This window comes from Mycobacterium heidelbergense (assembly GCF_050205645.1).
GTDB lineage: Bacteria > Actinomycetota > Actinomycetes > Mycobacteriales > Mycobacteriaceae > Mycobacterium > Mycobacterium heidelbergense_A.
Genome location: NZ_JBNMQT010000018.1, coordinates 57,672 through 98,703 on the forward strand (window position 1 = coordinate 57,672; position 41,032 = coordinate 98,703).

Genomic DNA, 41,032 nt, shown 5'->3' on the forward strand with positions numbered 1-41,032 from the left:
AATCCGTCGGAGGCGGGGGGTGGGGCGTGCAGCGGGCCGTGCGGCTCGAAGAGGTCGTATCTGATGTGCACGTAGTGCTCGAAGGCGAAAGCCGTTGGAATGACCGACGCGGGATAGGTCCCGACATCGCCAAGGGGTACCTCGAAGTCCTGGCCCTCGGCCGCGGCGAGGAACTCAAGGCCCTTCGAGCTGACCGATTCGTAGTCGGCCACGATTTCTTGGGTAGTCATGGACCGACGTGACTCGACATATAAATCGGCAGCGCGCTCCGCGGGTAGGCCTGCGGGATCGGGCAACTGCGACGGGTCCACCGCCAGCCAGAAACTGCACGCCATGTGGGACACCACGTCCTGCACCGACCATCCCGGACAGCCGCTGGGCTGGGCCCAGGCCGAGTCCGCTAGCAGCGGGAAAGTTGCCAGCAGCGCCGTGCGGTCCGCCTCGACGGCTTTTATCGCAGAGCTCATCTCACCGTGTTCCTTCCCTTGACTCGATCTCGCGCATCCAACTGCTATCTTTGGGGCCAAGATTCATACGGTATGTACGAACCTACATACGGTATGTATGAAAGGCAAGATGAATTGAACGAAGACCGCCGGACTCAAGCTGCGCGTTCCGCGGAAACACGTGAGGCGCTGGTTGCCGCCGCGCGGCCGTTGTTCGCCACGCAGGGTTTCGCTGAGGTGGCTTTGGAGGCGATCGTCCGCGCCGCGGGCGTTACGCGCGGCGCCTTGTACCACCATTTCGCCGACAAGACCGAGCTGTTCGCGACCGTGTTTGAGCAAGTCGAGGGCGAAGTGGCCGCCCACATGGGTGAAGCGATCGCCGCGGCCGGAGAGACCGACCCGGTAGAGGTCCTGCGCCTTGGCGCCGCATTCTGGTTGGACGCCTGCTCCGATCCCGAAATCCAGCGCATCGTGCTGGTGGACGCCCCGGTGGTGCTCGGCTGGACGCGGTGGACCGAGATCGGCAATCGCTACAACGCCGGGATGGTGCGCGCGCTTCTGGCTAACGCCGTCGAGATCGGCCGCATCCCGCCGCAACCCGTCGAGGCGACCGCGCTGACGATGCTTGGCGCCATGCGCGAGGCGACCCTCTTCGTGGCGCGCGCAGATGATCCCGCACAAGCGCGCCGGGATGCCGGCGCCGTCATAGACCGGTTGATCCGGGCCCTTGCCGCAAGCGACGGTGGCTAGGGGCAGAACGCCGAGACTTTGTTGTGTCGCCAGCCTCGAATACGCTGCTGAGAGCTGACCATCCGGGGCGCCGGGCGTAGACTGAGTCAGCTGAGCAAGCCCCTGATCAAGCCGAGGAAGTAGGCATCGGAAACCACGTGACGCCACGCGAGACCAGCGCCGCTGACGCATCGGCCTCTGCTCAGGTTCGCAGCAGCATCGATGTTCCGCCCGATCTCGTCGTGGGCTTGTTGGGTTCGGCCGACGAAAATCTGCGGGCACTGGAACGGATGCTCAACGCCGACCTGCACGTGCGCGGCAACACCATCACCCTGTCGGGTGAGCCGGCCGACGTCGCGCTCGCCGAGCGGGCGATCTCCGAGCTGGTCGCCATCGTGGCAAGCGGTCAGCCGTTGACACCCGAGGTGGTGCGCCACGGCGTCGCCATGCTCGTGGGCACCGGCAACGAGTCACCGGCCGAAGTGCTCACGCTGGACATCCTGTCGCGCCGCGGTAAAACGATCCGGCCCAAGACGCTGAACCAAAAGCGTTACGTCGACGCGATCGACGCCAACACCATCGTCTTCGGTGTCGGCCCGGCGGGCACGGGGAAGACGTACCTGGCCATGGCCAAGGCCGTGCACGCACTGCAGACCAAGCAGGTGACGCGCATCATCCTGACCCGGCCCGCCGTGGAAGCCGGTGAGCGCCTTGGCTTTTTGCCCGGCACGCTAAGCGAGAAGATCGATCCGTATCTGCGGCCGCTGTATGACGCGCTGTACGACATGATGGATCCCGAGCTGATCCCAAAGTTGATGTCCGCGGGGGTAATTGAAGTGGCGCCGCTCGGATACATGCGCGGCCGCACCCTCAATGACGCGTTCATAGTGCTCGACGAGGCGCAGAACACCACGGCCGAGCAGATGAAGATGTTCCTCACCCGGCTGGGCTTCGGGTCGAAGGTCGTCGTCACCGGGGACATGACACAAATCGACCTGCCAGGGGGCGCCAGGTCGGGCCTGCGATCGGCGGTCGACATCCTCGAAAGCGTCGACGACATCCACATCGCCGAGTTGACCAGCGCGGATGTGGTGCGCCACCGGCTGGTCTCCGAAATCGTCGACGCCTACGCCAGATACGAGGAGCCCGGCTCTGGGCTGAACCGGGCGGCTCGGCGGGCCTCCGGCGTCCGCAGTCGTCGATGATGGTGCCATGAGCATCGAGGTATCCAACGAGTCGGGCATCGACGTCTCCGAAGCGGAATTGGTCAGCGTCGCACGATTCGTCATCGCCAAGATGGACGTAAACCCCAGTGCCGAGCTGTCGATGGTGCTGTTGGACACCGCGGCGATGGCCGACCTGCACATGCGCTGGATGGACCTGCCCGGTCCGACCGACGTGATGAGCTTCCCGATGGACGAGCTCGAGCCTGGGGGCCGCCCCGACGCGCCCGAGCCGGGGCCGTCGATGCTGGGCGACATCGTGCTGTGCCCGGAATTCGCCGCCGAGCAGGCCGCCGCGGCGGGGCACAGCCTCGGACACGAGTTGGCGCTGCTGACCATCCATGGCGTGCTGCACCTGCTCGGCTACGACCACGCCGAACACGACGAAGAAAAAGAGATGTTCGCGTTGCAGGAGCGGCTGCTCGAAGAGTGGGTCGCCGAGCAGGTCGAGGCCTACCAGCAGGACCGCCAGGAGGAACGGGACCGCCGGTTGCTGGACAAGTCAAGGTATTTCGACAATTGACCGGTTTGTCTCAGCTGCTCGGCGCGATCGCGCTGATCGCGCTGGGGGGCCTTTTCGCCGCGATCGACGCCGCGATCAGCACGGTGTCGCTGGCCCGGGTGCAGGAGCTGGTGCGCGACGAGCGGCCCGGCGCGGTCGCGCTTTTCCGGGTGATGTCCGAGCGGCCGCGCTACATCAATCTGGTGGTGCTCCTGCGGATCATCTGTGAGATCACCGCGACCGTACTGCTGGTGGTGTTCCTCTACGACAACTTCGGCATCAAGTGGGCACTTTTCGGCGCCGCGACCACCATGGTGGTGACCAGCTTCGTCGTCATCGGGGTCGGCCCGCGCACCCTCGGCCGCCAGAACGCGTATTCCATTTCGTTGGCGACGGCCCTTCCGCTGCAAGCACTCTCGTGGCTGCTGATGCCGCTCAGCCGGCTGCTGGTGGTCCTGGGTAATGCGCTGACCCCGGGCCGCGGGCTGCGCAACGGGCCGTTCGCGTCCGAGATCGAACTGCGCGAGGTCGTCGACCTCGCCCAACAGCGCGGCGTGGTGGCCGCCGACGAACGCCGGATGATCCAGTCGGTCTTCGAACTCGGTGACACCCCGGCGCGCGAGGTGATGGTGCCGCGCACCGAGATGATCTGGATCGAAAGTGACAAGTTCGCCAGCCAAGCCACGAACCTGGCGGTCCGTAGCGGGCATTCCCGTATACCGGTGATCGGCGAGAACGTCGACGACATCGTCGGCGTCGTGTACCTGAAAGACCTTGTCCAACAGACGTTCTTGTCGGCTGACGGCGGGCGGGACACCAAAGTCTCGCAGGTGATGCGCCCGGCGGTGTTCGTGCCGGACTCCAAGCCGCTGGATGCGCTGCTGCGGGAAATGCAGCGCGACCGCAACCACATGGCGCTGCTCGTCGACGAGTACGGCGCCATCGCGGGCCTGGTCAGCATCGAAGACGTGCTGGAAGAAATCGTCGGCGAGATCGCCGACGAGTACGACCACGAAGAGACCGCGCCGATAGAAGACCTGGGCGACAAGCGGTTTCGGGTCTCCGCGCGGCTGCCGATCGAAGACGTCGGCGAACTTTACGACCTGGAATTCGACGACGACCTCGACGTCGATACCGTGGGCGGTCTGCTGGCACTGGAATTGGGCCGGGTTCCGCTGCCGGGCGCCGAAGTCGTCACACATGGCCTGCGGCTGCGGGCCGAGGGCGGACCCGATCATCGCGGACGGGTCCGGATTGGCACCGTTCTGCTGAGCCCGGCCGAACCCGTAGTGCAGGAAGGCGAACAGGATGGCTGAACGGCTGGACGACGAGGACGCGAAGCTGGTGGTGTTGGCGCGGGCCGCGATGGCCCGCGCCGAGGCCGACGGCGCCGCCGCCGTGCGCGACGTCGATGGCCGCACGTATGCGGCCGCGCCGGTGAGCTTGTCGACGTTGCGGCTGACGGGTCTGCAGGCCGCGGTGGCCGCCGCCGCATCCAGCGGGGCGACCGGCCTGGAGGCCGCGGTGCTGGTGGCCGCCTCCGCCGACGATCCCGGCATCGCCACGGTCCGCGAATTGTCCCCGACGGCGGTGGTCATCCTCACCGACCGTGACGGGAACGTGTTGTGACGGTGCGCGCGCTCGCCCATGACTGAATTCCATTCCGGCTTCGTGTGTTTGGTCGGCAGGCCGAACACCGGCAAGTCGACGCTGACGAACGCTCTGGTCGGCACCAAGGTGGCGATCACCTCGAAGCGGCCGCAGACCACCCGCCACACCATTCGCGGCATCGTGCACCGGGAGAACTTCCAGATCGTTCTCGTCGACACCCCCGGCTTGCACCGGCCGCGCACGCTGCTGGGCAAGCGGCTCAACGACCTGGTCCGCGACACCTACGCCGAGGTCGACGTCATCGGGTTGTGCATCCCGGCTGACGAGGGGATCGGCCCCGGAGACCGCTGGATCGTCGACCAGATTCGTTCGGTCGCGCCGAAGACCACGCTCGTCGTCGTCGTCACCAAGATCGACAAAGTGCCCAGGGACCGGGTGGCCGCGCAGCTGGTCGCGGTCAGCGAACTGGTCGACGACTCGGCCGAGATCGTCCCGGTGTCGGCGGTGACCGGCGCCCAGGTCGACGTGCTGACCGACGTGCTGGCCGCTGCGCTCCCGGTCGGCCCGGCCTACTACCCCGACGGGGAGTTGACCGACGAACCAGAAGAGGTTCTGATGGCCGAGCTGATCCGTGAGGCCGCCCTGGAGGGAGTTCGCGATGAGCTGCCGCATTCGTTGGCCGTGGTGATCGACGAGGTCAACCCCCGCGACGATCGTGACGACCTGATCGACGTGCACGCGTTGCTCTACGTCGAGCGGGACAGCCAGAAAGGCATCGTCATCGGCAAGGGCGGCGCCCGGTTGCGGGAGGTGGGCACCGCGGCGCGCGGTCAGATCGAGAAGCTGCTCGGGACGAAAATCTATCTCGACCTGCGGGTCAAGGTCGCCAAGAACTGGCAGAGTGACCCCAAACAGCTTGGCCGGCTTGGGTTTTAGCGCCGCTCAATCGCGTGACGGCGGCCCGTGCTGCCACCACACCACGGGTTGCTTGCTCACCCATCCGCAGACCGCCTCCAGCTCGGCGGCGAGCGAGATCAGCATGCCCTCGCTGTTGGCCGGGCCCATCAGCTGCACACCGATCGGCAGGCCGTCGGAGGTGAACCCCGCGGGCACGTTGATCGACGGCCAGCCCAGCACGTTCCACGGCCAGGTCAGCGGGCACGCCGCGATCATGGCGCGGTCGGTGCCCCAGCCGCTCAACCGGTCGAACGAGCGCGCCAACGGGGCCGGCTGCGCGGTCGTGGGGGCCAGCACCACGTCGACGATGTCGAAGATCGACCCCACCCGGCGCTGGGCCGCGGCCTCATGGAGGCGCGCGCTGCGCAGGATCGCCTGCCCCAGCACGTGGCCCATGCGCATGTTGGCCAGCGTGCGGGGGTCCCAGTTGACCCCGTCGCCCAGCCGTTCTTCCCAATCCCGAAGGCCCGCGGTGGACCGGGCGAGGAAGTCCCACGACAACCGCAGCCCGTAGTCCGGATTGCCGGTCTGGACGCTGTGGCCCAGCAGCTCGAGTTGCCTGGCCACACTCCGGGTCGCGGCCAGGATCTCGGGGTGCAACTTGGGCCGAAAAGCGGTGTAGGGGAATCGGGTTGACACCGCGATGTTCAGCGGACCGGGCGCGATCCCGACGTAGTCCGACGCCTTGATCGGGGGCGGCTTGTGCCGGTCGCCGTCGACGTTCCCGGACGCGGCGTCCAGCACCAGCGCGGCATCGGCCACGGTGCGTGCCAGCACGCCGTTGACCGTGATGCCGTTGAACGCCTCCGGCAACGGCCAGGTGGAGATCCGGCCGCGCTGCGGCTTGATGCCCACCAGGTGGGTCCACGCGGCGGGGATCCGGATGCTGCCGGCACCGTCGGAGCCGATAGCGGCGGTGACGAGCCCCGCGGCCACGGCGGCGGCGCTGCCGCCGGACGACCCGCCCGGGGTGTGCCGCCGCGACCAGGGGTTGCGGGTGTGTCCGAACCCGGGTCCGCTGGTGAACGGCCATTGGCCCAGTTCACAGGTGTTCGTCTTGCCGACGATCACCGCGCCGGCCGCCTTCAGGCGGCGCACCACCTCGGCGTCGTGGGTGGCCGGGGGGACATACCCCTCGGTGCCGAAGGCGGTCGGCACCCCGGCAACGTCGACGTCGTCCTTGACCGCGATCGGGATGCCCAGCAGTGGCGCGGTGTCGCCGGCGGCCCGCCGCCGGTCGGCCTCGGCGGCGTCGGCCAGCGCCGACTCGGTGAGCACCACGCGGAACGCGTTCAGGGTGGACTGACTGAGGTCGATGGCGTGCAGGGCGCGGCGGACCAATGTGACCGACGTCACCGAGCGGCTGGCAAGCTGATAGAGCAGGTCGGTCAGCGTGGGCAGGCGCTGGCTACGGGACCCGAAAGCGGACCCGGAAACGGACTCAGAAGCGCCAACCACGGGGTACGAGACTAACGGCGCGGATCCCCGCAATGTCGCGGCGGGGTGCAAAACTATGGTGATGCGGCTGTATCGAGACCGGGCTGTTGTGCTGCGCCAGCACAAGCTCGGCGAAGCCGACCGGATCGTGACCTTATTGACACGCGATCACGGGCTGGTTCGCGCGGTGGCCAAGGGTGTTCGCCGCACCCGCAGCAAATTCGGCGCACGGCTGGAGCCCTTCGCGCACATCGATGCGCAGCTGCACCCCGGGCGCAACCTCGACATCGTCACCCAGGTCGTTTCCATCGACGCGTTCGCCACCGACATCGTCAGCGACTACGGCCGATACACCTGCGGATGCGCGATGCTGGAAACCGCCGAGCGCCTCGCCGGTGAGGAGCGGGCACCCGCCCCGGCCCTGCACCGGCTTACCGTGAGCGCGCTGCGGGCGGTGGCCGACGGACACCGCCCTCGTGACCTGCTTTTGGACGCCTATCTGCTGCGTGCCATGGGCATCGCCGGGTGGGCACCGGCGCTGACCGAGTGCGCTCGGTGCGCTACGCCCGGTCCGCATCGGGCATTTCATATCGCCGCCGGGGGCAGCATTTGTCCGCAGTGCCGCCCGGCCGGTGCCACCACACCGCCGCTGGGCGTCCTGGACCTGATGTCCGCGCTGCACGACGGCGATTGGGAGGCCGCCGAGGCGGCGCCGCAATCCCACCGAAGCTATGCCAGCGGATTGGTCGCCGCGCACCTGCAATGGCATCTGGAGCGGCAGCTCAAAACGTTGCCGCTGGTGGAGCGCAACTATCAGATCGACAGGCAGATCGCCGAACGGCGCGCGGCGCTGATCGGGCAGGATGAGGCCTGTGGTTAAGTACCGGGTCACCGGGTCCCGGCGAACGGCCGAGCGCAAGCGCAAGTCCACCGACTTCCCGCAGCTACCCCCCGCGCCCGACGACTATCCGACCTTTCCCGACAAGTCGACATGGCCCGTTGTCTTCCCGGAGCTGCCGCCCGCTGCCGACGGCGGCCCCTGCCGGCCACCGCAGCACGTTTCGAAGGCGGCCGCGCCCAGGATCGAGGCCGACCGATTGCCCAATCACGTCGCCATCGTCATGGACGGCAACGGCCGCTGGGCCACCCAACGCGGGCTGAGCCGCACCGACGGCCATAAGGCGGGCGAGGCCGTCGTGATCGACATCGTCTGCGGTGCAATCGAACTCGGCATCAAATGGCTCAGCCTGTACGCCTTCTCCACCGAAAATTGGAAGCGGTCTCCCGAGGAAGTCCGCTTCCTGATGGGATTCAACCGCGACGTGGTGCGCATGCGCCGCGTGAACCTCAACACGATCGGGGTGCGGATCCGCTGGGTGGGTTCGCGGCCGCGGCTGTGGCGCAGCGTGATCAACGAATTGGAGATCGCGGAGGCGATGACGCGCAGCAATGACGTCATCACGGTCAACTACTGTGTGAACTACGGTGGTCGCGCCGAAATCGCCGATGCGACAAGGGAAATCGCGCGTCTCGTGCAGGCGGGCAGGCTGAACCCCGAGCGGATCAGCGAGGCGACGATCGCACGTCACATGCAGCGGCCCGACATTCCCGACGTGGATCTTTTCCTGCGGACTTCGGGGGAGCAGCGCTCCAGCAATTTCATGCTGTGGCAGGCGGCCTACGCCGAGTACATCTTTCAGGACAAACTGTGGCCGGACTACGACCGGCGCGACTTGTGGGCCGCCTGCGAGGAATACGCGGAACGCAATCGACGGTTCGGGAGCGCCTAGTGCCATCACTGCAGGAGCGCCTCGCCTCGATTCTCCGCGACGTGCTGCCCGTCGAGGACGAAGCCGACGGCGCGCTGACGGTTCACCACGACGGCACGTTCGCGTCGCTGCGGGTGGTGAACATCGCCGAGGGCCTCGACCTGGTGTCGCTGACCCAGATCCTGGTGTGGGACCTGCCGTTGACCAAGAAGGTCAGCGATCTGGTGGCCAAGCACGCGCGCGACAGCAACTTCGGCACCGTGACCCTCGTCGAGAAGGTCAGCGACAAGGCGGTGCAACGCAACTCGGGCAAGGGCGCGGCGAAGACCGCGGATGTGATGCTGCGGTACAACTTTCCCGGCGCGGGGTTGGCCGACGACGCCCTGCGCACCCTGATCTTGCTCGTATTGGATACCGGCGCCGAGATACGTCGGTCGCTGACGGCCTAGGACACCGCCGCTGCGGTGGGCGCGACATCTTCGAAAGCGCCGCTCCGCAGCAGTGTGCCAAGCAGTTCTTGGTCGTGGTACGCCGGCCGGGTCGTGTCGATGAACCGTTCGACAACCTCGACAAAGCGATCGGGATGGTCGTGATGCGGCTGGTGTCCGGACTTTTCGAAGATCTCCAGGCGCGAACCGGGCATCGCCGCGTGGGCCGTGTGGGCATGGTCCACCGGGATGATCAAGTCGTCTTCGCCCCAAATTATCTGCACCGGAACGGTTTGCATGAGGTAGCTGCGATCCAGCATGGTGACGAACTGGCCGCGGCTGTCCACCACCGATCGCAGGGTGCGTGCGAACGCCGCCAGCGCGGCGGGGTCCTGGAAGCCCTCGAGCAAGTTCACGGTATCGACGGCGTCGCGCCCGAATTTGGTGGAACCCAAAAGGGTTTGAATGGCGCGGCCAACGACTCGCATAACGGGCAGCGCGCCCGGCAAGCGCACCATGGCCAGCGCCTCGCTGCCCATCGGCCGCGCGGCCAACCGCAGTGCGAAGCTCACGTCCTGCGCGACGCCGCCGGCACTCACCAGCACGATGCGCTCCACCAGCTGGGGATACTGATAGGCGAATTGCGCCGCGACGCCGCCACCGAACGAATGCCCGACGACGGTCACACGGTCGATACCGAGCACGGCGAGCAGGTCGCGCATGCCGTTCGCGAAGGCCGCCAACGAGTAGTCGGCGCGCGGCTTGTCGGACTCGCCGTGGCCCAGCAGGTCAGGCGCGATGACCGTGAACCGTTGCGCAAGCTTGGCGTGCACGGGCCCCCACGACGCGGATTTGTCGCCGACGCCGTGGATCAGCAGCAGAGCCGGTCCGGACCCCGCAATCCGGAAGGCGCGGCGGTAGCCATGGATCGTCCGGAACTGCAGCGACGGCGTCTCGACGTCGCGCACCGGCCGCAAGTGGGGCGATAGCTGGGTCCGCATCGTGTGCTCACTTCCCTTGAGGTGATGTCTCGGCCCGTGGGCCACTCATGGGTAGGAGCACGCGGCGGACGCGTGGCGGACACTTTTTTGCCGAACTTTTTTAGGACCGGCAGTCCGAGCAGGTGCCGAAGATCTCGATGGTGTGGCTGACCTCGGAGAAGCCATGTTTGGCGGCCACCTGTGCCGCCCACTCCTCGACCTCGTGGTCGCCCACCTCGATGGTGGAGCCGCAGCTGCGGCACACCAGGTGGTGGTGATGGTGCTCCGAGCATCTGCGGTAGACCGATTCGCCGGTATCGGTGCGCAGCGTGTCGACCATCCCCGCCGCCGCCATCGACTGCAGCGTCCGGTACACGGTGGTCAGCCCGATGTTTTCCCCGCGGCGGCGCAGCTCGTCATGCAATTCCTGGGCCGAGCGGAATTCGTCGAGCGTCTCCAACAACGTCGAAATCGCCGCCCGCTGACGGGTGGACCGGACAGTCGCTCCTGTCACTGCGTGTCCTCGCTCGCGTGCGCGACCGCGTCGACAACGATGTGCGCGAGGTGGTGGTCGGCAAGGCGGTAGAGCACTTCGCGGCCCGATCGCTCCCCGGCGACCACGCCCGCGGCCTTGAGAATCTTCAGATGCTGGCTCACCAGCGGCTGCGGCACGCCCAGGGCATCGACCAGTTCGTGGACACAGCGCTGGGATTGGCGCAATTGCAGCACGATCGCGATCCGAACCGGTGCGGCCAGCGCACGCAGCAGCTCGCCGGCGGCGTCGAGGATCTCCCTCGGCGGCGGCACGGGGTAGTCGCCGAATTCGGTGTGCTCATGGGCAGCCCCGCCGAGATCCGCGGTCGACGGGCCGTCGGCCGCCGTCGGCGTTGAGGAGGACATCACCATGGGAGGGTCATCACCTCGAGAGGTCCCGGGTCGTAGGAGCGCCTGCCGGTGGAAGGGCGATAGGCTTCTTCCACTGTCACATGCATGATGACGCATGTCAAAGACCGCGGGCCTGGTCGATACCATGACTGATGTTTTGCGCGCGGCGGTCGATCGCCGCATGCGTCCGCCCGACCCGGAAAGGGAGTGCACCACCCCGTGGCGTCCGTCATCGACACCGTAGTCAACCTGGCCAAACGGCGCGGCTTCGTCTTCCCCTCGGGTGAGATCTACGGCGGCACGAAATCGGCGTGGGACTACGGGCCGCTGGGCGTGGAACTCAAAGAGAACATCAAACGGCAGTGGTGGCGGTCGGTGGTCACCGGCCGCGACGACGTCGTCGGGATCGATTCGTCGATCATCCTGCCGCGGCAGGTCTGGGTGGCCTCCGGCCACGTCGAGGTGTTCCACGACCCGCTGGTCGAGTGCCTGAACTGCCACCACCGGCACCGGCAGGACCACATGCAGGAGGCCTACGCGGCGAAGAAGGGGATCGACGACCCCGAATCGGTGCCGATGACCGAGATCGTCTGCCCGGACTGCGGCACCAAGGGCCAGTGGACCGAGCCCCGCGAATTCAACATGATGCTCAAGACGCATCTCGGGCCCATCGAGACCGAAGAGGGGCTGCACTATCTGCGCCCCGAGACCGCCCAGGGCATCTTCGTCAACTTTGCCAACGTGGTGACCACCGCCAGGCGCAAGCCGCCGTTCGGCATCGGTCAGATCGGCAAGAGCTTCCGCAACGAGATCACCCCGGGCAACTTCATCTTTCGCACCCGCGAGTTCGAGCAGATGGAGATGGAGTTCTTCGTCGAGCCGTCGACCGCGCGGGACTGGCATCAATACTGGATCGACACCCGCCTGCAGTGGTATGTCGACCTCGGCATAAATCCGGACAATCTGCGCCTATTCGAACACCCCAAGGACAAGTTGTCGCATTACTCCGATCGCACCGTCGACATCGAATACAAGTTCGGATTCGTCGGCAATCCGTGGGGCGAGCTGGAAGGCGTGGCCAACCGAACCGACTTCGACTTATCAACGCACGCAGAACATTCCGGCGCCGATCTGTCTTTCTACGACCAGGTCACCGATACCCGGTATACGCCGTATGTCATCGAACCGGCGGCCGGCCTGACCCGGTCGTTCATGGCGTTCCTGATCGACTCCTACACCGAGGACGAAGCCCCGAACGCCAAAGGCGGGATGGACAAGCGGACGGTGCTGCGCCTGGACCCGCGGCTGGCACCGACCAAGGCCGCGGTGCTGCCGCTGTCACGGCACGCCGACTTGAGCCCCAAGGCGCGTGACTTGGCCGCCGAATTGCGCAAATGCTGGAACATCGATTTCGACGACGCCGGCGCCATCGGGCGCCGTTACCGCCGCCAGGACGAGGTCGGCACGCCTTTCTGCGTGACGGTGGATTTCGACTCACTCGAGGACAACGCAGTCACCGTTCGTGCGCGCGACGACATGACACAGGAGCGCATTGCGATGGACGCCGTCGCCGATTACCTGGCCGCGCGGCTCAAAGGCAGCTAATCCGCATATTTCCCACGGTTTGGCGGCCGGACCGGTAACGCCAACTGCGTCGCAATTAATTGGCGAAAGTCCAGCCCTTTTGGCGGCGGAGTGCTTTACGATCACCTGTGGCGGGTTTCACATGTGTCTAGTTGCCACGGGTGGGTGTCGAGCTGTGTGCAAGGGCGTTGATGCGGTGCACGTGTTGAGGTTGTGATGTTCTTCCCCTGGTTGCCACCGGAGATCAACTCGGCGCTGATGTTTGCTGGCGCGGGTCCGGGGCCCCTGCTCGCGTCGGCGACCGCCTGGGACGCGTTGGCGGCGGACCTGGCGGCGTCGGCGTCGTCGTTCGATGCTGTCGTTTCGGGCCTGACCGGCGGACCGTGGACCGGTCCGGCGTCGCTGTCGATGGCGGCAGCGGCGGTGCCGTATGTGACGTGGCTGAATGCGGCCGCGGCGCAAGCCGAGGCGGCCTCCGCCCAGGCCTTTGCGGCCGCGGCGGCGTTCGAGACCGCGCAGGCGGGCACCGTGCCCCCGGCCGCGGTGGCGGCGAACCGGGCGCTGTTGCTGTTGCTGATCGCGACGAACTTTTTCGGTCAGAACAGCGCTGCGATTGCGGCGACCGAGCTCGAGTACCTGGAGATGTGGGCTCAGGATGTGGCCGCGATGACGGGGTACCACGCCGGGGCGATGTCGGTGGCGGCCACGTTGCCGTCGTTCAGCGCACCCCCGGTGGGCCTGGCGGGGCTGGGCGCCGGGTTGGGAAACATCCTGTCCTCGTTCTTGTCATCGTTCGTGTCCTGGTTGTCGGGCCTGCTGCCGGTCGGGGGTTTGGCGGGATTGGCCGGCCAGGTCCAGACCTTCATAGCGGGCATTCCCGCCGTGCTCATCAACGCCGTGACTCAGCTTCCGACGACGTTGTCGGTGGTGCCGCTGACGTCGTTGGCGTCGGTGGCGCAGGTGGCGCAGGTGGGGATGGTTCCGGCGAGCATGGTTGCGTCGCCGATGATGAGCCTGGCGCAGGTCGCAAACGGCGCGGGGTTCGCCAGTTCCGCGACCACCGGGATGGCTGCGGTTCCCCAGTTTGTCGGTTCGAGTGTTCCCCCAACGAATGTGCTGGGCGCCGCCACCGGCCTGGGGCCGGTTGGCGCCGGGTTGGGTAATGCGCGGTTGGTGGGGGCGATATCGGTGCCGTCGACATGGCCGGGGTCGATGCCGATGCGCATGGCCACCCCCGTGACGTCCGGGGTGGGTGCCGGGCTGCCGGGCGCCGCGGCGGCCGAGGCGGCCGAGGTCGCCCCTGCGGCCGGAACACCGATGTCGCCGATGCCCGTGGGCGTCAACGGTATGCCCGGCAAGACGGACCGGGCGAGTCCGCATGTGGTGCCGACGCGGCCCACGGTGGTGCCCCGGACCGGGGTCGGATAGGGATCGGTCAATTCCGGATATCGAGCTCGGGACTGGCCTACGATAAAAGTGCTTGTGCGAAAGGGGGCATCGTGCTATTGCCTCTTGGGTCCCCACTGCCGAACGACGCGGTGTTGGCGCAACGCGGCGAGTCGGGCCTGCTCGGTCGCTTGTCGGTTCCGATGAGTTGGGGCGTGGCCGTTCCGCCGGACGACTACGACCACTGGGCGCCGAAAGCTGAAGAGGGCGCCGATGCCGACCACAAGGTCAGCGACGGCAATGCCGAGCCGGCTACCGAAGAGGCCGAACCCCGCTTCAAGGTGGCGCGGCAAACGGGTGTGGTGCCGCATTCTCCCGCGGCCGGTTGACGGCCGACACGCCTAGAAACGGCCGCCGCCACCCATAAAGCCGCCCGATGAGTGCGAGCTGCCGCCGAACGACGTGGGCCTCCAGCCCCCGAATCCTCCCCTCATCGCGCCGCTGAGCAGGTCGCTGACGATGATTCCGCCCAGCAGCGCGCCGGTGTCGTCGCCCCTGCGGCGGGTGTAGGCGCGCTGCGCCGACTGCACATCGGCGTTCGCCAACGACTGCGCGGTGGCGGCCAGCGTCGACGCCGCATTGGCATGCGCGATCGCCTCGGCCGGACCGGCTGCGTCCTCGTGCGCGGCGGCCAGGTGCCGTCTGGCTTCGGCCAGCCGGGTCCGGGCCTCGGGCCCGACGCTGCCGCGCCGGTTGTCGATGTATTCGGAGACGCCGCGAACCCGCGACTCCGCGGTGAACAAGGCCTGCTCGAGTGACCGGTTGAGCCGCTCGGCGCTCGCCCGCTCCTCGGCCAGGACGGCCAATAGCCGGTCGAGCTCGGCGTCGGCCTTGCCCAGCCGGGCGAAGGTGCCGAGCGGATCGGTGTCGCCACCGCTGCGCGCGCCGTCGACGGCGCTGACGGCCGCGTCGCGCGCCGCACGCAGCTCGCTCTTGGTGTTCTGGCTTTGCAGTTGCTCGTTGGCGCGCTCGATGCCCGCTCGAATGTCGGCCATCACCGACGGCAGCTCGTCGACGGCATGCCGGATGTCGCCGGCCGCACTGTCGATCGCGTCGAGCAGCGATCGCGCCTGGCCGAGCGCCGACTCGGCGGCCCGGAAGGCGTCCACCAAGCCGCCCTGCTGTCCGTCCACGGGCCGGTCTGCGAGCGCGCGGGCCGCCCCGATGTTGCGGTCGGCGAACGCCAGCCGCTCCTTGGCGGTCGTCACATTCCCGGCAACCGAAGTCAGTGCGGCAGGGTCGAATTCGTTGTGCAGCTCGGCCAGCCGCAGTTCGGCCGGGCCGATGCGGGCGGTGAGCTCGACCACCTGTTGGGTCAGCGCGTCGAGCCGCGATGCGGCGTTGATCACCAAATCCCGCAGTTGTTCGAACGCCTCGGTCTGTGACTCCAGCTCACGGTCGGCGCGCGCGGCCGACACGATCACGCGAGTGAGCAGTTCGCGACGCTGCGCCGGCGTCTCCGGTGTGTCGTCATCCAACTGCTGGCGCACGGTGAAGCCTTGGGACAGGGCCGTTTTGGCGTTGTTCACCGCGTGCGTGAACGGTTCGGTGCGCTCATCGCCGAATTCGCCGACAGCAAGCGCGAGTTCGTTGCAGCTCGTGCGCAGCGCGTTGTCCACGTCCACCACCATGGCGCGGGATAGGTCGTCGAGAGTTTCCAGCGGCACGGCGGCCAACGCATTCACGTCGGTCGGGTCGACCTTGCGCGCCGCGGCCAGCGCGGCGGCGCGGCGCCGCCGAGTGCGATATCGCGTCACCAACACCAGCACCACTACCGCGACGGCGACGACGACCAGCGACAGCAGCAGGATCACCCGGCCCGACGATCGGGGCGTCGTGTCGAGCCCGTTGGCCGCGGCGACTGCCGCGCCGCTCCAGTCGCCGGCGTGCAGCGCGGGTTCGATCCGGTTGCGCCGCAGGTTATCCACCTGACCCGCGTTGACGCTCCTAATCGTGGATGGCACCAGGAAGGCGTATGCCCGGCCGGTTGTGGCCACCGCCAGCAGCGCGTCGTAGTCTCCAAGGTCGCTGGCGCTATAGGTCCGCTTCGCCCAGTCCTCCGCGCCCTGTCCGGAGAAGTCGTCGACGTAGACCACCCACAGCCGAATGTGGCGATCGGCGTAGAGCTTGTCGGCGGCCGACGTCACCGCGGCGCGACCGGAGTCGGACAGGACCGCGGCGTTGTCGGTGACATACCCCGGCAGCCGAAACGGCGGTTGCGCGCTGGCCGATGGGGCCAGCAGCAGCGCGGCCGCGAGGATCGCCACCATCACACAGAGCGGGCGAGCCGTGCGCATACTGGCAGACTGTGCCTCGGTGACCACGAATCAGCAAGACCCCTACGACGACTTCGACCGTCAGCGACGGGTACCCGAAGCGCCGAAGACCGCGGGTCTGCCGGGTACCGAAGGTCAGCACCGCACCGACTTTGCGCGGGACCGCGCCCGCGTGTTGCACAGCGCCGCGCTGCGCCGGCTGGCCGACAAGACACAGGTCGTCGGGCCCCGCGAAGGCGACACCCCGCGCACCCGGCTGACGCACTCGCTCGAAGTGGCCCAGATCGGCCGTGGCATGGCCGTCGGCCTGGGCTGCGACCCCGATCTCGTCGAACTCGCCGGTCTGGCCCACGACATCGGGCACCCGCCCTATGGGCACAACGGTGAGCACGCCCTCGACGAGGTCGCCGCCGAGTACGGCGGCTTCGAGGGCAACGCGCAAAACTTCCGGATCCTGACCAGCCTCGAACCCAAAGTGCTTGACGCACAAGGCCACAGCGTGGGTCTGAACCTCACTCGCGCGTCCCTGGACGCGGTCACCAAGTATCCATGGACGCGAAGCAAGGGCCGGGGCAAGTTCGGCTTCTACACCGAGGACCTCGAACCGGCGGACTGGGTCCGCCGGGAGGCGCCGGCGGATCGGACGTGCCTGGAAGCGCAGGTGATGGACTGGGCCGACGACATCGCCTATTCGGTGCACGACGTCGAGGACGGCGTGGTGTCGCAACGCATCGATTTGCGGGTGCTCGCCGACGACGACGAGGCCGCCACCCTGGCCAAGCTGGGGGAGAGCGAATTCTCGCGGGTGAGCGCCGACGACTTCATGGCCGCCGCGCGACGGCTGTCCGGGCTGCCCGTGGTTGCCGCGGTCGGCAAGTACGACGCCACGCTGGCTTCATCGGTCGCGCTCAAGCGGTTGACCAGTGAATTGGTGGGACGCTTCGCTTCGGCCGCGATCGCCACCACGCGTGCGGCGGCCGGGCCCGGGCCGCTGCTGCGTTACCAGGCCGACCTGCAGGTGCCCGATTTGGTGCGCGCCGAGGTGGCCTTGCTGAAAATCCTGGCGCTGCAGTTCATCATGTCCGATCCGCGGCACCTCGAGACGCAGACCCGGCAGCGCGAACGTATCCACCGGGTGGCGCAGTGGCTATACGCCGGCGCACCCGGAACGCTCGATCCGGTCTTCGCCTCGGCGTTCACCGCGGCCGCCGACGACGGCGCCAGGCTGCGGGCCGTCGTCGACCAGATCGCCTCCTACACCGAAGGCCGGCTGGAACGCGTCGACGCCCGGCAGGGGAGTCCGTAGCCACACCTTGGGGTCTAGGCTCCCGATATGACCAAACTCACCGCCGTTGCCGCCCTGCTATCGCTGCCCGTGATGGCCGTCAGCGCATGCAATTCGCCTCAGCATGCGAGCACGCAGCCGGGCACCACGCCGCCCGTCAAGAGCGGTGCACCGGATTCGTCGACGACGGCCAGCCCGTCGCCCGGCGGGTCGTCGCTCAGTGCCCAACTCAACGCACCCGACGGTCGCTCCGTGGCCACGGCGACGTTCGATTTCACCGGCGGCTACGTCACCGTCACCGTCAAGACCGTCACCGGCGGCATCCTGGCGCCCGGTTTCCACGGGCTGCACGTCCACGAGATCGGTAAGTGCGAGCCGAACTCGGTTGCCCCCAGCGGCGGGGCGCCCGGGAATTTCCTGTCCGCCGGCGGTCACTTCCAGGCACCCGGCCACACCGGGAAACCCGAAAGCGGTGATCTGACCTCCCTCGAGGTGCGCCAGGACGGCTCCGGCTACCTGGTCACCACCACCGATGGGTTCACCCGCGACCAGCTGCTGGCAGGCAACAAGACCGCGCTGATGGTGCACGGCCCCGACGGCACCGACATGGCCATGGACCGGGTCGCGTGCGGCGTCATCGGCCCCGCCAGCTGACCCGGCCGGGGATTTAGACTGGGCCGATGGCTGGCCGCATCTCCGATCGCGACATCGCCGCCATCCGCGAAAAGGTCCGCATCGAGGATGTCGTCGGTGACTACGTCCAGCTGAAGCGCGCCGGCGCCGACTCGCTGAAGGGCCTGTGCCCGTTCCATAACGAGAAGTCGCCGTCGTTCCATGTCCGCCCGAATCACGGCCACTTCCACTGCTTTGGCTGCGGCGAGGGCGGCGACGTGTACGCGTTCGTCCAGAAGATCGAACACGTCAGCTTCGTCGAGGCCGTCGAACTGCTCGCCGACCGGATCGGGCACACCATCACCTACACCGGCGCGGCGGCCACCAACGTGCAGCGCGATCGCGGCAGCCGCAGCAGGCTGATCGCGGCCAACGCCGCCGCGGCCGAGTTCTACGCCGCGGCGCTGGAGTCCGACGAGGCGGCACCGGCCCGCCAGTATCTGACCGAGCGAAACTTCGACGCCGAGGCGGCGCGCCGTTTCGGCTGTGGATTCGCGCCGTCGGGCTGGGAGACGCTGACAAAACACCTGCAGCGCAAGGGTTTTGAGTTCAAAGAGCTCGAGGCCGCCGGCCTGTCCCGCGAGGGACGTCGCGGGCCGATGGATCGTTTTCACCGCAGGCTGCTGTGGCCGATCCGCACGTCGGCCGGTGAGGTGATCGGGTTCGGCGCCCGGCGGCTGTTCGACGACGACCCGATGGAAGCCAAGTACATCAACACCCCCGAGACACAGCTGTACAAGAAGTCGTCGGTGATGTTCGGCATCGATCTGGCCAAGCGCGACATCGCCAAGGGTCACCAGGCGGTTGTCGTCGAGGGCTACACCGACGTCATGGCGATGCACCTGGCCGGGGTCACCACCGCGGTCGCGTCGTGCGGCACCGCGTTCGGCGACGAGCATCTGGCGATGCTGCGCCGACTGATGATGGACGACAGCTTCTTTCGCGGCGAACTGATCTACGTGTTCGACGGCGACGAGGCCGGAAAAGCCGCCGCGCTCAAGGCCTTCGACGGCGAGCAGAACCTGGCCGGCCAGTCCTTCGTCGCGGTCGCCCCGGACGGCATGGATCCCTGCGACCTGAGGCTGAAGTCGGGCGAGGGCGCCCTGCGCGACCTGGTCGCGCGGCGAACCCCGTTGTTCGAGTTCGCGATTCGCAGCGCCATCGCGGAGATGGACTTGGATAGCGCCGAGGGCCGTGTCGCCGCCCTACGCCGCTGCGTGCCCATGGTGGGCCGGATCAAGGACCCCACGTTGCGCGACGAGTACGCCCGCCAACTCGCCGGCTGGGTCGGCTGGGACGACGTCGCACAGGTCATCGACCGGGTGCGCGGCGAGGCGAAGAAGTCCAAGGCCCCCGTCCGGGGCGGCCCTGGACACGATGCCCCGCGCCGCGTCGCTCAGCAGCCTCGGGCCACGGCCGAACCCGCCGCCGCCCGGCCCGACCCGCGTGACCCGACGCTGTGGCCCCAGCGGGAGGCGCTCAAATCGGCGTTGCAGTACCCGGCGTTCGCCGGTCCGGTGTTCGACACGCTGACGGTCGAGAGCTTCACCCATCCCGGGTATGCCGCCGTGCGCGCGGCCATCGACGCGGCCGGCGGGACCTCGACGGGCGCCACCGGGGCGCAGTGGATCGAGGCGGTGCGCCAGCACACCACGTCGGAGCTGACCGCCGGCCTCATCAACGAGCTGGGGGTCGAGGCCATCGCCGTCGACGACGAGAAGCTGCCGCGCTATATCGGCGGGGTGATGGCTCGCCTGCAGGAGGTGTGGATGGGCCGGCAGATCGCCGAGGTGAAGTCGAAATTGCAGCGCATGTCGCCCATCGAGCAGGGCGACGAATATCACGCGCTGTTCGGCGACCTGGTCGCCATGGAGGCGTATCGGCGCAGCCTGTTGGAGCAGGCTAGCGGTGACGATCTGACGGTGTAAGGGCCTCGTCAGCCGGTCGCTCGGCGGGGCGTTCGACGATCGCCGTCTGGTTGTCGATCTCGGCCAGCGTCACAAACCCGGCGTCGGGCGATATCCGATTCGCGATCTTGCGGCGGCCGCCCTCGATCATCGACTTGGCCACGGGGCTGCTGGTCAGCGCTCGATAGGTGCCGGCGATCTGCTCGTATCGGCGGCGCCCGGCCTTCGAGCCCAGCACGTAACCCAGCGCAAGCACCACGACATACCGGATCAAAGCGTTCCTTCCCGACGATCGATGGCTCCATCCTGCCTCACGCGGCCGGGTGCCCGCGCGGTTGATCCCCCAGCTGCGCCGTCCTTCTAGTTGGGTGCGGCCGGGCCAGTACGCTAGAGTCGTCCCGCGATCTGCGCAGATTCGCGCGGACGGGTTAATCCCCTGTAGCTCAATTGGCAGAGCGTTCGGCTGTTAACCGAAGGGTTCCTGGTTCGAGTCCAGGCGGGGGAGCTGCGTGAAACTCTGATTCGGACTCTCAGCGTCGTCCAAAGCCGCCGCGTCGCGGGCGGCCTCGTCACATCCGCCACAAGGGTCTCGGCGCTGAGGCGACACACTTATTGCCCGCCTCAGAGCGACAACTCGTGTGTTTGTGAATTGGGTGTGGTTGGAGGGAGACCGCTGAGTTGTCGCTGTGAGGTGGGCAAACCTTGTGTCTGTCGGACGCCGGATGCTCCTGTGGTGAATGTGACGGCTCGGCATGACGGGCGCCTAGTCGTAAACCGGCCGCCACATCGCGTCGTGCACGGCTTGCCGAACGTCGTCGTGCTCTCGGGTAGCCACCCCGTCTTCGACGGCGGCGTGGTAGACGGCCTCCGCGACCGCCGCCGAGATGTCACGCAGGTTCTGCACATCCGGTAACAACGAAGCGCCGGGGTTCGTCGGACTGGCTTGCTGCACAATGGCTTTCGCCGCCGCCTGCAGCATGCCCGGGGTAAACAGCCGGGCCCGGGCGACGATGATGCCCAGGCCGATTCCGGGGAACACCAGCACGTTGTTGGCCTGGCCGATGGTGTAGGTGGTGCCGTCGTACTCGACTGGGGCGACGGGGGTGCCGGTGGTGATCAGCGCCCTGCCCTTGGACCACTGCAGCACATCGGCCGGCATGGCCTCCATTTGCGAGGTCGGGTTGGACAGCGGGAAGATCATCGGCCGTTCACAGGACGCGGTCATCGCCTCGACGACCTCCTGGTTGAACGCGCCGAACACGGTCGATGAGCCCAACAGAATGGTGGGTGACGCCAGCTTGATCGCGTCCACCAATCCCACCCGCGCCCCGGCGGCCACACCGAGCTGCTGGCGGTTCTTGGCGTAGGGCACCTGGAAAGCGCGCAGGTCGTCCATGTCATCGAAGAGCAGGCCCTGCTTGTCGATCGGCCAGATCTGCGACCTGGCCTGCTCGTCGGTGGCGCCGTCGGCGACCATCGCATCCCGGATCTGATCGGCGACACCGATTCCGGCGGTCCCGGCCCCGAATACGATCGCCTTCTGGTCGCGCAGCGGGACACCGGTGATGTGGCAGCCGCCGTACACGGCGGCCACGACCACCGCTCCGGTGCCCTGGATGTCGTCGTTGAACACGCAGTAGTCGTCGCCGTAGGTCTGCAGGATCTTGCGGGCATTGAGCGGCCCGAAGTCCTCGAAATGCAGGATGGCGTGCGGAAACATCTCGTGGGCGGTCTGGATGTAGCGCCTGATGAACTCGTCGTACTCCTCGCCGCGGCGCCGGGCGTGGCGGTTGCCCAAATAGAACGGGTCCTGCAGCAGCTGTTCGTTATCCGTGCCGACGTCGAGTGACACCGCGACGCAACGACGGGGATCGACGCCGCCGCCGGCGGTGTAGAGCGCCAATTTGCCGACGGCGATTTGGATTCCGCCCACACCCCAGTCGCCGATACCCAAAATGGCTTCGGCGTCGGTACAGACGATCAGGTCGACGTCGTCGGGTTGCAATCCGAAAGTTTCGAAGGCCTCACCGATCTCGTCGGGCTCGTCGATGGTCAGGAAAAGCCCGCGCTGCCCGCGGTATTCGTCGGAGAAGCGTTGTATGGCCTCGCCGACGGTCGGCGTGTAGACGACCGGCATCAGCTCGGTCAGGTGGTCTTCGAGCACCTTGTAGTACAGCAGTTCGTGCCGGTAGTGCAGCTGCTCGAGGAGCAGATTGCGACCCAGATCGGTTGCGAGGCTTTGTAATTGACGCCACACCCGGTCGGCTTGTTGGTCGAGCGTGAGCACGGCCGACGGAAGCCGGCCGGTGAGGCCCAAGCGTCGCCGCTGCTCGTGGGTGAAGCCGACCCCGCGATTGAGGCTCGGCGCGGCCAACGCGGCCGGGATGCGCGGCGTGCAGGGATCGCTCATCACAACCTCCAGGCCTGGTGTCAGATGGAGAAGTCCTCGCCGTGCCACACCCCGGCCTCGGGTGGCCGGATCACGCGGCCGTTCTGCGGGCCCTCACCCGAAGCCTCCAGCTTGGCCACCCTGGTGAGCAGGGATTGCAGGCTGACGCCGACGAGGTCGGGCATCATCGAGTCGTCCGGCGTGCCCCGGCCGGCGCGGCTGATGACCTGCCCGGGGACCCCGACGACCACCGAACTCGACGGCACCGGCTTTACCACCACGGCGTTGGCCCCGATCCGGCTGTCGTCGCCGATTTTGATCGCGCCGAGGATCTTGGCGCCGGCGCCGATGGTCACGCGGTCGCCGACGGTGGGATGACGTTTTCCGGTATCCGCGCCGCTGCCGCCGAGGGTGACGCCGTGGTACATGTGGACGTCCTCGCCCACCTCCGCGGTTTCGCCGATCACCACGCCGGTCGCGTGGTCGATGAACAGGCCCGGGCCGAGGGTCGCGGCGGGATGGATGTCGACTCCGGTGAAAATGCGGGTGAGCTCGGCGAACGTCCGCGCGGCCAATCTCGCCCCCCTGTTCCACAGCCAGTGGCTGATCCGGTGACCCCAGATGGCGTGCACGCCCGGGTAGGCGAAGATGACCTGCAGCGTGGTCGGCCTGGCGGGATCGCGCTCCCGGGCCGCCCGTATGTCCCGCCGCATCGCCGCGAACATGGCTAGTCCGCCACGTCGGCGAACAACGGCGTGCTCAGGTAGCGCTCGCCGAAGTCGGGGAGCACGACGACGACGAGCTTGCCGGCGTTCTCGGGTCGGCGCGCCACCTGCAGGGCCGCCACGGCGGCGGCCCCCGAGGAGATGCCGACCAGCAGTCCCTCTTCGGCGGCCAGCCGCCGCGCCAGGTTCAGCGAGTCTTCGTTGCCGACGGTGATGACCTCGTCGACCAGGTCCATATCGAGGACCGCCGGGATGAATCCGGCGCCGATGCCCTGGATCGGGTGGGGTCCCTTTTGTCCGCCGGACAGCACCGGCGACGCGGCCGGTTCGACGGCAACGAATTGCGCCGACGGCTTGCGTTCCTTGATGACCTGGGCGACGCCGGTGATGGTGCCCCCGGTGCCGATCCCGGACACGAAGATGTCGACCTTGCCGTCGGTGTCGCGCCATACCTCCTCGGCGGTGGTCGCGCGGTGGATCGCCGGGTTGGCCTGGTTCTCGAACTGCTGGGGCACGAAATAGCGTTGATCGGTCTTGGCCAGCTCCTCGGCCTTGGCGATGGCGCCCGGCATGCCGTCCGGCCCCGGCGTCAGGACGAGCTCGGCGCCGTAGGCGCGCAGCAGCATCCGCCGCTCGATGCTCATCGTCTCGGGCATGGTCAGCACGCATCGGTAGCCGCGGGCCGCGCACACCATTGCCAGCGCGATGCCGGTGTTTCCGCTCGTCGGCTCGAGGATGATCGTGTCGGGCTTGATCAGGCCGGCCTCTTCGGCCGCATCCAGCATGGCCACCCCGATGCGGTCCTTCACGCTGTTTGCCGGGTTGAAGGATTCCAGCTTGGCGACGACATCGGCGACGGCGCCCTCGGTGACCCGGCGCAGCCGCACCAGCGGCGTGTTTCCGATCAGCTGTGTGACATCCTCGGCGATGCTCATGAAACTTCCTTAGGCGACGTTGGTGCGGGACTGATCGGGTCTGCCAGTTGACGGTGCGCCCGGTGCCGGACGTTGTCCTTCAGTGACGCCGAGCGTCAAGGGGATTGGCACCTGTAATGGTCCTATGAGTTCGGATTCGGCGGTTGCTTCGGTTGTTCGATAGTTGGGGTTCGTCGCTGTCTCGAAAGACTTTGCTCGCCCACTGAGTAGGCAATTGTAGAGGTTGCGCGATCGGGTCAGGATTCCGGCTGTCGGCGGCCGGTCCGGCACCGGCCAGGGATAGATGCAGCGCAATTGCCTTCACCCTGAATCGAACACTTGCCTTCGGCCCGACTTCTCCGAACTGTGGGCGTTGACAGCGGCTGCCGAACGGTCGGCGGTCGCAATTGCGCGAGTAGGTTCCGAGATGGCGGAAAGAAATCCGCGCGGCCTTGCCGTGGTCGCCCGCGCGCCACCCGGTGTTGCGCAGGCCCCCATCTGAACGCGGCGGCCGGACGTTCGCCGCATTGATCAGATTTCTTCTGATTGATTGCAACCCTGACGGCGGGCATCGCTTTGCCCGTAGGTTGCGGCAATGTTCTATGCGCGCAACAGACGATGCCGTCCGCATGTAAACAACGCTTACCCGTTACCGCGCAACTGATTACGAGCGGGTGAACGGTATTACGGAATTGGGGGACGGATGAACGCCACCGCCGTGGCAAGGCCCATGAACGCGCTGGGCCAGTTCTTCGTGCTCAGCATCGAATCCCTGGTTGCCGTGGTGCGCGGGCCGTGGGCGTGGCGCGAACTCCTCGAACAGATCTGGTTTGTCGCCCGGGTCTCGATTTTTCCGACCATCATGTTGTCGATTCCGTACACGGTGCTCATCGTGTTCGTCCTGAACATCCTGCTCGTCGAGATCGGAGCCGGCGATCTTTCGGGTGCCGGTGCGGCGCTCGCATCGGTAACGCAGGTTGGGCCGGTCGTCACCGCGATGGCCGTTGCCGGCGCGGGCTCGACGGCGATGTGCGCCGACCTGGGCGCGCGCACCATCCGCGAGGAAATCGACGCGATGAAGGTGATCGGCGTCAATCCCGTTCAGGCCCTGGTGGTTCCGCGGATCATTGCCGCGACATTCGTGGCGTTGTTGCTGTACTCGGTGGTCGCCGTGACCGGCCTGACGGGCAGCTACATCTTTGTGGTCTTCGTTCAACACGTCACCCCGGGCGCGTTCATCGCCGGGATGACACTGGTCACCGGGCTTCCGCAGGTGGTGATTTCGCTCATCAAGGCCACGCTGTTCGGATTGTCCGCCGGCCTGATCGCCTGCTACAAGGGCCTATCCGTGGGCGGCGGTCCCACCGGCGTCGGGAACGCGGTGAACGAGACGGTGGTGTTTTCGTTCATGGCCTTGTTCTTCATCAACATCGTGGTCACCGCGCTCGGGGTAAAGGTGACCGCGAAATGAGTGACCTGGCAGGCGAACCGACGTGGGTCGCCAACCTCGGACCCCGGCTGGTCGCCGCCACCCGGAGGCTGGGCGAACAGACCGCGTTCTACGGCCAATCCTTGGCCTCCACCGGTGACGCGGTACGGCGTTACCCGGGGGAACTGCTGCGGCTGATCGCCGACATGGGTATGGGCACAGGCGCTCTCGCGGTGATCGGCGGCACCGTCGGCATCATCGGCTTCCTCACGCTGACCACCGGAGCCCTCGTCGCCGTACAGGGCTACGACACGCTTTCCAACATCGGAGTCGAGGCGCTGACGGGATTCCTGTCGGCGTTCTTCAATGTCCGAATGATCGCGCCGTGCACGGCGGGGGTGGCGCTGGCCGCCACCATCGGTGCCGGCACCACGGCGCAGCTGGGTGCGATGCGCATCAACGAGGAGATCGATGCGCTCGAAGTGATGGGGATCCGCTCGATCACCTATCTGGCGTCCACCCGGATCATCGCCGGGATCCTCGTCGTCATCCCCCTGTACGCGGTTGCCGTGCTGATGTCGTTCTTTGCGGCCAAGTTCGGCACGATCTACATCTACGGCCAGTCGCGCGGCGTGTACGAGCACTACTTCTCCACGTTCCTGCGTCCCACCGACCTGTTTTGGTCGTTCTTGGCGGCGCTGACGATGGCCGCGGGCGTGATGGTCGTGCACACCTATTACGGCTTCACCGCGACGGGGGGCCCCGCCGGGGTGGGGGAGGCGGTCGGACGGTCCGTGCGATCGTCGATGATCGTCACCGCCTTTGTGTGCCTGATGATTTCGCTGTCCATATACGGGCAATCCGGCAACTTCAACCTGTCGGGATGACGACGATGAGCACCGAACGCGGCAGGCACGGCAAGGGCAACCGCACCCGCCGGGGCAGGATCGACCCGATCTGGTGGGCGCCAACGTTGTTTCTTCTGGTGGCGGGGCTGATCGTGCTCACCGCCGCATCGTTCTCGGGCACGTTCCGCCCGTCGATCCCCCTAACGCTGGAGTCGGACCGGGCGGGACTGGTCATGGAACCCGGCGCGAAGGTGAAGCTGCGCGGTGTACAGGTCGGCCAGGTCGCGGCGATCGGCACCGACGTGAAAGCGGCTCAGCTGCAGCTGAAAATGGACCCGGGCCCCTTCAAATATCTGCCGGGCAACATTGAGGCCGAGATCAAATCGACCACGGCGTTCGGGTCGAAGTACGTCGATCTGATCGTGCCCGAGCACCCGAGCGCCGCGGCGCTGCGGCCCGGCGCGGTGCTGCACTCACGCAATGTCACCGTGGAAGTCAACACGGTGTTCGAGAACCTGCAGTCCGTGGTCCAAGCCCTCGACCCGGCGAAACTCAACGCGGTGTTGTCGGCCTTCGCGCACTCGGTGCGCGGCAAGGGCGATCGGATCGGGCAGGCGATCACCGACGCGAATAACCTGCTGCTTGCCGTCAACCCCAGGATGGGAACGATCCAGCGGGACTGGCGTCTGTTCGGCAAGACGTCGGCCGCCTATTCCGATGCGGCACAGGATATCTTGTCGATCCTCGACTCGGCGTCGACGACAAGCGCCGCGCTCACCGAAAACCAGCGGTCGCTGGACACGCTGCTGTTGTCGGCGGTGGGCTTCGGTCAGACCGGCATCAACGTGCTCGGCAACAACGAATCCAACATCGTGCGGTCCGTCAACCTGCTCGATCCGACGACGGCGCTGCTCAACAAGTACTCCCCGACCTACACCTGCCTGTTCCAGGGCGCGCAGTGGTACGTGGACCACGGCGGCCGAGATGCGTTGGGCGGCAATGGCTATTCGGTGATCTTGGACGCGGCCCTGCTTTTCGGTGACGACCCGTACCGATTCCCGAAACACCTGCCGAAGGTCAACGCGACGGGCGGTCCCGGGGGCAGGCCGAGCTGCGGTTCGCTGCCCGATCCAAGTGCGAACTTTCCGGTGCGTGCGCTGGTCACAGACACCGGCTGGGGGGCCGCGCCGAACGAGATCCGCACCAACGTGGCCGCCGGTAATCCATGGTGGGCCAACTACTTCCCGACCACCAAGAACCCTCCCGAGGCGCCGCGCTACTTCTGGCGAGGGGGACAGCCGCCGCCATGAGAAGAAGAAAGATGTCCGCCGTGATCGTCCGGGTGGCGCTGTTCACGGTGATCTGCCTGGTATTCACGTTCGCACTGATCGCCGTGTTCGGACAGTTGCGCTTCGAGGACCGCAGCGGTTATCAAGCGGTCTTCACCAACGTATCCGGCCTGAAGTCGGGCAATTTCGTCCGCATCGCCGGGGTCGAAGTCGGCAAGGTCGGCGACCTCACGCTGCATCACGACGGCACCGTGACCGTCGGTTTCGCGGTCGCCAGGGGCGTGCGGCTCACCGAGGGCACCAAAGCCGTTGTGCGGTATGAAAACCTGATCGGCGACCGGTATCTCGCCCTCGAAGAGGGCGCCAGCGCGCCACGCCGGCTGGCGCCGGGTGCGACGATTCCGTTGGCGCGGACGTCGCCGGCGCTGGACATCGACGCGCTGATCGGCGGCTTCCGGCCGTTGTTCCGCGCGCTGGATCCCGATCAGGTGAACGCGCTGTCCGGTGAGCTGCTGCGCATCTTCCAGGGGCAAGGCGGCACCCTCGCCTCGGTGCTGGCGCAGACCTCGATGCTGACGTCGACCCTGTCCGGGCGCAGCGAGCTGATCGGCGAGCTGATCACCAACTTGAACACCGTGCTGCACACCTTCGCCACCCGCGACCACGAGTTCTCCGACGGCCTGGACAAGCTGTCGGCGCTCGTGGAGGGCCTGGCGCAGCGCAAGGCCGACATCTCCACCGGGCTGGCGTACATCAACGCGGCCGCCGGCTCGGTCGCCGACCTGCTGGTGCAGTCACGCCAGCCGATCAAGGACGTGGTGCGCGAGACCGACCGGATGTCCAACCAGGTGCTCTCCGACCGCGACTATTTTGACAACCTGCTCAAGGAGCTCCCCGACATCTACCAGGTCCTGGCCCGTCAGGGCCTCAACGGCGACTACTTCGGCTTCTACTTCTGCGAAGTGTTGCTCAAGCTCAACGGCAAAGGCGGCAACCCGATCTTCGTCAAACTGATCGGTCAGCCGAGCGGGCGGTGCACGCCGCGATGAAGCGAATCAACATCAAACCGCTCAGCCAGCGCAACCCGGTCCTGGTCGGCCTTGTCGGAACGGTGATCGTGACGTGCGTGGTGGTCGCCGCCTTCGAATACAACAAGCTGCCCTTCATCAAGAACACCAATGACTACTCGGCCTACTTCTCCGAGGCCGGCGGCATCAAAACCGGTAGCACGGTTCGGGTTTCGGGCATGGGCGTCGGGAGGGTATCGGAGATCCGCTTGGACGGCACCAAGGTGCGGGTCGGGTTCACCGTCCGTAAGGACATTCAGCTGGGCGACCGCACGGAAGCGGCGATCAAGACCGAGACCATTCTGGGCAGCAAGATGCTCGAGCTCACGTCGCGCGGCGACGGGAGCCTGACGGGACCCATCCCGCTGGAGCGCACCCGCTCGCCGTACGACCTTCCCGACGCGCTGGGCGACCTGACGACCACCATCAGCGGTCTGGACACCGCCCAATTATCGTCCGCGCTAACGACATTAGCGAACACCTTCAAGGAAACGCCGCCGGATCTCAAACCCGCGCTGCAGGGTGTGGCGCGGTTCTCGGAGACCCTCAACAGCCGCGACGCGCAGCTGCGCAGCCTGCTGGGGAATGCCAACAAGGTCTCGGCGGTACTGGGCAAGCGCAGCCAACAGATCGCCTCCCTGGTCGCCAACTCCAACGCGCTGCTGGCGGCGCTGCTGGACGAACGGGATTCACTCGACGCCTTGATGAACAACCTCACCGCGGTGTCACATCAGATCTCGGGACTGGTCAACGACAACAGGGCTCAACTCAAGCCGGCCCTCGACAAGCTCAACGGGGTGCTCGAGGTCCTCGACAACCGTAAGGAAGACCTGCAACGAACCCTGCCCAAGTTCAAGCGGTACGCGATGTCGTTCGGCGAATGCTTGGGCTCCGGGCCATTTTTCAAGGCCTATGTGGCCAACCTGATTCCCGGCCAGCTCAGCGGCCCGGTCCTCGACGCCGACATGTACGACCGGCTTTTGGACCCGAACCAAAAGCTGCCCTCAGAGTCCGTTGACCCGCCGACCGGGACTCCGCCCGTGCCGCCGGAGAACGCTCCGGTCCCGTTGTGGTCCCAGCCGCCGTCACCTCCGCCGTCGACGCCGCCGGTCCGGATCGTCCCCCCGCCAGCCCACCAGCCCGACGGGCCGTGACCATGAGCCGGCGCACCCTACAGATCCTGGCCGCCATCAGCCTGGCGGCCACGCTGACGATTTCTTCGGTGATCGTCGGCGTGAAGCTATGGAGCACCGTCGAAAAGAACACATACTCGGCATATTTCGCCGAGACCAATGGCCTCTTCGTGGGCGACGAGATCCGCATCCTCGGCGTCGCGGTCGGCGTGGTGGACAAGATCGAGCCGCAGCCCACCAGATCCAAGGTGACGTTCTCCGTCGACAAGCAGTATGCGGTCCCCGCCGACGCCCGCGCCGCGATCCTGTCGCCGTCACTGGTGACCTCGCGGGCGATCCAACTCGTCCCGGCGTACTCCGCCGGGCCCAAACTGAGGCCCGGCGCTTCGATCCCGCTCCACCGCACCGCGGTACCCGTCGAATGGGACGACTTCCGCAAGCAGCTGGAAAAGCTGACCGACGCGCTCCAGCCCACGGCCCCGGGCGGTGTTAACTCGGTCGGCGAATTCATCAACTCCGCCGCCGACAACCTGCGCGGCGAGGGAGACACCGCCCGCGACACCGTACTCAAGCTCTCGGAGGCGATTTCCGCGCTCGGTGATCACGCCGACGACATCTTCAGCACCGTACGCAATCTGCAGCTGCTGGTGTCCGCGCTGTACTCCAGCGGCGACCTACTGGCCTCCTTCAACCAGAACCTCGCCGGCGTGACGACCGTCCTGTCGAACACACCCAACGAGGTCGCCAACGCGATGAAGGGACTCGACCAGGCCCTGGGCGATGTGCGCGACTTCCTCGCCGAAAACCGGGAGACAATGGGCGTCACGTTCGACCGGATGGGTTCCATCACGACCGCGCTGAACGACAGCCGTGGTGACATCAAGCAGATCCTGCACATCGCCCCAACGGTTTTCCAGAACTTCCTCAACATCTATCAGCCGGCCCAGAGCGCGATGACCGGCATCATCGCGCTGAACAACTTCGCCGACATCCCGCAGTGGATCTGCAGCTCCATCGAGGCGGCGTCGCGTGCGCGGCTGGCCCGGGTGTCAAAGCTGTGCCTGCAGTACGTCGAGCCGGTCATCAAGAACCGCATCTACAACTACATTCCGGCGGGGCTCAACCCGTTCGTCGGGACGCAGGCCCGGCCGAACGAGATCACCTACAGCGAGGACTGGCTGCGCCCCGGCTACACACCCCCCGCGGCACCCCCGCCGCCCGAGGCGCCCGCGCCACCGGACGCGACGCCGCCCGTCGAGGCGCCGCCCGTCGACGCGCCCCCGCCGAGCGGCACGATCAGCTCGACGCAGGTGCTGCAGAACCTGATGCTTCCGACGGGGTCGTCATGAGGCGCGCGATAGCCGCGGCGCTCGGAGCGGTTTGCGTTGCCGCGCTTGCGGGTTGCGGATGGCGGGGCTTGAACTCGTTCACCCTGCCCGGCACCGCCGGCGCCGGCCCGGGCTCCTACACGATCCAGGCGCAGATGCCCGACGTGGTCACCATCCAGGAGAACACTCGTGTTCGTGTCGACGACGTCAACGTCGGCAACGTCACCAAGATCGAGCTGCAGGACTGGCACGCGCTGGTCACCATGCGCATCAATGGCGACGTCCACCTGCCGGCCAATTCGACCGCCAAGCTCGGGCAGACCAGCCTGCTCGGGTCGATGCATATCGAGCTCGCGCCGCCCAAGGATGAGCCGCCGGCCGGCCAACTGACCAACGGAGCGGTCATCCCGCTGGCACGAGCGAGCCTGTATCCGAGCACCGAACAGACGCTGGCCTCGGTGTCAATCCTGCTCAACGGCGGGGGAATTGCGCAGTTGCAGGAGATCAACCAGGCGATCGCCAAGGCATTCGCCGGCCGGGAAAACGACATGCGCAGCCTGCTGGCCCAGCTGGACGAGTTCATCGCGCGGACCAACGATCAGACCGACGACATCATCGCCGCCGCCGAGAACCTGAACTCGCTGGCGGGTCAGGTGGCCGACAAGGATCCGGTCGTCGACAAGGCACTGACGACGGTGCCCAAAGCCCTCGCGGTGTTGGCCGACGAGCGCACCAAGATCGCCGATGCGATCGATCAGCTGGGCAAGTTCAGCGCGCTCGCGGCCGACACCATCCACCAAAGCCGGGAATCCCTGGTGAACAACCTGCGCAATATCGCACCGGTGCTGCGCTCGCTCGCCGATGCGGGGCCGGCGCTCACCAGGGGTCTCGATGGGTTGGCTGCCTACCCCTGGCCCGCGTCCACCGTGCGCAATTGGTTCCGCGGTGACTACGCCAATCTCACCCTGGTCGTCGATTTGACCTTGAGCCGCATCGACCAAGGATTGTTCACCGGCTCACGGTGGGAAGGCAATCTCACCCGACTCGAACTGCAGTGGGGTCGCACGATCGGCATGCAGCCCAGCCCGGCCACCGCCGGAAACCCGCTGACGTATCCCTACCACAGCGGGGGATACTGATGCTGCGCCTCAATCGCAGGACCTGGATCCAGTTGGCGGCCCTGTCGCTGGTGACGGTGTTGTCTTGTGGCGCAATGGCATTCAACTTCATGAAGTTACCCGCGACGGTGTTCGGGATCGGGGAATACACCGTCACGGTCGATCTGCCCCAGTCGGGCGGCCTGTATGAGACTTCTGTTGTCACCTACCGGGGCACCGATGTCGGTCAGGTCAAGTCGGTCGACGTCACCGCCGCCGGGGTGCGCGCGGTGCTCGCCCTGCGATCCGGGGTCAAGGTGCCATCCGACGTCCAGGCATCGGTGCATAGCCGCTCGGCGATCGGTGAGCAGTACATCGAACTGACCCCGCCGGCCGGCAAGGACGGCGAGCATTCCCGGTCGCTGCGCGCGGGCGACATCATTCCGGCCGGGCGGGTCGACGTGCCCGTCGACATCGGGCGCCTGCTGGACCTGACCAACCGTGCGCTGCAGGCGATTCCGCGCGACAACCTGCGCACCGTGATCGACGAGAGCAACCGGGCCGTCGCCGGGCTGGGGCCCGAGCTGTCGCGGATCGTCGACGGGTCGACCGCGCTGGCCATCGCGGGGGGACGGACCGTCGACCCGCTTGCCACCCTGATCGACCAGTCGCCGCCCGTGCTCAACTCGCAGGTCCAAACGTCGGGTGCCATCGCCAGGTGGGCCGATCGGACCGCCGCCATCATGGCGCAATTCAAGGCACAGGACGCCGCGGTGCGAGATCTGCTGACACAGGGCAGTTCCGGGCTCGAGGAGGGTCGCGCGCTGATCGACCGGGTGGCACCGGCGATCCCGGTGCTGTTCGCCAACCTCGCGAGCCTCGGTGACATCGCCGTCGTCTACCGCCACGACATCGAGCAACTCCTGGTGTTGTTGCCGCAGGGCATCGCGGCGATGGCGGCGATCGTCGTGCCGAGCTCCAACACCAAGCAGGAGTATCGGGGCGCCCAGTTGGACTTCAACCTCAACATGAACCTGCCCCCGCCCTGCACCACCGGGTATCTGCCGCCGACTCAGCGCCGCTCACCGGCCAGCGTCGACGCTCCGGACCGCCCGGCGGCGGACCTGTATTGCCGACTGCCGCAGGACTCGGAGCTCAATGTCCGTGGGGTACGGAACATTCCGTGTGAGGCCAAGCCGTGGAAACGGGCCCCTACGGTTGAGCTGTGTGAGAGCGACGAGGAGTACATGCCGCTCAACGATGGCTACAACTGGAAGGGCGACCCGAACGCCACCACGACCGGCCAGGGCGTACCGCAGTATCCGCCGGGCCAGGACCCGCGGCTGCCACCGCCGCGCGGCACCGCGCCTTCGGCTCCGCCGCTTGCCGTCGCGACGTATGACTCGGCGACCGGCGACTACGTGGGACCCGATGGACGCCGCTACACCGAATCCGACCTGGCGCACCCGCGTGCCAAGAACTGGCAGTCGCTGCTGGTGCCGCCACCGTGAGAATGAAGGAGCAAGATGACCGACGAACCTGATACCGACGAAACGCAATCCGAAGGGCGGCTTGCCCGTTGGCGGCACCGGGTCACCGGTCGGCGGCTTTCGGGTGCCGCATCGGTGTTGGTAGCGAGCTCGGTGATCCTGGCGACGCTGACCGGATTGGCCGGCTGGCTCGGATACCGCGCCTACGAAAAGCACGAGGCCCAGGCTCAGCGCGATCTGTTCGTCCAGATCGCTCGACAGGGCGCGGTGAACCTCACCTCGATCAACTACACCGAGGTCGACGCCGACGTGCAGCGGATCCTCGATCTGGCCACCGGAGCATTCCGCGACGACTTCGCGCAGCGCTCCAAGCCTTTCATCGAGGTCGTCAAGGCGGCGCAGTCGAAATCCGAAGGCACGGTTACCGATGCCGGGCTGGAATCACAGCGAGGCGACTCGGCCCAGGTGCTGGTGGCCGTCGCGGTGAAGTCGCGCACCGCCGGGGGCGAGGAGGCGCCGCGGGAATGGCGCATGCGAATCGAGGTCCAGGCGGTCGCCGACGACGCCAAGGTGTCCAACGTGGTGTTCGTGCCATGACGACTCTCAGCGAGACGATCGAAAACGAAACGGCGCACGAAGAACCGGAAGCCGCCGAGATCGACGAGGTATCCGGTGAGGGGCCCGACGCCGGGCGGGCGATTGCCTGGACGCGAGTGCTCACCTACGGTGTATTTCCCGGGCTGGCATTGCTGCTGGCGCTGGCGGCGGGCTACTCCAAGTGGGTGGACGGGTCGGCCGACGCGCTTGCGCTGGCCCGCACCGAATCGGCACGGGTCGCAAGCGAAGACGCGGTCGCCCTGTTGTCGTACAAGGCGGATTCGGCGGACAAGGAGCTCGGCGCGGCGCGGGATCGGTTGACCGGCGAGTTCAAGGACGCTTACACCACGCTGACCCGCGAGGTCGTCATCCCGGGTGCGAAGGAAAGGCACATCTCGGCGGTCGCCAAAGTCAGCGCGGCAGCACCGGTTTCGGCGACCGCCAACCACGCCGTCGTCCTGTTGTTCGTGAACCAAACCGTGACCATCGGCAACGGCGCACCCACCGACACCCAACCCGTCATTCGGGTGACGCTGGACAAGGTCAACGGGCGTTGGCTGGTTTCGCATTTCGACCCCGTGTGATGAGGCCTAGCACCCGAGCATTGCCGGCCGCCGTGATCCTCTGGGGGATCGCGGGTTTGGCGACGCCCACCGCACACGCCGACAACAAGCGCCTCAACAGCGCCGTCGTCTCCGGTGTCTACACCCTGCAGCACCAGGCGGGCTGCACGAACGATGTTGTGCGGAACAACGCGCTGACGTTGGCCGCCGAATGGCACGCGGACGACATGCTCGCCAACCGAAACATCAACGACGACACCGGATCCGACGGATCGACGCCGCAGGACCGCGCCAACGCCGCCGGCTTTTCGGGCAAGGCCGCCGAGACCGTGGCGACCAACCCGGCGATGTCGATCACCAGCCTCGAGCTGATCAACCAGTGGTACTACAACCCCGATGCTATGGCGATCATCCGCGACTGCGCCAACACCGTCATCGGGGTGTGGTCGGCGAACAGCTTGGACCGCACCGTCGTGGTGGCGGTGTACGGGCAACCGGCGCCGCGTAACCGGTGACGCAGCAGGGCTGTTACGAGGTGACGTAGTCCTTCGCCGCGTCGAGGTCCTCCACAACCTCGGCGGTGGCGTCGCAGACGCACACCTGCTCGCCGCGGGGCAACCACCGGCGCAGCTGGGCTTGGCGCCTGCGCAGCAGGTGTTGTGCGTAGACCTTGTCGCATTGCGCCTGCGAAAACGCCAGGTCCAGGTTGGTCGGCAGACCCGCCCAGTCGACCCGGTCGCGGCTTACCGCGCCCTGCCGCTGTCCGCACTGCAACGGGCAGGCGGTCTTCTCGGCGTCTCTAGCTGCCACATCCGAAATCGTGCGACGGCGATGTTTCAGCCGAATGCGCCGCACGTTTCGGCCACATTACGGCTTTTGGCTAAGCTCGCGCTGTGCGTCGTCGGCTGATCGTGGTGCTGCTGATTCTGGCGACGTCGGCCTGCGGCTCGAACGCTCCGACGCCCCACGCGACATCGGCTCAGAACTGTAAGGACTCCGACGGCCCCACGGCCGACACGCTACGGCAGGCCATCGCCTCGGTTCCGATCATCGTCCCGGGCTCGACGTGGGTCGAAATCGCGCGCGGGCACACCCGCAAATGCCGCCTGTACTGGGTGCAGATCATCCCGACCATCGCCAGCGAAAACACGCCCCAGCAGCTGCTGTTCTTCGATCACAACACGCCCCTGGGCCCCGCTACGCCAAACCCGAAGCCGTACATCACGGTACTGCCGCCTTCCGATGACACGATCACGGTCCAGTACCAGTGGCAGAAGGGCAACGATCAGCCCTGCTGTCCCACCGGACGCGGCACGGCGCAATTCCAGATTGGGTCCGACGGGAGGCTACGGGCGCTGGGGAAGATCCCCAACGAATAGCGTTGCCGCCCAAGCCGACCTGGCGCCCTAGGAATCCGGCAGATTCTCGGGATGCAGCATCTCGGCGTATCGCAGCGGCTCGGGGATGCCGAACCCGTCGACGAGCGTCTCGGCGTGCGGGCGCAGCGCCCGGCAACGATCGTTGATACCCCGCGTGACCGCTTTGGCTCGCCCGGTGGACAGATACCCGTGCTCGACATACCAGGCCTTGTCGTCCTCGATCACCGACAACGCGTAGAGGTCGCACACGAGCTCGAGCAGTTCGCGGGCGTCGTCGTCTTCGCACGAGTCGATCCCGGCGACGAAAGCTTCCAGCACCACCCGGTCGATGTGTGCGCTCGCCGCGTGCAGCACATGATCCTGCACGGCGTTGAACGCGTCGAACGCCGACATGTCTTTCGATTTGTCCCGCAGCCGGCGCGCGACCGAAGACAGCAAGTAGTCCTCGCGCTCCTCGAACATGTTGACCTGGGTGCCGCGGTTGAAGAGGCTGCCCTCTTCCTCGCTGTCCTGCCGGGCATCGACGATTCTTTGCATGATCGCCTCGGCCGCAGTGCGTTTCAGCACCCGATCACCGACGGTGTTGGCGGCGAACCGCACCCATTCGACCGGGCTCATGCTGCGGATGTCGTCGGCGTAGGCGGTCAGCAGTTCCTTGGCCACCAGTTGGGTCAGCACATGGTTGTCGCCCTCGAACGTGGTGAACACGTCGGTGTCGCCGCGCAACCCGATCAGCCGGTTCTCGGCCATGTAGCCGGCGCCGCCGCAGGCCTCGCGGGCCTCCTGAATGGCCTGCGACGCGTGCCAGGTGTTGGCCGCCTTCAGCCCTGCGGCGCGCGCCTCCAATTCGCGCTGCTCGTCGGCGTCGGGGTCATCCGCGGTCTGGATGTCGTGGCATTTGCTGACAAGCTCGTTCTGCGCGAACTGCAGCGCGTATGACTTCGCGATCAACGGAAACAGCCGGCGCTGATGTACCAGGTAATCCATGATCAGCACCTCGGTGTCCTCGTCGGGGGCGCTGAATTGCCTGCGTTGCAACGCATATCGGGTGGCGATGTCCAGCGCGACGCGGGCCGCCGCGCCGGCGCTGCCGCCCACCGTGATGCGCCCGCGAACCAGTGTGCCGAGCATAGTGAAGAACCGCCGGTTGGGGTTGTCGATCGGGGAGCTGTACGTGCCGTCGGGGGCGACGTCACCGTACTTGTTCAGCAGGTTCACCCGCGGGACCCGGACGTGGTCGAACACGATGCGGCCGTTGTCGACACCGGGCAGCCCGCCCTTGTATTCGCAATCGGATGTCGTGATCCCGGGCAGGTCGTTGCCTTCGGCGTCGCGGATCGGGACCATCACGCAGTGCACGCCGTGGTTGACCGGCTTGCCGTCTTCGCTGGTGATCAACTGCGCGAAAACCGCTGCCATGGTGGCGGTTTGGGCGGCGCCGCCGATGTAGTCCTTCCGGGCCGTCGGGCTTGGGGAGTCGACGACGAACTCTTCGGTCTCGGGGTCGTAGGTGGCGGTGGTCTCCAGCGCCTGAACGTCGCTGCCGTGTCCGGTCTCGGTCATCGCGAAACAGCCGCGGAGTTCGAGGCTGATGATCTGTTTGACGTAGGCGTCGTGGTGGCGCTCGGTGCCCAGGTTTTCCACGGCGCTGCCGAACAGCCCCCACTGGACCCCGGCCTTGACCATCAGCGACAGGTCCGACATCGCGAGCATCTCGATCATCGTGATGGCCGCGCCGATGTCGCCCGTCCCGCCGTGCTCCTTGCGGAAGTTGTCGGCGGCGACACCGAATGCGGCCATGATCCGCATCTGCTCGGCAACCTTGGTGCGGGCGATCACCGTGTTCGGCGTGTAGTGCGGGCGGAACAGCTCCTCGGTCAGCGTCCCGCGCATGCGGTTCTTCACGTCACGCCAACGCCCGTCCAACGTGTTGCGCAGATGTTCGGCAGTGCTACTCATTTCTGGCGCCATAGTGCGACGGTAACCCGCTGCTCGGGCCTTCGAAACAAGTCGGGAGACGCGGGCTGCCTAGCGGTGCATCGGGGCCCGCCGCTTAGATGGCGTCATGGCCCAGCCGGACACCCCATCACAGCAACCCGACCCGGCATACGACGTCGGGCACACCCATCCCGACATCAGCGGAGGCTGGTTACGCGCCGCCACCTTTGGCGCGATGGACGGGCTGGTCAGCAACACCGGCCTGATCGCCGGCGTGGCCGCGGGCGAAAGCGCCCACGCCGTCACCGTCGCCGGCGTCGCCGGCCTGCTCGCGGGGGCGTTCTCCATGGCACTGGGCGAGTACACGTCGGTGACGACGGCCAACGAGCAAATCGACTCCGAGGTCCACGTCGAGCGGCACGCCCTGCGCTCCCGCCCGCAGGCCGAGCGGGCCGAACTGATCAGCATGCTCGTCGACATCGGCCTGACCGAGAAAACCGCACAGCTCGCTACCGACGAGATCCATCGGGACGAGAACCGCGCGGTCAACGTCCACCTGGTTCGGGAGATCGGCATCAATCCGGCCGAGAAGCCGTCGGCGTGGCTCGCCGCGAGCTCCTCGTTCGTCATGTTCGCCGTCGGTGCGCTAATTCCCCTGATCCCTTACCTTCTCGGGCACGGGACGTTGGCGACGGGCATGGCATGCGGCGCGGCCGGGCTGCTCGTCGCCGGGGGACTGACGGCCCGGTTCACCCGCAAGCCGGTGTGGTGGGCGGCGTCTCGGCAGCTGCTCTTCGGCGCGGTCGCCGTCGCCGCGACGTACCTGCTCGGGTTGCTCGTGGCCGCACTCTTATGAGGTGGGCGCCCGATCCACCGGGTTGGGCGAGCGCAGCCGGTACAGGAGGAACGCGATCCCGAGCGCGCCGAAGCCGGTGAGCATGATCATGTCGAAGACCCACCAGCCCGAATAGTGTGTCCACATCTCGTTGCTGGCGGCCAGCGCGTCGACCCTGCGCAGATCGGCGCTGGACGCCGAGGCGGCGAAGCCCCATTGCGCCGGCACAAACCACGAGATCTGCTGGAATCCCCACCTGCTCACCAGCTGCACCAGGCTTCCGTTGAACAGAACGGATGCCAGGAGCAGTGGCAGCAGCAACGGCACGACCTCCCGCAGGGAGTTACCCAGCGCCGACAGCGCGAGCGCGACGATGGCGGACACGATCGCGGTGACCGCGACGGTCGCATAGAGCTCGACCGTGGCGTTCTGCAGCGCGGCGGCGCCGTGCACGGTCGCGCCCTTGCCGGCCACGACGATCGAGAACGTGATGGCCGTGAGGATGGCCGCGGCCACGCTGACGAAGATGATCTTGCCGGCGACGTAGGCCGGCGTCGACAACCCGACAGCCTGCTCGCGCCGAAAGACGCGGCGCTCGCCGACCACCTCGCGGATGCCCAACGCGGTGCCGATGAGCACCGCGGAGATGTTGAGCGCGCCCAGGATCTCGATGGCCTCGTGCGGGTGGTGGCTGGCCGGGTTCGGCTTGCCCAGGCCGGAATTGCCGGGAATCAACAGTGTCAGCGCCGCCAGCACGAAGGGCAGCAGGAGCAGGAAGACGGAGTAGACGCGGCTCGCGAGTAGGAGGCGAAGCTGGCGGCCGATCACCAGCCGGATTTGCCGGCTCGCGCTGAGTTCGGCGGGCGGTGGCCATGGCGCGGCTACCGCCGGCGGAGGCGCCGCTGGCTGCCGGGCATGGGCCGCGTCGGGATCGGCGCTCACCTGCGCGAGGATCGTCGGCCAGTCGGTGCTGCCCGTCAAAGACTGGATCTGCAGCGGCGTGCCGGCGAAGGCCACGGTGCCGGCGGCCGTGAGCACCACGAGCTGGTCGCACATGGTGAGCCCCGCCAGCGAGGTCCGCGAATTCATCGCCACCACGACGACGCAACCGATGTCGGCCTGGCGTCGCAGCACCGCCATCACGTGACTTTCCTGCCCGGGGTCCAGCCCGGCGCCCGGCTCGTCGACGACGAGCAGCGTTGGCCTGGTGGTGAGTTCGATCGCCAGCGCGGTGCATCGGCGCGCTTCGGGCGGCAGCTTGCTGATCCGGGTCGAGCGGTACGGCGTCAGCTCGAGTTCTTCCAGAATCTGGTCGACCACGCGGCGGCGGTGTTCGGGCAAGGTGTCCGGCGGCAGCCGTAGTTTGGCCGCGTAGTCGACCGCTCGTTCGACGGTGAGCTGCCGATGAAGGCGGTCGTCGCGCGCCACTATTCCGATGCGGGTGCGCATCGACACGGGCTCGGCGTGCACGTCGTGGTCGTCGACGGTGATTCGGCCCGAGCTGAGTTTCCTTGTGCCGGCGAGCATTCCGAGCAGTGCGGAGTTGCGCGCGGCCGACGGCCCGAGCACCGCGGTCAATGTGCCCGGGCGCGCGGTGAACGAAACGTCCGCGAGCAACGTGCGCCCGTCGACGGCAAGGGCCAAATGGTGTGCGGCCACGCCGATCGTGCGAGCGCCGGCCTGCGTCGGCAGCCGAAACGTGGGCTCCGCCTGTTCGGTGCGAAGGGACGGACCCGCGGCCGGCAGCTTTCGAGTTCTCATCCGCTCGATCAGGCCCGGGGCTCGTGGCTCCTCGGCAGTGGCAGCGGGCGGATGCTCACCAGGCGGCGGCTCGGCGGGCGGCGCCGGTGGAGGCGGCGCGGGGGGCGGAAGGG

The 41,032-nt window shown here is 67.1% G+C and carries 41 protein-coding genes and 1 tRNA gene (1 of these 42 running past the window's edge); 29 read left to right on the forward strand and 13 right to left on the reverse strand.

From position 1 onward, the window contains the following. Positions 1–467, reverse strand: partial view of a maleylpyruvate isomerase family mycothiol-dependent enzyme gene (locus ACQI5H_RS19360; protein WP_427080942.1) — the 5' portion only. 277 nt of this gene lie to the left of the window's left edge; the window shows 467 of its 744 coding nt (coding positions 1–467); its start codon is at positions 465–467; the stop codon falls past the left edge of the window. Between the two features lie 93 nt (positions 468–560). On the opposite strand from ACQI5H_RS19360, the gene ACQI5H_RS19365 reads away from it, so the two are divergent. The 6 genes from ACQI5H_RS19365 to era all read left to right on the forward strand — a co-directional run bounded on the left by ACQI5H_RS19365 (position 561) and on the right by era (position 5,447). Continuing rightward, positions 561–1,196: a TetR/AcrR family transcriptional regulator gene (locus ACQI5H_RS19365; protein ID WP_427080977.1), complete on the forward strand. Its 636-nt coding sequence runs from the start codon at positions 561–563 to the stop codon at positions 1,194–1,196. Positions 1,197–1,333: 137 nt separating this feature from the next. Continuing rightward, positions 1,334–2,380 carry a PhoH family protein gene (locus ACQI5H_RS19370; RefSeq protein ID WP_427080943.1) on the forward strand — a complete coding sequence of 349 codons (1,047 nt, stop codon included), beginning with the start codon at positions 1,334–1,336 and terminating at the stop codon, positions 2,378–2,380. Between the two features lie 7 nt (positions 2,381–2,387). Then, positions 2,388–2,921: an rRNA maturation RNase YbeY gene (ybeY, locus tag ACQI5H_RS19375; RefSeq protein ID WP_076064668.1), complete on the forward strand. Its 534-nt coding sequence runs from the start codon at positions 2,388–2,390 to the stop codon at positions 2,919–2,921. Continuing rightward, positions 2,918–4,216, forward strand: coding sequence for a hemolysin family protein (locus ACQI5H_RS19380; protein WP_427080944.1), 1,299 nt, complete (start codon positions 2,918–2,920; stop codon positions 4,214–4,216). Before ybeY ends, ACQI5H_RS19380 begins: the two co-directional genes overlap by 4 nt. Continuing rightward, on the forward strand, positions 4,209–4,529 hold the full coding sequence (locus ACQI5H_RS19385) for a cytidine deaminase (RefSeq protein ID WP_076124383.1): 321 nt from the start codon (positions 4,209–4,211) through the stop codon (positions 4,527–4,529). Before ACQI5H_RS19380 ends, ACQI5H_RS19385 begins: the two co-directional genes overlap by 8 nt. Before the next feature lie 18 nt (positions 4,530–4,547). After that, a complete protein-coding gene (gene era, locus ACQI5H_RS19390; RefSeq protein ID WP_427080945.1) occupies positions 4,548–5,447 on the forward strand; it encodes a GTPase Era in 900 nt (299 codons plus the stop codon). A gap of 6 nt (positions 5,448–5,453) precedes the next feature. Here era and ACQI5H_RS19395 read toward each other — a convergent pair whose 3' ends face one another. Further along, positions 5,454–6,926 carry an amidase gene (locus tag ACQI5H_RS19395; RefSeq protein WP_427080946.1) on the reverse strand — a complete coding sequence of 491 codons (1,473 nt, stop codon included), beginning with the start codon at positions 6,924–6,926 and terminating at the stop codon, positions 5,454–5,456. A 61-nt stretch (positions 6,927–6,987) separates the two neighbouring features. Here ACQI5H_RS19395 and recO point away from each other — a divergent pair, with 61 nt between their 5' ends. From recO to ACQI5H_RS19410, 3 genes are read left to right on the forward strand one after another with little or no spacing between them, the layout of a single operon-like run. Then, a complete protein-coding gene (gene recO, locus ACQI5H_RS19400) occupies positions 6,988–7,785 on the forward strand; it encodes a DNA repair protein RecO (protein WP_427080947.1) in 798 nt (265 codons plus the stop codon). Beyond that, on the forward strand, positions 7,769–8,695 hold the full coding sequence (locus ACQI5H_RS19405) for a decaprenyl diphosphate synthase (RefSeq protein WP_427080948.1): 927 nt from the start codon (positions 7,769–7,771) through the stop codon (positions 8,693–8,695). Before recO ends, ACQI5H_RS19405 begins: the two co-directional genes overlap by 17 nt. After that, positions 8,695–9,123, forward strand: a complete 429-nt coding sequence (locus ACQI5H_RS19410) for a hypothetical protein (RefSeq protein WP_427080949.1) — start codon at positions 8,695–8,697, stop codon at positions 9,121–9,123. The genes ACQI5H_RS19405 and ACQI5H_RS19410 overlap by 1 nt, the downstream gene beginning before the upstream one ends. On the opposite strand, the gene ACQI5H_RS19415 is transcribed toward ACQI5H_RS19410, so the two are convergent. The 3 genes from ACQI5H_RS19415 to ACQI5H_RS19425 form a co-directional block, all read right to left on the reverse strand. After that, entirely contained in the window at positions 9,120–10,103 is a 984-nt protein-coding gene (locus tag ACQI5H_RS19415; RefSeq protein WP_427080950.1) for an alpha/beta fold hydrolase, read from the reverse strand. The genes ACQI5H_RS19410 and ACQI5H_RS19415 overlap by 4 nt on opposite strands. A gap of 100 nt (positions 10,104–10,203) precedes the next feature. Further along, on the reverse strand, positions 10,204–10,596 hold the full coding sequence (locus ACQI5H_RS19420) for a Fur family transcriptional regulator (RefSeq protein WP_427080951.1): 393 nt from the start codon (positions 10,594–10,596) through the stop codon (positions 10,204–10,206). After that, positions 10,593–10,988 carry an ArsR/SmtB family transcription factor gene (locus ACQI5H_RS19425; protein ID WP_427080952.1) on the reverse strand — a complete coding sequence of 132 codons (396 nt, stop codon included), beginning with the start codon at positions 10,986–10,988 and terminating at the stop codon, positions 10,593–10,595. Before ACQI5H_RS19425 ends, ACQI5H_RS19420 begins: the two co-directional genes overlap by 4 nt. 186 nt (positions 10,989–11,174) lie before the next feature. Between ACQI5H_RS19425 and ACQI5H_RS19430 the strand changes: the two genes are divergently transcribed. The 3 genes from ACQI5H_RS19430 (at position 11,175) to ACQI5H_RS19440 (ending at position 14,326) form a co-directional block, all read left to right on the forward strand. Continuing rightward, entirely contained in the window at positions 11,175–12,572 is a 1,398-nt protein-coding gene (locus ACQI5H_RS19430; protein ID WP_427080953.1) for a glycine--tRNA ligase, read from the forward strand. 195 nt (positions 12,573–12,767) lie between these two features. Then, entirely contained in the window at positions 12,768–13,979 is a 1,212-nt protein-coding gene (locus tag ACQI5H_RS19435; RefSeq protein ID WP_427080954.1) for a PPE family protein, read from the forward strand. Between the two features lie 71 nt (positions 13,980–14,050). Next, the gene (locus ACQI5H_RS19440; RefSeq protein WP_427080955.1) at positions 14,051–14,326 is read left to right on the forward strand and encodes a hypothetical protein; all 276 of its coding nucleotides are present in this window, start codon (positions 14,051–14,053) and stop codon (positions 14,324–14,326) included. Between the two features lie 12 nt (positions 14,327–14,338). Here ACQI5H_RS19440 and ACQI5H_RS19445 read toward each other — a convergent pair whose 3' ends face one another. Next, a complete protein-coding gene (locus ACQI5H_RS19445; RefSeq protein ID WP_427080956.1) occupies positions 14,339–16,294 on the reverse strand; it encodes a TPM domain-containing protein in 1,956 nt (651 codons plus the stop codon). A gap of 19 nt (positions 16,295–16,313) precedes the next feature. On the opposite strand from ACQI5H_RS19445, the gene ACQI5H_RS19450 reads away from it, so the two are divergent. The 3 genes from ACQI5H_RS19450 to dnaG are packed head-to-tail and all read left to right on the forward strand — an operon-like array spanning position 16,314 to position 20,158. Then, positions 16,314–17,579: a deoxyguanosinetriphosphate triphosphohydrolase gene (locus ACQI5H_RS19450; protein ID WP_427080957.1), complete on the forward strand. Its 1,266-nt coding sequence runs from the start codon at positions 16,314–16,316 to the stop codon at positions 17,577–17,579. Between the two features lie 27 nt (positions 17,580–17,606). Continuing rightward, positions 17,607–18,212, forward strand: a complete 606-nt coding sequence (sodC, locus tag ACQI5H_RS19455) for a superoxide dismutase[Cu-Zn] (protein WP_427080958.1) — start codon at positions 17,607–17,609, stop codon at positions 18,210–18,212. 26 nt (positions 18,213–18,238) lie between these two features. After that, positions 18,239–20,158, forward strand: a complete 1,920-nt coding sequence (gene dnaG / locus ACQI5H_RS19460) for a DNA primase (protein ID WP_427080959.1) — start codon at positions 18,239–18,241, stop codon at positions 20,156–20,158. Here dnaG and ACQI5H_RS19465 read toward each other — a convergent pair. After that, a complete protein-coding gene (locus ACQI5H_RS19465) occupies positions 20,133–20,411 on the reverse strand; it encodes a hypothetical protein (protein ID WP_427080960.1) in 279 nt (92 codons plus the stop codon). The two genes, dnaG and ACQI5H_RS19465, sit on opposite strands and share 26 nt — an antisense overlap. Positions 20,412–20,569: 158 nt before the next feature. Here ACQI5H_RS19465 and ACQI5H_RS19470 point away from each other — a divergent pair. Next, positions 20,570–20,642 (forward strand) — tRNA-Asn (locus tag ACQI5H_RS19470). A 258-nt stretch (positions 20,643–20,900) separates the two neighbouring features. Here ACQI5H_RS19470 and ACQI5H_RS19475 read toward each other — a convergent pair. Genes ACQI5H_RS19475 through cysK form a run of 3 tightly spaced genes read right to left on the reverse strand, consistent with a single transcriptional unit; the run spans position 20,901 to position 24,186 of the window. Beyond that, positions 20,901–22,547, reverse strand: coding sequence for an NAD-dependent malic enzyme (locus tag ACQI5H_RS19475; RefSeq protein ID WP_427080961.1), 1,647 nt, complete (start codon positions 22,545–22,547; stop codon positions 20,901–20,903). A gap of 20 nt (positions 22,548–22,567) precedes the next feature. Continuing rightward, entirely contained in the window at positions 22,568–23,251 is a 684-nt protein-coding gene (gene cysE / locus ACQI5H_RS19480; RefSeq protein ID WP_076124345.1) for a serine O-acetyltransferase, read from the reverse strand. Between the two features lie 2 nt (positions 23,252–23,253). Next, positions 23,254–24,186, reverse strand: coding sequence for a cysteine synthase A (cysK, locus tag ACQI5H_RS19485; protein ID WP_427080962.1), 933 nt, complete (start codon positions 24,184–24,186; stop codon positions 23,254–23,256). A gap of 682 nt (positions 24,187–24,868) precedes the next feature. On the opposite strand from cysK, the gene ACQI5H_RS19490 reads away from it, so the two are divergent. From ACQI5H_RS19490 to ACQI5H_RS19540, 11 genes are read left to right on the forward strand one after another with little or no spacing between them, the layout of a single operon-like run. Further along, positions 24,869–25,636 carry an MlaE family ABC transporter permease gene (locus ACQI5H_RS19490; protein WP_076124341.1) on the forward strand — a complete coding sequence of 256 codons (768 nt, stop codon included), beginning with the start codon at positions 24,869–24,871 and terminating at the stop codon, positions 25,634–25,636. Then, positions 25,633–26,481 carry an MlaE family ABC transporter permease gene (locus ACQI5H_RS19495; protein WP_427080963.1) on the forward strand — a complete coding sequence of 283 codons (849 nt, stop codon included), beginning with the start codon at positions 25,633–25,635 and terminating at the stop codon, positions 26,479–26,481. Before ACQI5H_RS19490 ends, ACQI5H_RS19495 begins: the two co-directional genes overlap by 4 nt. A 5-nt stretch (positions 26,482–26,486) precedes the next feature. Beyond that, complete coding sequence (locus ACQI5H_RS19500) at positions 26,487–27,752, forward strand: MCE family protein (RefSeq protein WP_427080978.1); 1,266 nt, start codon at positions 26,487–26,489, stop codon at positions 27,750–27,752. A gap of 11 nt (positions 27,753–27,763) precedes the next feature. Continuing rightward, positions 27,764–28,780 carry an MCE family protein gene (locus tag ACQI5H_RS19505; protein ID WP_427080964.1) on the forward strand — a complete coding sequence of 339 codons (1,017 nt, stop codon included), beginning with the start codon at positions 27,764–27,766 and terminating at the stop codon, positions 28,778–28,780. After that, positions 28,777–29,952 carry an MCE family protein gene (locus ACQI5H_RS19510; protein ID WP_427080965.1) on the forward strand — a complete coding sequence of 392 codons (1,176 nt, stop codon included), beginning with the start codon at positions 28,777–28,779 and terminating at the stop codon, positions 29,950–29,952. Before ACQI5H_RS19505 ends, ACQI5H_RS19510 begins: the two co-directional genes overlap by 4 nt. Then, positions 29,949–31,280: an MCE family protein gene (locus tag ACQI5H_RS19515; protein WP_427080966.1), complete on the forward strand. Its 1,332-nt coding sequence runs from the start codon at positions 29,949–29,951 to the stop codon at positions 31,278–31,280. The genes ACQI5H_RS19510 and ACQI5H_RS19515 overlap by 4 nt, the downstream gene beginning before the upstream one ends. Then, positions 31,277–32,398: a virulence factor Mce family protein gene (locus ACQI5H_RS19520; protein WP_427080967.1), complete on the forward strand. Its 1,122-nt coding sequence runs from the start codon at positions 31,277–31,279 to the stop codon at positions 32,396–32,398. The genes ACQI5H_RS19515 and ACQI5H_RS19520 overlap by 4 nt, the downstream gene beginning before the upstream one ends. Continuing rightward, complete coding sequence (locus ACQI5H_RS19525) at positions 32,398–33,867, forward strand: MCE family protein (RefSeq protein ID WP_427080968.1); 1,470 nt, start codon at positions 32,398–32,400, stop codon at positions 33,865–33,867. Before ACQI5H_RS19520 ends, ACQI5H_RS19525 begins: the two co-directional genes overlap by 1 nt. A gap of 15 nt (positions 33,868–33,882) precedes the next feature. After that, positions 33,883–34,443 carry an Mce protein gene (locus ACQI5H_RS19530; RefSeq protein ID WP_427080969.1) on the forward strand — a complete coding sequence of 187 codons (561 nt, stop codon included), beginning with the start codon at positions 33,883–33,885 and terminating at the stop codon, positions 34,441–34,443. After that, positions 34,440–35,027 carry a hypothetical protein gene (locus ACQI5H_RS19535; RefSeq protein ID WP_427080970.1) on the forward strand — a complete coding sequence of 196 codons (588 nt, stop codon included), beginning with the start codon at positions 34,440–34,442 and terminating at the stop codon, positions 35,025–35,027. The genes ACQI5H_RS19530 and ACQI5H_RS19535 overlap by 4 nt, the downstream gene beginning before the upstream one ends. After that, positions 35,027–35,521: a CAP domain-containing protein gene (locus tag ACQI5H_RS19540; RefSeq protein WP_427080971.1), complete on the forward strand. Its 495-nt coding sequence runs from the start codon at positions 35,027–35,029 to the stop codon at positions 35,519–35,521. Before ACQI5H_RS19535 ends, ACQI5H_RS19540 begins: the two co-directional genes overlap by 1 nt. 13 nt (positions 35,522–35,534) lie before the next feature. Here the strand turns inward: ACQI5H_RS19540 and ACQI5H_RS19545 are convergent, their stop codons facing one another. Next, the gene (locus ACQI5H_RS19545; RefSeq protein WP_427080972.1) at positions 35,535–35,816 is read right to left on the reverse strand and encodes a hypothetical protein; all 282 of its coding nucleotides are present in this window, start codon (positions 35,814–35,816) and stop codon (positions 35,535–35,537) included. A gap of 113 nt (positions 35,817–35,929) precedes the next feature. Between ACQI5H_RS19545 and ACQI5H_RS19550 the strand changes: the two genes are divergently transcribed. Next, positions 35,930–36,385, forward strand: coding sequence for an LppP/LprE family lipoprotein (locus ACQI5H_RS19550; protein WP_427080979.1), 456 nt, complete (start codon positions 35,930–35,932; stop codon positions 36,383–36,385). 27 nt (positions 36,386–36,412) lie between these two features. Here the strand turns inward: ACQI5H_RS19550 and ACQI5H_RS19555 are convergent, their stop codons facing one another. Continuing rightward, positions 36,413–38,356, reverse strand: coding sequence for an acyl-CoA dehydrogenase (locus ACQI5H_RS19555; RefSeq protein WP_427080973.1), 1,944 nt, complete (start codon positions 38,354–38,356; stop codon positions 36,413–36,415). A 94-nt stretch (positions 38,357–38,450) separates the two neighbouring features. Between ACQI5H_RS19555 and ACQI5H_RS19560 the strand changes: the two genes are divergently transcribed. Next, positions 38,451–39,179, forward strand: coding sequence for a VIT1/CCC1 transporter family protein (locus tag ACQI5H_RS19560; protein ID WP_427080974.1), 729 nt, complete (start codon positions 38,451–38,453; stop codon positions 39,177–39,179). Here the strand turns inward: ACQI5H_RS19560 and ACQI5H_RS19565 are convergent. After that, the coding region (locus ACQI5H_RS19565; RefSeq protein ID WP_427080975.1) for an ATP-binding cassette domain-containing protein at positions 39,174–41,032 on the reverse strand (1,859 nt) is incomplete at its 5' end. The genes ACQI5H_RS19560 and ACQI5H_RS19565 overlap by 6 nt on opposite strands.

Bases quoted from the DNA above. Each gene is read 5' to 3' on its own strand.
- ACQI5H_RS19365 (WP_427080977.1), top strand. From the start codon at position 561: ATGTATGAAAGGCAAGATGAATTGAACGAAGACCGCCGGACTCAAGCT.
- ybeY (WP_076064668.1), top strand. From the start codon at position 2,388: ATGAGCATCGAGGTATCCAACGAGTCGGGCATCGACGTCTCCGAAGCG.
- ACQI5H_RS19385 (WP_076124383.1), top strand. From the start codon at position 4,209: ATGGCTGAACGGCTGGACGACGAGGACGCGAAGCTGGTGGTGTTGGCG.
- era (WP_427080945.1), top strand. From the start codon at position 4,548: ATGACTGAATTCCATTCCGGCTTCGTGTGTTTGGTCGGCAGGCCGAAC.
- recO (WP_427080947.1), top strand. From the start codon at position 6,988: ATGCGGCTGTATCGAGACCGGGCTGTTGTGCTGCGCCAGCACAAGCTC.
- ACQI5H_RS19405 (WP_427080948.1), top strand. From the start codon at position 7,769: ATGAGGCCTGTGGTTAAGTACCGGGTCACCGGGTCCCGGCGAACGGCC.
- ACQI5H_RS19415 (WP_427080950.1), bottom strand. From the start codon at position 10,103: ATGCGGACCCAGCTATCGCCCCACTTGCGGCCGGTGCGCGACGTCGAG.
- ACQI5H_RS19425 (WP_427080952.1), bottom strand. From the start codon at position 10,988: ATGGTGATGTCCTCCTCAACGCCGACGGCGGCCGACGGCCCGTCGACC.
- ACQI5H_RS19435 (WP_427080954.1), top strand. From the start codon at position 12,768: ATGTTCTTCCCCTGGTTGCCACCGGAGATCAACTCGGCGCTGATGTTT.
- ACQI5H_RS19445 (WP_427080956.1), bottom strand. From the start codon at position 16,294: ATGCGCACGGCTCGCCCGCTCTGTGTGATGGTGGCGATCCTCGCGGCC.
- sodC (WP_427080958.1), top strand. From the start codon at position 17,607: ATGACCAAACTCACCGCCGTTGCCGCCCTGCTATCGCTGCCCGTGATG.
- dnaG (WP_427080959.1), top strand. From the start codon at position 18,239: ATGGCTGGCCGCATCTCCGATCGCGACATCGCCGCCATCCGCGAAAAG.
- ACQI5H_RS19475 (WP_427080961.1), bottom strand. From the start codon at position 22,547: ATGAGCGATCCCTGCACGCCGCGCATCCCGGCCGCGTTGGCCGCGCCG.
- cysE (WP_076124345.1), bottom strand. From the start codon at position 23,251: ATGTTCGCGGCGATGCGGCGGGACATACGGGCGGCCCGGGAGCGCGAT.
- cysK (WP_427080962.1), bottom strand. From the start codon at position 24,186: ATGAGCATCGCCGAGGATGTCACACAGCTGATCGGAAACACGCCGCTG.
- ACQI5H_RS19490 (WP_076124341.1), top strand. From the start codon at position 24,869: ATGAACGCCACCGCCGTGGCAAGGCCCATGAACGCGCTGGGCCAGTTC.
- ACQI5H_RS19495 (WP_427080963.1), top strand. From the start codon at position 25,633: ATGAGTGACCTGGCAGGCGAACCGACGTGGGTCGCCAACCTCGGACCC.
- ACQI5H_RS19500 (WP_427080978.1), top strand. From the start codon at position 26,487: ATGAGCACCGAACGCGGCAGGCACGGCAAGGGCAACCGCACCCGCCGG.
- ACQI5H_RS19505 (WP_427080964.1), top strand. From the start codon at position 27,764: ATGTCCGCCGTGATCGTCCGGGTGGCGCTGTTCACGGTGATCTGCCTG.
- ACQI5H_RS19510 (WP_427080965.1), top strand. From the start codon at position 28,777: ATGAAGCGAATCAACATCAAACCGCTCAGCCAGCGCAACCCGGTCCTG.
- ACQI5H_RS19520 (WP_427080967.1), top strand. From the start codon at position 31,277: ATGAGGCGCGCGATAGCCGCGGCGCTCGGAGCGGTTTGCGTTGCCGCG.
- ACQI5H_RS19525 (WP_427080968.1), top strand. From the start codon at position 32,398: ATGCTGCGCCTCAATCGCAGGACCTGGATCCAGTTGGCGGCCCTGTCG.
- ACQI5H_RS19530 (WP_427080969.1), top strand. From the start codon at position 33,883: ATGACCGACGAACCTGATACCGACGAAACGCAATCCGAAGGGCGGCTT.
- ACQI5H_RS19535 (WP_427080970.1), top strand. From the start codon at position 34,440: ATGACGACTCTCAGCGAGACGATCGAAAACGAAACGGCGCACGAAGAA.
- ACQI5H_RS19540 (WP_427080971.1), top strand. From the start codon at position 35,027: ATGAGGCCTAGCACCCGAGCATTGCCGGCCGCCGTGATCCTCTGGGGG.
- ACQI5H_RS19555 (WP_427080973.1), bottom strand. From the start codon at position 38,356: ATGGCGCCAGAAATGAGTAGCACTGCCGAACATCTGCGCAACACGTTG.
- ACQI5H_RS19560 (WP_427080974.1), top strand. From the start codon at position 38,451: ATGGCCCAGCCGGACACCCCATCACAGCAACCCGACCCGGCATACGAC.